Here is a 43,396-nt window from a genome sequence, read left to right on the forward strand (position 1 = left end):
GAACAGGGTTTAAGATTCGCTATCCGCGAAGGCGGCCGCACTGTCGGCGCCGGCGTGGTTACCGAAATACTGGAATAACGATAAAAAGGAATACCAATGGCCGAAAGACCCCGTCATATTATAACCCTCGCCTGCACCGTCTGCAAAGACAGGAACTACCACAATGCCGTAGGTAAGAAACGCGAGAAGAAGATAGAGTTAAAAAAATACTGCCGCAAGTGCCGGAAACACACCCTGCACAAAGAATCTAAATAAACTCAAAAAGGGAGTGTCGGTTAACTGGTAAACCACCGGTCTCCAAAACCGGGACTGAGGGTTCGAGTCCTTCCACTCCCGCATCCATTGACTATGAACAGTTTTGTCCATTCGCTTAAATCGTTCTTCATAGAGGCATACGAGGAACTCAAGAAAGTTTCCTGGCTTTCGAAAAAAGAAGTTATCGCTTCGACGATAGGCATCATAATAATTGTCGTGGTGGCTTCACTCTACATAGGCGTGGTTGATTTTCTGCTTTCGAAAACACTCGGAGTATTCATAATAAGGTAAATCCCCCTCTAACTAAACCCGGAGATAACATGACGCAACATTGGTACGTAGTGCAGACGCAGACGAATTTCGAGGATAAGGCAAAAACGGAACTTGAACGCCTTATGAAAAGCCCCGAGTACGCCGAAAAGATCGTCGAAGTCATTGTTCCGACCGAAGAAGTAATCAAAATAAGCAAAAACAAAAAGACCGTCAACAAGCGCAAGTTCTTTCCCGGCTATGTGATGGTAAAAATGGATCTCGACGAGGACACGTACTGGGCGGTAAGAAAAATATCCGGCGTCAAGAGCTTTCTGAGCGACCGGAAAAAACCCATTCCCTTAAAAGAAGAAGAAGTGGCGGCGATAAAAGAAATTCTCGATGCCCCCAACCTTAGGCCCAGACCCGTGGTGATGTTTGAAAGGGACGAGACGCTCCGCATCGTCGATGGTCCGTTCAAACTTCTTATGGGCATTGTTCAGGACATATATCCCGACAAAGCCCGCCTCAAACTTATGGTAACGATTTTCGGCCGGCCGACGCCCGTCGAACTGGACTTTACCCAAGTCGAAAAAATGTAACTCAACGCCGGAACACGGGCGTATATATCTTTTAAAATCGATACAAACCGGAGAATATTATGGCACCCAAAGTAAAGAAAGTAAAAACACAAATAAAACTGCAGATTCCCGCGGGCGCGGCAAATCCCGCGCCGCCCGTAGGTCCGGCGCTCGGACAGCACGGCGTCAACATAATGGATTTCTGCAAGCAGTTCAACGAAAAAACCAAGGCGATGGAAGCCGGAATGACGATACCCGTGGTTATAACGGTATTTGAAGACCGCTCCTTTACCTTTATATTAAAGATGCCGCCGGTCGCAGCGCTCATTAAAAAAGCGGTGGGACTGGCCAAGGCGTCGGGCGTGCCCAATAAGGACAAAGTCGGCAAACTTACGGCCAAACAGGTCGAAGAAATCGCCAAAAAGAAAATGCCCGACTTAAACGCCAGAGATCTTGAAGCCGCCAAACAGATGGTGGCCGGAACAGCCCGTTCGATGGGCGTGGATGTTGAAGGATAAAAAATAATTTGACGGTGGGAGGCCGACGCCGCGAAGCGGGGCCGTTAACACCACAAGGAGACAATATGTCCAAGAGAATGAAAGAAGCGTCCAAAGTCGCAAGCGAAAATCTTTACAAAGTCGAAGACGGCATCGCGGTTTTAAAAAAGTTCCCCAAAGCCAAGTTCGACGAAACCGTCGAGGTGCACGTGCGGCTGGGGATTGATCCCAAGCAGGGCGACCAGATTATAAGAGGCGCGGTGGCCATGCCCCACGGACTCGGCAAGTCGCGCAAGGTAGCCGTGGTCGCCAAAGGCGAAAAGGTCAAGGAAGCCGAGGCGGCGGGCGCCGATACCGCGGGCTCCGACGACTTGATAGAAAAAATCGCCAAGGGCTGGATGGACTTCGACGTGCTGGTGGCCACGCCCGACGCTATGAAAGATCTGGCCAAGGTCGGAAAGACGCTGGGGCCCAAAGGTCTGATGCCGAATCCCAAAACCGGCACGGTCACTTTCGATATAGCCAAGACCGTAAAAGAACTCAAGGCCGGCCGCGTCGAGTATAAAAACGACGCCTACGGCATAATACACGCGGCCGTCGGCAAGTTATCTTTCGACGAAGCCAAACTTGCGGACAATATTAAGGCGCTGATGGACGCGATCGTGCGCGCAAAGCCGTCGACGGCAAAGGGCGTGTACTTAAAAAGCGTTACCATCGCCTCGACGATGAGCCCCGGCGTAAAACTCGATCCCGCCCAGAAGTTCTAAAACGCAATTCGCAATCGAAATCGTTACAAAATAAAAAAACGGCCTGATGGCCGTTTTTTTATTTCCCTCAAACCCGCCGGGTACGTAATCGCCTCGGCGGCTGTCGATTAACTAAACAGCGGCATGCCTTTCATAGCCGCCCCGCTTTGCGGAGCCGCAATATCAAAAGGTTGCCGTAAGACGTCGCGGCTACGATATCCTGCGGCGTCCGTTTCTATTTTATTTCCTTGATGAGTTTTTCGAGTATGTGGAGGTGGGTTTTTTCGTCTTCGATTACTTTATGGAGTTTTTTTGCGAAATCCTCGTTGTCGAGGGTTTCGGCGAACGTCTCGTAGAAGGTTATCGTATTTTCTTCGGAGGCCTTATGATAAAGCAGAATCTCTCTTAGCGTCCCGGCTCCCGACGGCGGAGCAAGTTCGATTGTGGGTTCGTCGGCAAGTTTTTTAAGCTCAACCGAAAACAAATCAAGGTGTGTTATCTCCTGATTGCCGAGCGCTTCGAAAATACCCCTGACTTTGCCGCTTAATCCCGGATTTTGTTTTTCTTTATGGTATAAAAATACGTCGTTGTACTCTAACTTGATGGCTTTTTTAAGAAACGCGACGGCTGATTTAACACCCATAATATCCGCTCCACAGGCCTGCCCGCTTGTCCGCGGACGCTCGCTATATTTGTTTTGACACGGCGACTTCGCCGCAGTCGGGGAACATCGGGCATTTTACGCACTCGCCCCAAACCTTGTGCGGCAGCGAATCGCGCTCGATTTTTTTATACCCGACTTTTTCAAAAAATTCCGGTTTGAACGTCAGCGCGAATATTTTGTTTATGCCGGATTCTTTCGCCTTCGCCTCGCAGGCGGCGACCAATTCCTTGCCCACACCCTTTCCCTGACAGTCCGGCGCCACGGCGAGGCCTTTGACTTCGGCAAGATCTTCCCACGAAACGTGAATGGCGGCGCAGCCCGCGAATTTTCCGTCGGGCGTCTCCGCCACAAAAAATTCGAATATGTTTTCGTAGAGGTCGTTAAGCGAGCGCGGGAGCATTTCTCTCTTGTCTGCGAAATATTTAATGGCCGACTGCATCGCTTTTACATCGCTGACTTTTGCGGGGCGGATTTTCATAATATTGTTCTCCGGAAAACTTTATGGTTCTGTCGAAAATCTTTTTGACAATTCTTGTGTAACTTCCCCCTTAACAAAGGGGGTCGGGGGGTTGTCAAATTGCCGAGTAAAAACACAACCCCCTGTATCCCCCTTTTATAAGGGGGAATTATTATAATTATACCCTATTTCAAGGGCTTTTTTGTTGAGCGCGGCGGCAGCGGAACCCTTTGAAACCGCATCGGCGGCTATGATAAGATCGTCGAGCCGAAGAAGTTTTGAGAGTTTAATATAATGGCCTATCATTACGGCGTTGGCCGTTCTGACGTCTCCGATTTTTTCTATGGCCAGAGTGGAAGCCGGTATGCCGGCGAAGGTATCCGGAAATGCCGATTTTACCACGGATGTGTTGAGCACGGCAATGGAGCCGGGCCTCGATAGTGAACCGTATTTCATAAAGGACACTTCGTTTAAAATTATAAGAGCGTCCGGCTTCTCGACCACGGGAGCGCCTATGTCATCGTCGGAAATAATAACGCTCGACATCGCCGCGCCTCCTCTGATTTCCGCGCCGTACGACGGGAAAAAAGTGGTGTGTTTACCGGCTTCAAGAGCGCCCTGCGCCAGAAGAACTCCGGCAAAAAGCACGCCCTGGCCTCCGGCTCCGGATATTATTATTTTGGTTTCCATTATTTTTTGATTATCCCCAAGGGGTAATATTTCATCATTTCGGATTCGACCCAGCCGACGGAATCACACGGTGTCATTCTCCAATCCACGGGACACTGTGAAAGCACTTCCACCAGAGAAAAACCTTTGCCCGCAAGCTGTGTTTCAAATGCCGTCTTTATCGCCTTTTTCGCGCGGATAATGTTTTTGGGAGAGTTGACCGCCACGCGCTCGACGTATTTGGATCCTTCCAGGACGGATATAAGCTCCGCAACTCTGATGGAATTGCCGTGAATATCGGGCGACCTTCCGGCCGGAGTCGTGGTTGTGCGCTGGCCGGGCATCGTCGTTGGAGCCATCTGCCCGCCGGTCATTCCGTAGGTGGCGTTGTTGACGAAAATCACCGTTATTTTCTCGCCGCGGGCGGCGGCGTGAATTATTTCCGACGTGCCTATGGCGGCCAGATCGCCGTCGCCCTGATACGTAAATACCACGCGATCGGGCAGCACTCTTTTTATGCCGGTCGCCACGGCGGGCGGGCGACCGTGCGGCGCTTCGGTGACGTCGAAGTTGAAATAGTCGTACGCGAACACGGCGCAGCCAACCGGCGCAATGCCGATGGTTTTTTCTCTTGCGCCGAGTTCGTCGATGACCTCGGCGACCAGGCGGTGAATTATCCCGTGGCCGCAGCCCGGACAGTACAGGTGCGGCGTTTCGCTCAGAGATTGCGGACGCGAAAATACCGTTTTCATAAAATTTTGCGGACAGCCGCAAGGATTTCTTCGGTTGTGGGAAGTCCTCCGCCGGGACGTCCCAGGAATTCCACGGGCGCCTTGCCGTCGACGGCGAGGCGGACGTCTTCGACCATCTGGCCCATATTCAGTTCGACCGTAAGGAACCCTTTGAGTTTCCCGCCCTTGTTCGCGGCGGACGCGCGTATGACTTCCTGCGGAAACGGCCACAGTGTGACGGGGCGGATGAGGCCGACTTTTGAGCCGCCGGAGCGCGCCGAATTCACCACGGCGCGGGCGATACGGGCGGCGATTCCGGCCGCGACGATTATTACTTCGGCGTCGTCGGTCAGATATGTCTCGCAGCGGGTCTCGTTTTTTTTGACGGTTTCGTATTTGTCGCGCAGCTTAAGATTATGTTTTTCGAGAGCCCCGTCGGCCATAAGAAGCGAGCGGGTCAGACGCGGCGCTCGTCCGCGGCATCCGTCAAGCGCCCACGAAGCGGTCGCGCGGGGGGGCGGGGATGTATCGGGCGGCAGCAAAACGGGTTCCATCATCTGGCCGGAAAAGCCGTCGGTCAGTATCATTACGGGATTGCGGTATTTTTCGGCGACGACAAAGGCCGAACGGGCAATCTCGTACATTTCCTGAACACCCGACGGAGAATAAACTATAAGACGGTAATCGCCGTGGCCGCCGCCTTTGACGGCTTGAAAATAGTCCGACTGCGAACCCGCGATATTCCCCAGACCGGGACCGCCGCGCTGAACGTTTACGATGAGACAGGGCAATTCGCAACCCGCAAGATAGGATATTCCCTCCTGCATAAGCGAGATACCCGGAGAAGACGATGAAGTCATAGCGCGAAAGCCCGCTACGGCCGAACCCAGCACCATATTGATTGAGGCAAGTTCCGATTCGGCCTGTATGAAAACCTTGCCGCGCTCCGGGAGTTTGCGGGACATATATTCCGGGATTTCGTTCTGCGGCGTAATCGGGTATCCGTAATAGGCGTCCAAACCTCCGGCCAGAGCGCCCCGGCAAATTGCGATGTTGCCCTTCATAAGTATGCGTTTGTCGCCGCGCATCGAAGGCGCGCAAGACAATGACGTCTTACTTGCGGATTTCAATGGCCACCTCCGGACAAACCAGATAACAGAACCCGCACGAGTTGCACGCCGCCTCGCCTGTTTCGTCGGTAAATACGGCGTAGCGAACCCCGTAGGCATTAAGCCCGGCGGACATACTTATGCGCTTGCGAGGGCAAAAAATAACGCAAAGTTCGCACCCCTTGCAACGCTTTTTTTCTATGGTAACTTTATCGGCGGGCGAATTCATAGACGGATGTTTTATTGTATCTCTTTTTTCCCTGGGAAATCAATAAAGACCGGTCGGCGGATCGGGAGCTATTTCGGCGGCGCAACCGATTTTGCCTGACGGATAAGTTCATCGGCGTGGCGAAGGGCGGTATCGGTCACTTTCCGTCCGGAAAGCATTCGGGCTATCTCCGGACGTATTTCTTCGACGGAAAGCCGTCGGACGCGCGTAACGGTGCGTCCGGCGGATTCGTATTTTTCTACGAAAAAGTGCCTTGCCGCAAAAGCGGCTATCTGGGCAAGATGTGTAATGGCTATCGTCTGGCCGGACAGCGACAGCGACCGCAGTTTGGCGCCCACTATCTGTCCTGAGGGGCCGCTGAGTCCGGCGTCTATCTCGTCAAAAATCATTATGGGCGAAAATCCCGACGAGCCGGCGCCCACGGTCTTGAGCGCCAGCATAAAACGCGACATCTCTCCGCCGGAGATTATGTCTTTGAGCGGACGCAATCTTTCGCCGGAATTGGCGGAAAACATAAACTCGATTCTATCGGCTCCGTAAGACGTCCATTGAGCGGGAGAAATTTCGTCGCGCTCCACAAGAATCGAGAATTCGGCCTTCACGAGTCCGAGGTCATTTAGCTCCGAGGATACTTTCCCGACCAGTTGTCCGGCGGCGGACTTTCGTCTTTTGGAGAGCGCGGAGGCGGCGGTTTTGATTTTGTTTGTTTCCGCTGCAAGTTCGTTTTCGAGGTCCGTCTTTGTCTCTTCGCCGGTTTTGAGAGCGTCAAGACGTTCCGACGCGACACGCCGGAATGCGAGTATTTCTTCTATGGTCGCTCCGTATTTTTTTTTGAGGCGGTCTATTTTATCAAGCTTGGATATCAGTTCGTCGACTTTACTCTCGTCGAAAGAGGCCGCTCTGTCGAGAAAATCGGTTACACTTTCGTTTATTCCGGCCAGCGCCGCTGACATAGTATCAAGAGCTGTAAGGTCGGATGCGAAAGGCGCGCCAAGTTCGGCGGATTTGGTCAATTCGCGCGATAAACGCGCCAGTGACGACGATATGGAACCTTCGTCGGAATCTATGATTCCTTTTATTGTCGCGGCGGCCTCTTTGAGACGTCCCGCGTTTTTCATTTGCGGCAGTATTTCGGCTATGCGTTCTTCGTCGCCGGCGGCAAGATTCGCCGAATCGATATCTTTTATCTGATACTCGTATAAATCGATGAGGCGGGCTTTTTCCTTGATGTCCAGATCCAGCGACGCCAGACGCGATGTAATGTCGGCCACGCGCGAATGCGCCGCGCGGTAGGATTTGAGTTCGCGACCGGCGGAGGCGTAACCGTCGAGAAATTCTCTCTGGAAGGCGGGGTCAAGCAGCATCTGGTGCTCGTGCTGGCCGTGAATGTCTATGAGACGTCCGCCCAGTTCTTTAAGAAAAGCCACGGTCGAGGGTTTATCGTTGATATAGCATCTGGTGCGTCCCGACGAATCCAACTCCCGTCGGACAACGACCTCTTCGTCGGAAGAATTCGTTTCGTGCGTATACCCTCGCTCCAAAAGCAACCGCACCGCGTCGGAAGCCGACGGCAGGGTGAAAATTCCGGTTATCGTGCAGGATTGCGCGCCGTCGCGGACGATCGAAGACGGCATTTTTTCGCCGACGAGAAATCCCGCGGCGTCGACAATTATGGATTTCCCCGCGCCGGTTTCGCCGGTGAATACGTTGAGGCCGTCGGAGAACTCTATGGTGAGTTCGTCGATCAGAACATAGTTTTTTACGGCAAGGGTCGTTATCATTGGAGATTATTTCGTGATTTCCGCGAGGTATTCTTCGACGGAAGCTATGCCTTTTTTGATTCCCGCGACGTTTTTGCCGCCTCCGCGCGCGAAGGTCGGCTTGCCTCCGCCGCCGGCCGCCGAGGCCGCCGAGGCGAATCTTTTGGCGACGGCTGTCGCCGCCATGCGCGGGTCGTCGGCCGCCGAAGGAGACACCGCCACGGCGTAGGCGAAGGATTCGCCTCGCGCGGCCGCGGCGAGGGCCACGCCCTCGCCGCCGAGCGCTTTCAAAAGCTCGGCGGCGGCCGGCCCGGCCGCTGCGGCGTCGCGGTCTTCAAGAACGCAGAAAGCCAACCTAACTCCGCCGAAGGCCTTCGCGCGCGAAGCGGCCGCGGCTATTTCCGCGGCGACGGCTCCCGCCGCCTCGCCCGACAGACGTTTTTCGAGTTCCCTGGCGTGCTCGAAGAGCTTAGCCGCGCGCAAAGCGACATCGGCGCGGGAGGCCTTCAATATACCGGCTATTTCATCCAGCAATTTCTGAGAGTCGCGCACGTAATCCTCGGCGTACTTTCCGCAGACAGCGGTTATCCTTCGCAGACCGCTGCCGACGGACGACTCCGAAATTATCTTAAAAAATCCGATTTCCCCCGTCGAACCTACGTGAGTTCCGCCGCAAAGTTCAAGCGAATGTTCGGCGCCGACCTCCACCATCCTGACTTTATTGCCATACTTCTCGCCGAAAAGCGCCATAGCCCCTTTTTTTCTTGCCGCATCCAGATCGTCGACGGTGGTACGCACGACGAAATCGGCGCGGACGGCTTCGTTGACTTTTCGCTCTATCTCGTCAAGTTGTTCTTTGGCGGGCGCCGCGGAATGCGCGAAGTCGAACCGCAGATAATCCGGAGCGACCAGCGAACCCGACTGCACAGCTCCCCTGCCAAGCGTCTCGCGCAACGCCTTGTGGAGCAAATGCGTCGCGGTGTGATGTCGCGCTATATCTTTTCTGCGGACAGGATCCACCTCGGCCCGCACCTTTTGCCCGACGGAAAGTTCTCCCTTTGTAACTTTTATGCCGTGAGCCGAAAGACCGTCTACGGCCTTGCGGACATCCGCCACCACGGCTTCGCCGCCGGACCAAATCAAACGTCCGGAATCGCCCGACTGACCGCCCGACTCGGCGTAAAAAGGCGTTTCTTTTAGGAATACCTCGCCGGCGTCTCCCGCCGAAATCTTATCGGACGGCCCCGCGGTCGACAAAAGCGCGGCAACCGCCGTCTCGCGCGATAGTCCGTCGTAACCCGTAAAAACCGTAGCGCCGATGCGCGTCTTAATCTCCTCATAAACCGTTGTCTTTACCGCGTCTACGCCTTTCCACGACGCTCTGGCTATTTTCTTTGCCGCGTCCTCGGCCTCGGCGAATTCGCCGTCATCCACGGCTATGCCGCGCTCGGCGCAGATGTCTCTGGTCATATCGTACGGGAACCCGTAAGTTTCGTACAAATTGAAAGCGTCCTTGCCCGATAATTTTTTGTGCTTCGCGTTTTTAAGCATCTCTTCAAGAATTGCCAAGCCCGAATCGAGCGTCTCCAGAAATTTTTCTTCCTCTTTTTTCAGAAGCGCCGACACGTTTTCAAGCTGCGCGGCCGTCTCGGGATAGGCGGACGACATAATTTCGCAAACCGCCGGAATGATTTCATAGAGAAACGGCTTGTCGCATCCGAGCGACTTGCCCGCTCTTTGCGCCCGGCGTATTATCCTTCTTAAAACATAACCGCGGCCGTCGTTCGACGGAGAAATGCCGTCGGCCATAAGAAAAAGCGATGAGCGCGCATGGTCGGCGATTGTTCTGAGCGCGACGGAATTCTTGTCGAGCGGAACGCCCGTCAGCGAAGCCGCCTTAGCCATCAGCGGCAAAAACAAATCCGTGCCGAACACGTCGTCGGAGCCGGAAACCACCATCGCCAGGCGCTCCAAACCCATTCCCGTATCTATATTTTTTTGAGGCAAAGGAGAGAGTTTTCCGTCGGACGAACGGTTGAATTGAGTAAATACAAGATTCCAGACCTCAAGCCACCGCGCGCAATCGCACCCGGGGTCGCAGCCCTTTTTTCCGCAGCCGTGCGACTCGCCCAAATCGTAGATTATCTCGGAGCACGGCCCGCAAGGCCCTGTCGGACCCATATTCCAGAAATTCGTTTCATCTCCGAGCTTGTATATTCTGGACGGATCAATTATCTTTTTCCAGATTTCAAGCGCTTCGGTGTCGTCCTTGTAAACAGTGACGTATAGCCGCGATTCGCTCAGACGCATTTCTCCGACGAGAAACTCCCAGCTCCACGCTATCGCCTCTTTTTTGAAATAATCCCCGAAACCGAAATTCCCGAGCATTTCAAAAAAACTCAGATGCCTCGGCGTTTTTCCGATGCGGTCGATATCGGTAGTCCTGAAACATTTCTGGCTCGACACCGCCCGCTTTAAATCCTTGCGCTTCCCTGCGAAATAATCCTTAAACGGCACCATCCCCGCTGATGTGAACAGCATAGTCGGGTCGCTCGACGGTATAAGGGCGTCGGAAGGTTTTACGATATGGCCGCGCGATGCGAAAAAATCAATAAACTTTTTTCTTACGTCGGACGATTTCATTTTTTTCTTTCCTTTTTATTTCGTTCCAGTTGGCGATAATTTCTCTCACCGAGCCGACCTTGCGGCGGGCGAATACGTGAGGATGTCTCCGCTTCAATTTTGCGATGAGGCCTTTTATCACATCGTCGATGGTGAACTCGGAACTCTTTTCGGCTATCTGCGCGTGGAACATTACCTGCAGCAATACGTCGCCGAGTTCATCGGCCATTTTCGACGGATTTCCGGACCCGACCGCCGAAGCGAATTCCGCCGTCTCCTCTCTGAGATATTTCAGGAGCGAACGGTGCGTCTGCTTCCTGTCCCAGGCGCAGCCCGTCGGAGAATTCAACTTTTGGAAGACCGCGCGGAGACGGTCGAAGTTTTTGGACATTGGTTAAAATGTCATTGCGAGGAGTTGTAGGGGCGTATAATTATACGCCCCTACTTGATGACCGTGTCAATCTCACAATAAGCGAGATTGCTTCGCTACGCTCGCAATGACAGGCAAAGAATCCCGCTCCTCACAATAACGGCTAATGTTTGAAATGCCTTACGCCCGTAAAGACCATGGATATGCCGGCCTCGTCGCAGGCGCGGACGGAATCGGCGTCGCGGATGGATCCGCCGGGCTGAATTATCGAGCTCACGCCGACGGCGGCGGCTTCGCGCGCGATGTCGTCAAACGGCAAAAACGCGTCGGAGGCCAGAACGATTTTTCCGTCGGGCATAGACGGTCGCGCGCGCATCTTGGCCAGAGCGGCCCTGAAAGCGTCTATGCGCGAAACGCATCCGGACCCCACGCCCAGCGTCACGGAACCCGACGCCAAAACCACGGCGTTCGACTTGGAATATTTGGCGACTGCCTCCGCGAACAAAAGCGATTTTTTCTCGTCGACGGACGGACGTTTTTTGGTAACGACTCTGAAAGCGCCGCCGCGGACGATGTCGGGTTTCTGCACAAGCGCCCCGCCGAAAATACTTCTGAATTCAAACTTCGCGCCGGCGGCCGCGGGTTTCGACTTTAATATCAAAAGATTTTTTTTCTTTTTCAGCATCGTCAAAGCGGACGCCGTAAACGACGGCGCTACGACGGAATCTGTAAATACTTTTACAATTTCAGAGGCGGCGGCCTCGTCTACCCCGCAATTAAAAACCACCGAACCGCCGAAAGAAGAAACAGGGTCGGTGGCGAAAGCATTTATGTAAGCGTCGACGGCTCGCCGCGCGACGGCGGCGCCGCAGGGATTTGTATGTTTAATGACGACGCACGCCGAGTGCCCGGCCAAATCCCCCGCGACGGCGAGCCCCGCGGCGGCGTCCAGAAGATTATTAAAGGAAATCTCCTTGCCGCCGAGACGCTCAGGCAGCGGCATCCCGCCCATAGCGGGGCACAGATAGAAAACCGCGGGCTGATGCGGATTTTCCCCGTAGCGCAGCGCGCCGACGAATTTAAGGGGCAGCGCGATTTTGGAGCGGACAAGGACTCCCGCCCCGTCGCTATCGACGGACAGACGGGATGATATTACGGAATCGTAATAGGCCGAGGCGGCGAATGCTCTTGAAGCCAGACGCTTTCTGAAATTTTCGTTATTGCCGCCGGAGGACAAAGCGGTCAGAACATCGTGATAATCCTCGCTCGACGAAACGGCGATTACCCTCGCATAATTTTTTGCGGCGGCTCGCAGCATCGCAACACCGCCTACGTCTATATGCCCGGCAACGTCTCCGTCTTTTTTGGCGACGCGGGCGGCCTTTTCCTCGAACGGATAAAAATTGACCGCGACCAGGTCGACGGGCGCTATACCGGCCTTTTTAATTTCCGCAAAGTGCTTCTTGCCGGAAGCAAGCACTCCGCCGAAAACAGACGGATGAAGCGTCTTTACTCTGCCGTCGAGCATCTCCGGAATGCCCGTTAAGTCCGATACGTCGCGGACTTTAACGCCCATCTTCGACAAAAAACCGGCCGTGCCCGAAGTCGCTATAATTTCGTAACCCGCCTTGATAAGTCCGCGCGCAAAATCCGCCAGACCCGTTTTATCGCTGACACTCAAGATGGCTGTTTTTTTTGTTTTCATCATTCGATTGTTTCCTCCGGAGAAACGCGCAACACGGCTTTAAGAACCGCCGACACCGCGTCCCACGAAAATCCGCGCCGCGAAAGCAGCCCCGCGATACGCGCCGCGGCTTTGTCGCGGGAAATATTTTTCGGCAATTTGCGTCCGACAAGCGCCAGAGCCGCTTTTACTTCATCCGAAGGCGATTGCTTAATTTCGCCGGCCACTTCGGCGGCAAGATCCCGCTCCACGCCTTTTCTGATAAGTTCCAGACGTATCAGGCGGGCAGCGCGCCCCGACGCCAGACGGCTTGCCGCATAAGAACGCGCAAACTTTCCGTCGTTCACGTATCCGTATTCCGCGAGTTTGTCCAGCGCGGCGGCGATCTCGTCGGAAGAATATTTTTTCTTTTGAAGCCGCGCCGCGATGTCCTTTCGCGTGCGGTCGCGCATGGCCAGCAAATTCAGCGCGTAGTCGAATGCCGCCATACGAGGTTTTGTCTGCGTCGGGCGGCGATTCATACGTTGATAAGTTCGTACCTTCTCGTCCCAAGACCTATGCGCTCGGCATAGTCGAGCTGCACCGTGTAATCTATGGACGGAAAAATATGTCTGAAAAAATCTCCGCCGAACTCTTTGTTGACGGCTTCGGCGCAGGCAACATCCACGGCCACTGGATCGGTGGAGACGGCAAGGCCTATCTCGTCGAAAAACGGCTTATCCTTGGTGGCATAGCAATCGCAGAATTTGGTGACGTAGTTGACAAAATTGATGTAAATACATTTTTTGCCGCGAACGGCCCCGAAGGCGTACTCCATCATTTTTTCCTGCACGTCCGAAGCCGCGTCGCTCCACGGAATACTGAAAACTTCCGACGGACACGAGAGAATACATTCGCCGCAACCGACGCATTTTGCCGGATCCAGAGTTATAAAGCCGTCGCTCCCGTCGATTTTAAGCGCGGACGAAGGACACCACGACAGACACGCTCCGCAGGAAGTGCACGCTTCGCGCGCGACCTTGGGCACCACGGAATTGTGCTGCTTGTATTTCCCCTCGCGGGTGGCGCATCCCATTCCGGCATTTTTAAGGGCTCCGCCGAAACCGGAAATTTCGTGCCCCTTGAAATGGGAAATAAAAACCAGCGAATCCGCGTAATATACCGCATTGGCCACAGATACGGTCTTGAAATGTTTAAGATCGACTTTAACGTCGACGCCGGCGTTGCCGCGAAGTCCGTCGGCGATTAGTACCGGCGCGCCCGCTTCTTCAACGGTAAAACCGTGTTTCAGAGCCACAAGCGCGTGATCGACGGCGTTCGCCCGGGCGCCGACGTAAATGGTATTGGCGTCGGTCAGAAAAGGTTTTGCGCCCAGCGCCTTAATTCTCTGCGACACCGTACGCGCGTACTTAGGCCGCACGTAGCCGAGATTTCCTTCTTCGCCGAAATGTATTTTAACAGCGGTCAGATGATTTTCGGACACGACGGAAGAAAGACCCGCCGCGTCGAGCAGCCGCCCGAGAGAGTGTTGGGATATTTCCCCGCTCCAGAACACTTTGCTCATAATTTTACGGTATCATCCCCGCGACGGTCACGCTCATATTTTATCTTTTTCTAAACTCTTCCGATAGCATCTCGGCGAATTCACTTCCGTCAACGACTTTTACGCCGAGCTTCAGGGCTTTGGCGTATTTTGAACCCGGATTTGCGCCGGTCACCACCATGCCGGTTTTTTTGCTTACGGCCGACGACGGTTCGCCGCCCCTCTTTCTTACTTCCGCTTCCGCCTCGGCGCGGGTAAAACCATCCAATTCGCCCGTGAACACCACGGTCTTGCCGGCGAAAATGTCCGAAACGCGCTCATTTTGCGGCTCGACGGTGTTTACACCCGCCTTTTTGAGTTTTGCAAGCAGCGACCGCGTCTGCGACTGCGAAAAGAAATTGACGACGGATTCCGCTATGGCCGGCCCTATCTCGCGTATCGACGAGAGTTCGTCTTTCGAGGCCGACGACAGGCGGTTCAAATCCCTGAAGTTGTCCGCCAGAACTCTTGCCGTTTTTTCCCCGACGTTTCTTATGCCGAGAGCGTACGTCAGTTTTGAAAGCGGACGCGATTTTGACTGCTCCACGGCCGCCAGAAGATTTTGCGCCCTTTTTTCTTTGAAAAGCTCCAGTCCCAGAAGATCATCTTCTTTAAGCCCGAAAATATCGGAATAGTCGGACACCAGCTTTTTTGCGACGAGCTGCGCGACAACCGCCTCGCCCATCCCCTCGATATTCATCGCGTCGCGCGACGCGAAATGAGCCAGCGAACGTTCAAGCTGCTGCGGACACGAAGGATTTACGCAGCGGTAGGCGACCTCGTTTTCTTCGCGCACCACGTCCGAACCGCAGGCGGGGCATTTTACCGGCGGAACGACCTCCACCGCCGACGGCGCTTTTTGCTCCACCTTGATAATCTTGGGTATCACATCGCCCGCTCGCTCGACGGAGACCGTGTCGCCCTCGGACACGCCGAGGCGTTTGACTTCGTCGAAATTATGCAGAGTGGCGCGCGAAATCACCACGCCGCCGACGGCGACGGGTTCTATTTCGGCTACGGGCGTGACTACCCCCGTACGTCCGACCTGAAAAACGATTTTGTTGATTTTTGAAACCGCCCTGCGGGCGGCAAACTTGTACGCTATGGCCCACCGCGGCTGACGGGCCGTCGAGCCGAGGCGCGACCGCTGCTGCACTGAATCAAGCTTCACAACCATACCGTCAATTTCAAAGGGATAAGCGTCCCGGTTGGATTCGGCATCGCGGATGTAGCGCATTACGCCGTCGGCCGTAGAAATAATCCGCGCCTTCACCGAAGGTATTCCGGCGGCCGCCACCGACGCAAGAAACCTGGAATGCGACGCAAATGCTTCGGAACCTTCTCCCGCGGAATGCGCCAGAAACTTCAATCTCCGCCGGGCGGTTACCGACGGGTCTTTCTGACGCAGAGAGCCGGATGCCGCGTTGCGGGGATTCGCAAAAGGCATCTCCTTGCCCTCGGCGGCAAGGGCGTCATTGAGCCGCGCGAAATCCTCTTTGTCTATATAAATCTCGCCGCGCACTTCCAGACGAGCGGGCAGCAAAGCGGAATTTTCCACGGCAAGCGGAACGGAACGCACGGTTTTGACATTCGGCGTAACGTCCTCTCCGGTTTCGCCGTCGCCGCGGGTCGCGGCGCGCGCCAAAGAACCTCGCTCGTAAATCAGCGCGCAGCTTACTCCGTCTATTTTGGGCTCGACGACAAAATCTTTTTTTTCACCGCCTGTCAGACGCTCCACGCGGGCAATCCATTCTTCGACTTCGTCGGCGCTGTACGTATTTGCCAGAGAAAGCATCGGTACGGAGTGACTGACTTTCCCTAAACCTTCCGAAAGGCCGCCGGCAACCCGGCGGGTGGGCGAATCGCCGGAAGCAAAACCCTGATTCTCCCTCTCCAGGGTTTCGAGTTCCCTGAAAAGCCGGTCATATTCCGAGTCGGATATTTCCGGACGGCTGTCCACGTAATAAAGACGGTCGTGACGCCTTATTTCATCGCGCAGATAATTTATTCTTTTTTCAATCGGGGAGGCGGGTTTCATCTCTTTTTGCCGTCGGGCGACGGAAAAGCGGGAGAATCTTTTATCTTGTCCAGAACGCCGTTTATGAATATTTTGGCCTTGTCTCCGGAATACGTTTTTGCCAATTCCACGGCCTCGTTTATGACGACCTTGGGCGGCGTGCCGTCCATTCCCAGCAACTCGTAGACGGCGACCCTCAGAATAGTTTTATCGACGATATTCATCCTGTCGAGCGCCCAATTGGCGGAATACTTTTCTATGCGCTCGTCGATCTCGGTCTGATGAACCGCCACGCCGTTGAAAAGCGCGCGCGAAAACTCCATCACACCCGTCGACGGCGAAGTCAATGAACCGTATATAACGGCCTCCGCCGCCGCGGCGTCGGCGCCGCAGAGGTCTCGCAGATAGAGTAGTTTGAGCGCATCCTCGCGCGCTTGGCGTCTCGACATATTTTAGTGTCCGAAAAAAAAGCGTTGCCCCCGGGCCCCGTCCGTCGTGAAACGGGTCGGGAAGCATACACATCTATTTTACCAAATTGGCATAAAGGTTCGCCATCTCAATGGCGGTTTCCGCCGCGTCTTTGCCTTTGTTGCCCGCTTTGGCTCCGGCGCGCTCCACGGCCTGTTCAAGATTGTCGGCCGTTATGACTCCGAAGATAACGGGAACGTCGGCGGACATAGAAACCTGGGCTATGCCCTTGGCGGCTTCGGCGGCAACGTAGTCAAAATGCGGCGTATCGCCTCTGATAACACATCCCAGACAGATGACCGCGTCGAACTTTTTGGAGGCCGCTATTCTTTTTGCCAGCGCGGGTATTTCAAAAGATCCGGGGACTTTCCATACCTCGATGTTTTTCTCGTCGGCTTCGTGTCTTATGAGAGTGTCGAGAGCGCCCTCGACGAGACGCGCCGTTATGAAATCGTTGAACCTTGACGCCACCACGGCGAATTTTTTATTTCTCGCCGTCAAATTTCCCTGATGAACCGTTGTCATAACTCCTCCTGTTTTATGCGGCGCGCGCTTTAAGCGGCGGCCGTTTCACTTGTAAACTTCGTAAAATCTCGCCTTCAAAATAAAAATCCTGTATAACAGAAAATATCCCAGCGGTTTATTCGGATACTTGCGTATTTTATAAATCGCGTCCATAAACAAATGCGCCGCGAAACCCGCGAACGCGCCGCCCAGCACGGCGCTCCGCGTAAAATATGCCGCCGCAAGAAGCGCCGCCGCCAACTCGTAGGAATGAAGCAGAAGATACGCGGTGCTTAAAAGATGATTCTCGCATTTGTAAAACAAATCTTTGACGTCAAAACTGATTCTGCGGGACGTGAAAAAATAATCCAGGAGATGGTCGATGTCGACGAAAACGCCGGCCGCGAAAGCCGCGGCGGCGGCGCGCAGGGGAAACCCCGATGCCACAATCGCCGTCGAGATTGCCGCCGACACAACCACGTGTCTTGAAACTTTCACCGGAGACCTCCGGAGCGAACGCCTAACTTATGTCCCATTCGTCTCGCTTTGGTATCGAGATATTTTTTTGCCATCGGCGATTTAGCCGGTGTGACGAGAGGAACTCTGGCCGAGACCTTGAGCCCATACCCTTCGAGTCCCACAATTTTTCTGGGGTTATTGGTCAGAAGACGCACACTGCTCAACCCCAGATCCGAGAGTATCTGGGCTCCGATGCCGTAGTCCCTGAGGTCGGGCTCGAACCCCAAGGCAATGTTGGCGTCGACGGTATCGAGACCTTTTTTCTCCTGCAGATGGTACGCCATTATTTTATTTTTCAGGCCGATGCCCCTGCCCTCCTGATGCATATACAACACGACACCGGAACCCTCTTTGTCTATGGCCTCGAGAGCGTGCTCAAGCTGGTCGCCGCAATCGCAGCGGAGCGAGTGAAAAATGTCTCCGGTCACGCACGAAGAATGGACACGCACCAGAATATTTTTGCCTCCGGATATATCGCCTTTTACCAGCGCTATGTGATGTTCTTTAAGCACTGTATCCTCGTAAAGATGCAGTTTGAAGTCGCCGTATCTGGTGGGCAGCTTGACCGCTATGAGTTTACTGACGAGCTTTTCGGTGCGGCGGCGGTATTCTATGAGGTCGGCGATGGTTATTATTTTAAGACCGTGGCGGCGGGCAAAACCGAATAACTGCTTCATACGCGCCATTGTTCCGTCGTCGTTCATTATTTCGCAAATGACACCGGCGGGATACAGCCCCGCCATACGCGCCAGATCGACAGCCGCCTCAGTGTGGCCGGCCCGCACAAGCACGCCACCTTCGCGATATTTAAGAGGGAATATATGCCCGGGTTTCACTAAATCCGACGGACGGGTTTTTTCCGATATGAGAACGCGGACGCTTTCCGCCCTGTCGTGAGCCGATATTCCCGTGGACACGCCTTTGCGCGCGTCGACGGAAACCGTAAACGCGGCGTCTCTTAATTCACCGGGATTTTCGACCATCGGGTCGAGTTTTAATTGCGACAGACGCGGCGAGAGCATGGGCACGCAGATGAGACCGCGGCCGTATTTGGCCATAAAATTTATGGCCGACGGCGTCGCGCGCGATGCCGCGCAAACGAGATCGCCCTCGTTCTCCCTCGACGGGTCGTCGACTACGATGATAAGGCGCCCTTTTCTGATTTCGCCGAGCGCCTCGGGTATGGACGCGAATTTATTTTTGTTTTTAGAAGCCGGCATTTTTCAATTTCTCCCTTGTAAGTTTTTGAGACGAAGGCGCGGCGTATTTGGCGGCGTATTTATCCAAATATTTTGCGGTGATGTCGTATTCTATATTGACGCTCATCCCCGCGCGCAGATTTTTGAAAGTAGTCATTTCCAGCGTATGCGGCACGATGGCCGCAGTGAACCGGCGGCGTTTGCCGTCGAGCGAAGCGACGGTCAAACTGACTCCGTTGACGGCCACCGACCCCTTCTCGACTATGTATTCCACGGGCGCCCCGAAAGTCGCCAAAAGCGAATTGCCTTCGCGCCGCAAGAATGCGACCCTGCCGATATTGTCGACGTGGCCCTGCACAATGTGGCCGCCCAGACGTCCGTCGGGACGCGCCGCGCGCTCGATGTTCACCCGCGCTCCGGCGCGCAATTCGCCCAGCGTAGTGCGGCTGAGCGTTTCCGGCGACACGTCGAAAGCGACCGCTCCTCCGGCGACGGACGTCGCCGTAAGGCACACGCCGTCGACGGCGACGCTGTCTCCGTCGGCGATGCCGTCGAGCCGCGTGACGACGGCAAGACGTCGGAGCGAAGCGGATTTTATAGTTCCGATATCCTCGATTATTCCCGTAAACATTTTATTTTATTCGCTTGTCATTGCGAGGAGTCCCCCCTCAGGGGGAGGACGAAGCAATCTCGCGAAAGACAGATTGCTTCGTCCCCGAGAAATCGGGGACTCGCAATGACAGCGTTTGAAAACTATCTGTCGAATAAATCCCTGGCCTTGCGTAATTCGTGAATCACATCCGCGGCATGGTAAAGAATTTCGTCCGTCGTGAACCGCAATACCGGAATGCCCGATAGAAGCAGTCTGCGGTCGCGTTTTTTGTCGTCCTTAATCGTCCTGGGATCCTTCTGATGACGCTCCCCGTCGCATTCCACTATCACCGATTTTTTGGTGTGCGGCAGCACCAGCAGAAAATCCACTATGCACGGAAAACCCATCCCCGTGATGTCTTTCTGAGGGATTATCGCCACCTCTTCGGGAAGCCCTATGAGCATTTCGGCCAGCAGTATTCTTTCCACGGGCGACGACTGGTCGCACGCCTGCGACAGCGCCAGAAATCTGCTCCGCACGGCGTTATTGATCCATTCGGCGGTTTCTTTCAGACGTTTGTCGAGATAGGTCTGTATTTCCTGTTCTTTCATTGCGCGACCTCGCTTTTGTTTTTTACCGGCGCGGCTATCACGACAACGTCGGGACCGGACCGGAAAGTTTTTTTTATTCGCAGTTTCACCGCCGACGATATTTTCCGGAAACCCTCTCCTTCCACGGGAGTTTTCGCGTTTCTCCCTCCCGCGATTTTCGGCGCCACAAAAAACACATATTCGTCGACGACACCGCTTTTTATGGCGTTCCAGTTCGTCTCGCCACCGCCCTCGACCAGAACGCTTTTGATTCCGGCCTCGAACAGTTTTTTCATTATCTTTTTGAAATCGAAGCCACCGCCGCGCCGTTCAAGAATAAGCGTCCGCGGAGCGACAAACGGCCGGCGCACTTTCGCAAAATGTTTTGCGGATGCCGCCGTGGTCACTACAATCGTTTTGGCCGAGGCGTCGAAAATATTTGAATCGACCGGAATCCTTCCCGACGGGTCTATGGCCACTCTTAGCGGATTTTCAGACGATGTTTTTTGCCGGCGCCCCAGCCGCACATTGAGCAGCGGGTTATCTTTTACCACCGTCCCCGCGCCAACCAGCACAGCGTCGTGCGACAAGCGAAGACGGTGCGCCATGCGGCGCGACTCAACCGACGAAATCCATTTTGAATCTCCGCCGGAAGCCGCTATTTTTCCGTCGAGAGTCATTGCCGATTTTATCGTAACGTACGGCAGTCGACGGGATATATTTTTGACGTAAACTTTATTGAGATCGCAACATTCGTCTTGCAAAATTCCCGAAACCGTCGCAACTCCGGCGCGCCTTAAATCCGCCAGGCCTTTGCCCGATACCGACGGATTGGGGTCTTTCATTCCGGCGACGACTTTCTTTATTCCGCTCTTGATTATCAGAGGAACGCACGGCGGTGTTTTTTTGTTCGTATGGCGGCACGGTTCAAGATTCACGTAAAGAGCCGACCCGCGCAATTTTACCGCGCCCGACGGAGTTCCGGCGAGTTTGCCTATGGCGTCGGGCTCGGCGTGAGGTCCGCCGAAATACTTATGATAGCCGCTTGCGATGACGCGGCCGTTTTTGACTATAACGCAGCCGACCATCGGGTTCGGGGCGGCGCGGCCAGCGCCTTTGCGAGCCAGAGACAGCGCCATTTTCATATATTTTTCGTCGGTGTTACGCATATTGTTTTTATCGGCTTTGCCCGATATTTGTTTTAAGCGTCTTGTATAAAAAATATTTCAAAAAACAAACTGTAAAATAAAAAACCCGAAGATGTCTCTTCGGGGAAAAACCGCAAACGCGCCTAAAAACAACCGGCGATTCGTCGCTCTTCTTTCATCCGGACTTTTACCGTCGGCATCCGAATTGCCGCGCCATAAAACTTGCGCGGCTCACGGATTCAGTCCCGCCGAAAATCGGAGGGACGAGTGGGCTTTACCACCGGTGGGGATTTTCACCCCGCCCCGAAGAGCTACTATATTAAACAAAAATCTCGAACAAAAATCAAGCGCGCGGGCGATTTCATTTTATTTCATCAATGATTATCGCGCCCTTATCATCGCGGCCTTTGACGCGCGCCACTACTTTCAAAAGACACCGTTCGCCCGAATTGATGTTATCCCTCGATGATGCGGCATCTTTCACGACTACGGGCTTTTTCCAATCGCCCTCGTAATAGACGGCGTTTCCGTACACCAAGAGCCGCCATGACACTGCCGCGTTTTCGTAGGCGGACGGATTTTTCGCGACACGCTCGTAAGTGAGACCGAGTTTCGCGGCTTCATGCGAAGCGATGATGAAATCTTCCCTCCGTTCGCGCCAGTCGTCGGCAATCACCCAAAATAAGAATGTGGCGGCAGCGAGCGCGGCGGCGATTAAAAAATACCGCGCGGCGAGCGTTTTCCGTCGGGGGAATGCGGACGGCGCGATGCCGGCTCCGGAAGCGTCGCAGCTGGCGGGCGGCGACAACTCCGCGCCACAAGCGTCGCAGAAGAGCGAATCCGGCGGTAATACGGCGGAACACGCGGGGCAGATGACCGGCGCAATCGGCGGGGACGAAGCGGTATGCCAAGCGTCGGACTGATTTTGTGTCGAGAAATCATCTACGGTCATTGGCCCTCCTTAAACGCCGGGCGCAAGGCGGAAGGTGGTCTGTTTCTATCCCAATTCGTCGGGCACAATTCATCGGAATATCGCGCCGATATATTCATTCTACAATTTTATTAATCGCGCGCCTTCTTCGGGCGAAATGGAAATCAGCACGGTTTTCGAATAAAATCTATCTTTTATTTTTTTAATTACTTTTGCATATTCTTCGACGCGTCCGGATTTTTTTGCCGCCGAATCGTCACGCGAGGCGGTTCGCGCGTAAATATTTATAGCTGAATCTTCGGTAATCGGTGAGGTATCCGACAATGTCGCGGATAATTTATTTAATTCGAGGAATCGCGGTTTTCCGTCGCGCGGTATCATAAAGTCCAAAGTACACGCGCAGCCGCAAGCGGCAAAACCGTCAAAGCATTTGAATATGTCTTTAATTCCCGGCACGTTTGCGATATTGGCGTCCAGCCAAAAACAATCGGTTACGAGTTCTCCGAAACGAGTCGGGCGATGCGCGCTTAGTCGCCCGAAATCCATTCGACAGGCGATTTTTTTGCAACATCCGTTCAGAGGTGAAAAAACGGATTTGCCTCCGGTATTGAAAAGTCCGCAGCAATTGATTTTATGAACGACATTTTCCGCGCGGGACGCATAAGTATCATCGGTAACTATAAGTTCCGAAATAATTACGTCCTGCTTGAATTCACTTTCCACCGCCGCGGCAAGTTTCAATATCCACGAACCGAAAAGGCGTGTCGGAACAACGGCATATTCAAGGTTTGATGTTAGCCGCCCTGCGGCGCCGTAAGCGGATTTGATGATTATGTATTCCGAATCGAAGAAACCGCGCAAACTTTCAAAACCCGCCGCTCCGGGTCTGACGCCTGAAGGTATTATAAGCGAACGGGGCAGATAAACCGCGCCGCCTGCCGACGAGGCGAGGGCAAGCATTTGAAATGATTTCGAGGCGAATTCCGGCGGCGTCCAGCCCAATATATTACTGCCACGGTTTAACGCAGATATCACGGATTCAACGGAAGCGCTTGAAAAAAGTAAATCGAACGCAACACTGTCGCGGGAACCGTCGCCAAGTATCTCCGAAGCATCTGTCGCCGAACGGATTTCGACGTCGTAACCGTAATCTAAATACAACTCAATCAACCCCCTCGATTTCCCGGATGCTTGCTGCCGGCCGAAAAGATATTTTGCCGGATACGGTTCCCCGCCGGTGAGGCGCGAAGATGATTCTTCAAAAAGCTTTTTCGTTTCGTCGGCGGAGTAGCAAACTTTGAGCGAAGTGTGAAACATTCCAAGCGCGGCGGCAAGAAAATCCTTTGCGGCGATAATACAGATTTTCTTCGCCATTTTAGACGGCCGTCACATGGAGCCCACGACTCTTTTTTTGGCTTTTTCGTCTATGATGAGCACGGAGTTTTGTCCGCCGAAACCGTCGGGAACAAGTCCGTCGGCGTTTTCGTCAGTTATCCAGCGACTGTCGTCAACGACGAATTTATACTGATATTTGCCCGTCGCAAGATTTACCGTCGTGTGCCACAGGCCTTTTTCGCGATCCACAAGTTTTAGATGATTGAACGGCGCCGTATGGTTCCATTTATTGAAATCGCCGCTCAAAGACACGGTTTTAGCGTCTTTCCATGTGAAGTAGAAATCCACTCTGCAAAAACGCTCTTTTGCAGCGACTGCGGCAAACCTTTTTTCCGAGAGTTTTTTCGCCGCCGCGTGGACATCCTCTGAATATTCGTAAATGGTAAGCAACGCCTGAAGAGCCGCCGCGGCGTCGAGGAAATGACGTCTCAGGAATTCGCTTTGCAGGCGGCCGCCGGCAAGATAAAGCGACGACACTTCGTTGTATCTTTCTCTGCGCAGGTCGAAGTCAGGCGTGTCGTAGACGGACACTTTTTCCCGCAGCCAACGACCCCATTCGTCTTCGATATCGTCGGTGGTTTTGCCGTAATATTTTTTCACGAGCGCGTTTACATTTTCACTGTTGGCGGTTTCGAGAAGTTTTTCGAATCGCTTCAAGCCGTATTTTTCGATTATGTAACCTCCGAAAGATACGAATTTGGGCGAAACGATATCCCACATATGTGCATCCCATTTATTACCACTTTTCAACAGAGTGCTCATCGGATAATCCCTATTGCTCCGATGGTCGAGAATCCATCTTGCCGGCGAGTGTATATCGCGATCGCATAAGGCGGCGGACATCCCATAAATCGGTTTATTAAATTTTCGCGGCTCTTGTTGCGGTCTTAAATATTTCTGCACGAACAACGCTATCACAATTTCTTCTTCGACGGCCCGTTCGACGCACTTTTCTATATCGGGCAGAAACGGCTTGATAAAACTAAAACTCTTATCCTTTTTCCAAGTGTTCATCGGAAAATATATATGGTATATGGCCACTTTCCCTGAGTCGGTCATTGCCGCCCTGCCATAACCGTGGAGATGTTCTTCAAATAAAGGATTTACCGAATAGACCGGGATTTTTTCATCAAAGCGCATTTTGAGCCGTGACGCAATTTTTTCGTAAATCCGTTCGGTTAGTTCGGCGATTTGTTCGCGGTCTTTGTACGCATCGCTTTGAGAATCTTCGAAGTAAAAGACGAAGTGCGGCGTTTCATGTTTCGGCGGCACCGCTTCGGCAAACGTGATATGCGATGAAACGATTAACGAAACAACCGCAAAAAGAGAAAACGGATTTTTATTGAAAATAAACATTTCCCCCTCCCCTTGTTTTATGGCTGGCATCCGACACGATGGCTCGCGCCGAAGTTTTTGACTTTTCCGATGAGCGAAAAACGGTTTTTATTTCTTGGGCGCAACCTTGCCGCGCGGCGTTGGCGCGCTTGTATCAAAATCATAATTGCTCGGCGCAGGCGGCGGATAATACGGCTCGGGCACAGGCAAGGCAGGCGGCTGGTAATGCGAATATTTATCGCCGGCGTTGGCCGTAGTGCCGCTGCCGCCGACACCGGTTCCAACCTTGAAATTCTCAAGCGACGACGGCGGGTTTTGAGGCAACTTCGTTGTGCCCATAAATTTACCTCCTTGAATTTTTTATACACATCGGATTAAGAGTATTATACAACATATTAAAGCAAGCCCCCCCCCCAACGACAAAATCAGCGATTGGAAAGATATGTTTTGATCGCGACGGCCGCCGCGGCGGCGCGGGCTTCGGTGCGGAAAATCGAGGAAAGTTTTTCCTGAAGCGTCTGCTCCTCGGCGATAATCTTCATTGTCTCGTCGAGGATTTGCTTCTGTTCGGCTATAAAATGCGTAGAGAGTTCGCCGGAGAGGAATGTCTTATTGGCCAGCACGGCCTTGTGAAAAGGTATATTGGTCTTGGGCCCCACGATAATATACTCGTAAAGAGCGCGTTTCATTCTTTCCACGGCCTCGTCTCTGGTGCGGCCCCAGACGATGAGTTTTGAAATCATAGGGTCGTAAAAAGTCGGTATCACGTACGACGAAAACACGCCCGAATCCACCCTCACGCCTATTCCCCCGGGCGAACGATACCCCTTGAGTTTCGCCGGCGACGGCGCGAAATTGTTAAGCGGGTCCTCGGCGTTTATCCGGCACTCTATGGCGTGCCCGTTAATTTTGACGTCTTCCTGCGAAAAAGGCAGTTTTTCTCCGGCGGCAATGAGAATCTGCTGCTTGACGACGTCGACGCCGGTTATCATTTCGGTTATGGGATGCTCCACTTGAACGCGCGTATTCATCTCCATAAAATAAAAACGTCCCTGCGTATAAATAAACTCGATAGTGCCCGCGTTGACGTAATTGATGGCCCGCGCGATGTTCACCGCGACCTGTCCCATTTCTCTTCGGAGCTCCGGCGTCATTACCGGAGAGGGCGCCTCTTCTATGAGTTTCTGGTGACGTCGCTGGATGGAGCATTCCCTCTCGCCCAGATGCACCACGTTTCCGTGCTTGTCGGCCAGAATCTGTATTTCTATGTGCCTCGGATCGGCCACGTATTTTTCTATGAACACCGACGGGTCGCCGAAAGCCGAACCGGCCGTCGCCTTGGCCTGTTCCACCGCTTCCTGGAGTTCCCCCGCGTCGCGGGCAATGCGCATTCCTATGCCGCCGCCGCCCGCCGCGGCTTTTACTATTACGGGGTATCCTATTTCCGACGATATTTTAAGCGCCGGCTTTATGCCGCGCACTTCTCCGGTGGTGCCCGGAACAACGGGTCCGCCGGAGGCCGCCACCGTCTTGCGGGCAATTATTTTGTTGCCCATAAGCTCCATTACTTTCGACGACGGGCCTATGAAAGTTATTTTTTCTTTCTCACAGGCGTAGGCGAAGGAGGGATTTTCCGCTAAAAATCCGTAACCGGGATGTATTGCCTCGGCGCCGGAATCCTTGGCTATCTTTATTATTTTTTTGATGTTAAGGTATGACTCTTTAGGATGGCTTCCGCCCAAAGGCCACGCTTCGTCGGCGTAGCGCGGATGGAGGGCTTTTTCGTCGGCATCCGAATAAATAGCGGCTGTTTTTACCCCGAGTTCGCGGGCGGCGCGCATTACACGGATGGCAATTTCCGAACGATTTGCAATTAAAATTTTTTTGAACATAAAAAATCAGCGGCGAGTAATGAGTAACGAGAATTAAACACCCCGTCCCGATAAATCGGGACACCCCTCTACAAGAGGGGAATAATTCCCCTTTGTTAAAGGGGTGTCAACGAAGTTGACGGGGCATTCCCCTTTTATAAAAGGGGTGGCTCGCCATAGGCGAGACGGGATATCCCCCATCATTACGCATTACTAACCCTAACCGATTACCATCAATACGTCGCCGGCATCCACTATTTCCGTCTCAAAAGTGTATATCTGACGCACCACGCCGTCGTGGTCGGAATGTATCTGGGTCTGCATTTTCATGGCCTCAAGGACAATGACAGTATCGCCTTTTTTTACCGGCGAGCCGACCTTGACCTTTATGCTGACGACCATCCCCTGCATAGGCGATATAACGGCCCCCTCGGGGATTTCCTCTTTCCTGCCGACGGAATCAGTCGAGCCCGCCGAGGAAGCTCCGGCGGCGATGGGTTTTATCTTTATTCTGAATTCCTCGTCATCGACCATAATCATAAACTCGTCTGACGACGCGGTCTCGGCGGGCGCAAGCGCGCGAGGGACTTCGCAGACACCGAGCGGCTCCGGTTTGGTTTCGCCCTTTAAAAACTTGACGGCTACCTGCGGATAGAGGGCGCAGCTCATTACGTCCTCGTCGGATTTTGCGGGCACGCCCTGCGCTTTTATCTCGCGGCGGACGTTTTCAAGCTCCGGCTCAAGCATATCGGCCGGACGCCTGTCGGAGGGTTTTTGTTTTCCTATGATCTTTGAAAGAATCTCTTTTTTAACCGGCGCGGGGGTGCGGCCGTAGAGGCCCAGACAATAATTTTTCACTTCTTCGGTGACTTTCTTGTAACGTTCGCCCAGAAGCACGTTGAGAACGGCCTGCGTTCCCACTATCTGGCTCGTCGGCGTGACCAGTGGCGGCCATCCCAAATCCTCGCGGACTCCGGGGACTTCCTTTAACACTTCGGAATATTTATCGAGCGCCTTTTGTTCTTTAAGCTGGGAATAGAGATTTGAAATCATCCCGCCCGGAATCTGGTGTATAAGAACGCTCACGTCGGATTTTTCTACGACGGGAGAGCACAGCGACTCGTATTTGGTTTTGACTCCCAGAAAATAAAAACCTATGTCGAGAAGTTTTTCCAGATCGAGGTTGGTGTCGTACGGCGTTCCGCGAAGAGCCGCAACAAACGGCTCAAGCGGCGGCTGCGACGTACCGCCGGCAAACGGCGAAAAAGCGCAGTCAACTATATCGACCCCCGCCTGAGCGGCCGCGTAATAGCTCAAAGAGCCCATTCCGCTCGTCATATGAGTGTGAAGATTTACGGGGAGTTTTACGGCTTTTTTCAGAGACGACACGAGGTCGGCCGCGGCGGCCGGCGTGATCAGACCCGCCATATCTTTGATGCAAATCGAATCGCAGCCCATATCCGACAATTCTTTGGCGAGCGTGACAAACGCCGCCGTGGTATGCACGGGACTCGTGGTGTAGGAAATAGTGCCCTGAACTTCGGCGCGGTATTTTTTGGCGGCCTTTATCGAAGCGGACATATTCCGCACGTCGTTAAGCGCGTCGAAAACTCTTATTATGTCTATCCCGTTTTTCACGCTCAGTCGCACGAACTCATCGACTACGTCGTCGGCATAATGACGGTATCCGACCAGATTCTGCCCCCGCAAAAGCATCTGAAGTTTGGTTTTCTTTATTTTGGAGCGGATTCCCCTCAAGCGCTCCCACGGGTCCTCGGCCAGAAATCTCAAACACGCGTCGAAGGTCGCGCCGCCCCACACTTCCAGCGCGTGGAACCCTACGGCGTCGAGTTTTTCGAGTATCGGCTCCATATCCTCGGCGCGCATGCGCGTGGCGATAAGCGACTGGTGCGCGTCCCGCAGAGTGGTATCGACTATTTTAACCATATTTCAAATCCTATTATTTATTTTCCGCCTGATTTTTCCCCGTCTGATTGAACACAAGAATCGCGTGGCGGCACTTGGGGCAATTTACCTGAAATAAATCCTGACGGCGAACCGCTCCGGTGTCGATGGAAACGCCGGCTACGCCCTTGGTATTTAAAATATTCCGCCCCAAAAGTTCGTTGAGTCCGAAATTCGCCGACGATAGCGGGCCGAGACGCCCGGCTATCCATTCGAGATGACGGCGCGACGAGAGGATTTCGCCGCAGTTGTCGCAGACGACAAGTTCCTTCTCGACGGAGGCGCGCATCTTGGAGCGGTCCACGCCCGATAGGTCGAACTCCAGGTTAAGTTTGACGCCGCAAACAGGGTCGTTGCGGGTTGTGCAGTAACGCTCGCACTGACCGCAAAAAATACATTCGTCATAGCGCCATTCCATCACACGCGAAGGTGTCTGTGCGCCGGACACTTTCTCTATGACTTTTATGGCTCCGGACGGACAGACCTCGGCGCACGCGCCGCAGGCGATGCAGCCCTCGTCGCTCGGCGCGGGACGGCCCCTGAAACCTTCGGGCGGGGTATGCGGCTCCGCCGGAAATTTTGTGGTGACCGGACCCTTTATCAGGGCGGTTATCGCTTCTTTAAGTTCTCTGAGTTTTGGATATTTCATAGTTTATAAGTAACGAGAATTAAACACCCCGTCCCGATAAATCGGGACACCCCTCTACAAGAGGGGAATATTCCCCTTTGTTAAAGGGGTGTCAACGAAGTTGACGGGGTATTTCCCTTTTGTAAAAGGGGTGGCTCGCCATAGGCGAGACGGGGTATCCCCCTCATTACGCATTACTAATTCTGTTTTTCATATTCATCGCAGACGGTTTTTTCCCAGAGTTTCACGCCGGACTTATGGGCGGCGCGGGCCATCGCGTGCGCCGTGACGGGCGCCGTCAAAAGAAGAAACACCAGACACAGAAGCGCCTTGACCCCGGCGGCCGTAAAACCGCTCAGGATAAATACTCCCAGAAGAATGCCGCAAGTGCCCAGCGTGACAGATTTCGTCGACGCTTGCAGACGCGTGTAATAGTCGGGGAAACGCATCAGCCCGAGGCAACCCAGCAGATTGAACATAACTCCGACGACTATAAAAAATTTGCCCAGAAACTCAAACATTGTTTTTCCCTCTGACGGACTTCGTTATTTGAAAACGTTGAAAAGCTGTCCAAATGTCACCCTGAGCGAAGCGAAGGGTCTCGTTTGTCGTCGGAATCAGAATGACAAATGCCGCGACGCTTTCTAAAATATCCGGAGCGCCGTTACTCGTCGAACTTCTTGCCTTCCAGATATTTGGCCAGAGCCAGCATTCCTATGAAACTCTGCAGCGCCCACGCTATGGCTATGTCAAGATAAAAAGATTTGCGCGTGGTCACATACAGCATCGCGCAGAAACCGATTATGACAAGACCTATTATGTCGGTGGCCAGAGCTCTGTCGGGCGCGGTCGGACCCGCGATAACGCGCACAAGCGCAAGAAAACAGCAGAGCAAAAGCACTCCGGAGAATTTTGCGGCCAGGGTATAGGAAGGCATTACCCAGAAAACCGCGACAGCTATCACGGACGCATACATCAGAATAAGTTTAAGTCCCGCCAGACGGTCTTTCATTCGAAGACCTCGATTATTATTTTCTCGAATTTTTCCACTACCCGACGGTACGCCTCTTGGCCGTCGCAGGACGGCGCGTTTATCCAGTGGATAAAAAGATGTCCCGCGTCCAAATCGGCGTCGACGGTAATAGTCCCCGGAGTCAGCGTTATAAAATTGGACAGGAACGTTATGCCCGTTTCCGTTTTGCATTTCGTGCGGACTTTCAGTATCGCGGGTTTAAGCGGCATTCCGGGATGAAGCACGCGCATGGCCATATCCAGATTGGCTTTTACGCACTCGAAAACGAAGACCGCCAGAAACTTGAAAAACATAGCGAAGCGCCGCCACTGCATGAACTTGGACGGATTTTTCGTCCAATCGGTCTTAAAGGTCAAAGAGACCGCGCCCGCCACCGCCGCTCCGACGGCCAAAGAAACCGGCGAGAGCGTAAACGTAAGCAGTATCCACGCGACGAAAAGTGTCAAGAATATTATTATTCTGTTTCCCATTATTTTATCACGTCGGAAGCGTATCCGATTCCTCTTAAAAGAACGGCGGCGGCCGGTTGTATGAGCGCGTCGCGCACCACCGGATAGAAAACTCCCAAAAGCACGCAGGCCGAAGCCAGCGCCATCATCGGGAGCGTCATCGACAACGGCGCCTCTTTCACCGACGAAAGATTCTCTTTCGTCTTGCCCCAGAATATGTGCTTCTGGACTTTAAGAAAAATCGCCAGGGTAAACACGCTCACGACGGCCGCAATCGCTCCTGCAAAATATTTACCGGCCTGAAACGCCGCTATAATAATTATGAACTTTGACCAGAAACCGTTAAGCGGCGGCACGCCGGAAATTGCCAGCGAGGCCGTAAGGGACGTAGCGCCGGTTACGGGCATTTTGGCGGCCAGCCCTCCGGCGGATTTCAGGTCTCTCGTCGAAGCCGAGTATTCGACCGCGCCTGCGTTCAGAAAAAGAAGCGACTTGAACATCGCGTGGTTTACCAGATGATACAAACCGCCGACTATGCCAAGAGGCGTTCCCAGTCCCAGGCCAAGGGCGATATAGCCGACCTGGCTGATGGTCGAGTAAGCCAGCAGACGCTTAAAGTCCCACTGTCCCAGGGACATAAGGACGCCGACTACCATCGAAAGCGGCCCGACAAAAAGCAGTATGTTCGACATAAATCCGGCGAAGGGCGCCACGACGGTGAATATCCTGGCCAGGGCATAGAGTCCGGTAACTTTTATTATTACACCCGAAAGAAGCGCCGACACCGGAGCCGGCGCGGACGAGTGTACGTCCGGAAGCCACGCGTGGAACGGAACCATTCCGGCTTTAAGCAAAAGTCCCACGGCAAAAAGCGCGGCGGCGAAAGGCACGGCGGGCGAATATCCGCGCGCGGCCATAACCGCGGCGACGTCGGCCAGATTGAGCGTGCCGGAGTACGAATATATCACGGCAATGCCCATCAGTATAAAGGCGGAGGCGGTGGAGCCGAGCACGACGTACTTAAACGACGCTTCCAGTTGGTCGCGCTCCAACCCGAAGGCCGTCAGCGCGTAGGTCGTTATCGACGCCAATTCGATGAACACGAACATATTAAACAAATCGCCGGAAAGAGCCAGCGCGTTTATGGCCCCGAGCATTACATTGAACAAAGCGTAATATTTGGCCGGCGCGGTGTAGGACTTCATGTAGCCGATGGAATAAACCGCCGCGGCAGCGGCCACGAAGTTGGCCGCAAGTATAATGAGCATGGAAAGTCCGTCGAGAACCCACACAACGCCCAGGGGCGCCGGCCATCCGCCGAAGGTATATACCACGGCTTCCGGACCACGGACAAAAAAAACATAGACGGACAGCGCCAGCAGCGCCAGCGGAGACGACACGCCGATTATCTCGGCGAACTTTCTTCGCGCGCCGTGCGCGGCGGCAAGAAGAAACGCCGCGGCAAGAGGCGCCGCCAAAAACAGAGTGAGCAATCCGGGTTTCATCGTAACGCGCTATCCTTTGAGGTTTTTTATTTCGGTAATGTCGAAAGTTCCGTGCTTTTCGTAAATTCTTAATGCAATCGCGGCGGCCATCGCCAAAACTCCCAGATCAATGACAATGGCCGTAAGCACAATGGCCTGCGGAAGCGGGTCCACAAAGTTCGCCGCTTCTCCGGCGGAAAAAATCGGAGCCGTGGCGCCGGTTTTATATCCTATCAATACAAAAAACAGATTGACCGCGTACGTAAATATCGCCAGGCCTATGATTTTTTTTACGATATTCTTTTTTATCAGGACTCCGTAAAGCCCTATGCCGAAAAGAATGAAAACGAGTATGTAGTTTATCATTTTTTATTCGCGCCTTCGCCGGCAAAAAAAGTCATGGCGGTAAATATCGCAAAAAGCCCGCCCATCACTTTAAGCCCGATGGCCATATTGTTTATTATCACCGTGCCGCCGCTCATAAACTCAAAAGGCGTTCCCGCGGCCAGATAATTTTTGAAAAAATAACCCGCGGCAAGTCCCGAAATACCAACCGCAAGAAATGCCAAAGCGCCCGCGCCTTCCAGAACTTGCGCGCCGGCAAACGTCAACTCTTTTACGGCGGTTTCGCGGCCGTAGGCCAGCATCAAATGAACCACGGCAAGGGCCAGCATTACACCTCCGGCGAAACCTCCGCCGGGCGTAAGATGTCCGTGCAGAATGATGTAGACGCCGAACAGAAAAATAAGGCGCACCGTCAGGCGGGTGATGGTTTTTACGATAACCGACATTCCGGCCGATTTGGGCTCCATCAGTCCTTCTCCTGGCGCGGTTTCATTCCGGTTTTGCGCATTATGGCCGCGACGGCCACGGCGGCGGTAAAAAGCACGGTCGCTTCGCCGAGTGTGTCTATCGCCCTGAAATCAAGAATTATGGCCGAAACAGCGTTGGCCGCGCCGACTTTATCCAGCGTGGATGCGATATATTCCGAAGATACTTTCATAAGCGGCGAGCCGAAAGCGGGAAGATGAGCCAAAGCTATGGCCGCAAAATATATAAGCGTGCCTATGGAAAATACGGCCACAAGAACCAGAGCGGCGGCGCGGGTTCCCGTCATCCTGGTTGTGTCTCTTTGCACGGTGGCTCTTATAAGAATGATGAGGGCCAGAATCTCGACGACTATCTGTGTGATGGCCAAATCGGGAGCGCCCAGCAGCAGGAATATCACACTGAGTCCGTAACCGGCCACGCCGACGGCAATCACGCACGAGAGGAGGTCTTTGAGCTCAAGCGCTACGATGCTTCCTATGGCTATAAGAGCGATAATCAGCGTTATTTCCATATTCATAATTTTTATGCTCCGGCAACGGCGGTTATCTTACCAGAATCCACAATATGGCCGCGGCTCCGACGAGGTACCACGACAGATAAACGTAAAGGTCTCCGGTATGCGCCAGACGAAAAACGAATATTATTCCTTCTACGGCCTTGACGAAGAAAAGCTGCAAAAGATATATGACTCGCTCCACGCCGTAGTAAACGGCCGACGAAACCGCCGCGATGGTTTTCATTATCAAAGAGTAAAAACCGCCGTCGCGGCCCGACGGAGAATAGACGGCGGAAAGCCCGCTAAGTTTCTCGACGGTCTTATAGAAATCCCCGCCGCCGAACACGTACTCGGGGCGATATTCTTCGCCGCCGAAAAATATGTCGGTGCGACGGATGCGTCCGGAAATCTTAAACTGGTAAAGCGCGACGCCCGCAAGAACCGCGGCTATTGCCATAAGCAGCGCGGCGAATGACGTCTCCACGAGCATGGGCAACCCTATGTAAAACGTGGCTCCCACACCAAGAAACACCGAGGCCGCCGCAAGGGTTATCTGAGGAATCCGCAGGGCCAATTCCGAGTCGACACGGCGTTCGACGCTTTTTGGGGCGGGTTCGCCGTCGTCTTTTACGGCGGGGCGGGCCAAAAATACGGAGTGAATCACTTTAAGAAAACTCGCAAGGGTAAGAGACGAACCGGCCATCGCGACAAACAGCGCTATGAGCACGTAACGGTTTCCCGCGAGCGTGGATGCCGTAAGTAGCCCTTGAAATATCAGCCACTTCGACACGAACCCGTTGAGCGGCGGAACGCCCGATATGGCCAGAGACGATACAAGCATAGAGCCGAAAGTCGCGGGCATCTTCGACGACAAAGAGCCCAGACGCGACATTTCCGTGGTGCCCTTGGCTTTTTCAACAACGCCTGCGCCCATAAAAAGTCCCGACTTATACACCACGTTGTTGAACATATGGAACACGCCGCCCAATATGCCTATGGGGTTGAAAGTCGCCACGCCCAGAATCATATAGCCGACCTGCGAAACGCTGTGATAGGCAAAAAGTTTTTTCAGGTCGTGCTGGGCAAGCGCTTTAAGAACCGAGATAATAAGTGTAAGAGCTCCGGCGATCATAAGCGCCGGCTGAAAAAATTCCGCGCGGTCGCGCAGGGCGGGAAGCACCCGCATTAACAGATAAATTCCCAGCGCCTTGTCTATTATCGCCGGAAATAATATGAGCGTTTCCACCGACGACGTCGAGGACGCGCGTATAATCCAGTTGTGAAACGGCATTGCGCCGGTCTTGGCCACCGCGCCGAAAACTATAAGCGCCAGAGAAATCATTGCCAGTTTGCCTTCGGGCAGACGGGCTACGGCCAAAGTGACGTCGTAAGTCCCCGACAAGCGCGCGATGAGAGCCACGCCCAGAAGCATCGCAAAATCCGACAGTCCCAGCACAATCAAAGCCCGCTGCGCCGTGGGCTCGTCGGTATCCTGAAGAACCAGATAGAGCACCGCCAGCACCGCGCCCCAGAAAACCAGCATCGTGAAAAAATCACCGGCGGCTAGCGCGCCCGAAGCGGCCGACGCGGCGAGAAGATACAGCGCCATACTTTTCTTGCCGGCGACGGCGGAGGCGTAAATGAAGAACACGAAGAATGCCGCCGACATAAGAACGCCGAATATGGCCGCAAGAGAATCTATCCGCATACTGAAACCGCCCGCTACCGGCAGCGGATGCGCCGACGGCGGAAGCCATCCGGACGCAAACTCAAAGACCGTCGGTGTGGCGGCGAATATCACGGCGGCGGCAAGAGCCAGAAATGAGGCGTAGACGGCCGTTATGCCTCGGGCTTTGCGCCACGAAGATGGCATAAGAGCCGCAGCCAGAGCCGCCACGGCGGTGACCGTCGGTATTATAAGAACGTATCCGCTCATAATATCCTTGAGAGTATTCCGGTCGGAAACTTAATCAGCAATCCGAGCGCCAGCGATATTACGCCGAAAACCGCCACGACAAAAACCATCGAGGCGGAACCTTCGCGGGCGCTCGTTGCGGCTTCGCCGGCCTCGCCGGTGAATACCTGTCTGTAGAACCTGAATATGTAATACATCGTCATTACGGCGGCGGCAAGAAGAAATACCGCCGAATAAAATCTGTGGGAATCAAGCGCGGCGGATATCACGGCATACTTGGCAAAGAATCCGACCGTAGGAGGAATGCCCGCCACCGATAGAGCGCAAATTATGAAAGACGCGTCCGTGTAAGGCATTGTTTTCTTCAATCCCCCCAGACGTCTTATGTCCTTGACGCCGAGAGTGTGCTCGACGACGCCGGCGGCAAGAAACAGTCCCGCCTTGGCAAAGGAATGAGCCATTATATATATGAAACCCGCGGCGACGGCGGTTACCGTGTTAAGCGAAAAAGCAAAGATAATGTAGGCAAGCTGCGACATAGTGGAATATGCCAGTATTCTTTTTATGTCATTCTCTTTGGCGGCGGCGGCGGCCGCTACGATGGCCGTGACCACCGATGCAATCGAGACGAAAGACGCCACGGCGGGATCAAGAGTCATAGAGGCGTTGAAAAATCTCCAGAATGCGTAGGCGCCTATCTTAACCAGCACGGCCGCGTGGAGCAGCGCGGTAACCGGAGTCGGCGCGACGCCCGCGTCGGGAAGCCACAAGTGCAGAGGCAGCTGCGCCGATTTGGAAAAAATACCCGCTATTATCAAAAGGGAAGCCGCCGTGCCTACGCGGTAATCCCTCAGAGCCGCCAGAGAAAACGTTCCGGTTGCCGCGTATATCAGCGCTATACCCGCAAGCATAGCCACGGCTCCGACGGAGGTTATCATAAACGCCTGATTGGCCGCGACAAGGTGCTTTTCCTGTCTGCGTATGCCTATGAGCCGCCAGGAACACACGGCGGTCAACTCCCAGAAAACGTAGAGCGCAACCAGATGGTCGGAAAATACGAGCCCCATCATAGAACCCACAAAAACCAGAAATAAGAAGTAGAACTCGCCGAGGTCGTCGGCGCCGGCCATATATCCGTGCGAATACAAGGCGATGAGCAAACTCACCGTTAATACCGTCAGCGCCATAAAAAACGCGAAGCCGTCGACGGCAAAAACCGCAGAGGCGCCGAGACGGGAAGCAATCGAGGAAGATACGACAAAACTTTCCGTGGAAAACAGCCGCACACCCATCGCCAAAGCGGCGGCGAGCGAAACGAAGGCGGCGGCGCTCTTCAGCGAGCGCGGAAGCGCGGCCGCAAGTATCGCGCCGGCAAAAGGAATCGCCAGCCAGAGTAGGAAAATATTACCGTTTATCATAATTTACAAATATGTCATTGCGAACTCGCCCCACTCTTGTCATTGCGAGAATCTCACAGAAATCGTCATTCCCGTGTAAACGGGAATCCAGAAATTTTTGCAACATGTTGAAATACTGGATTCCCGATAAAAGCATTCGGGAATGACAAACCAAAAAACGAGATTGCCACGGTCAAAGGCAAGCCCTTGACCTCGCAATGACAAAATAAAAATCATCGTGAGCCGTTTTCTTCAAGAATCCTGAATGTCTTTTCCTGCGACAACTTTACGAGGTCGTCGCCGTTGAAAATTTTCGTGCCGCCGCGGACGACCGACACGCGCTCGGTGCAGCAATAGCAAGGGTCTACGGCCGCAAGACACAGCGCGGCGTCTGAAATCGTCTGCTGGAGCGCGGATTTTTCGTTCGTGGGCACGTTCATAAAACTCGGAGCGCGTATCTTGTGCCTCACGGGACGGTTCGTGCCGTCGGAGCGGATGTAATGGAATACCTCGCCGCGCGGCGCCTCGTGACGGCCTATGCCTTCGCCCGGAGGAACGTTTTTAACTTCCGTCTCGACAGGTCCGGCTTCGGTTTTGAGGCGTTCGAGACATTGATTTATTATTTTGACCGACTCGTACATCTCAAGAACTCTGACGACGAGTTTGTCGAATATATCGCCGTTTTGGCATACGATAACCTTAAAGTCCACCATCCCGTAAGCCGCGTAGGGGTCGTCGCGGCGCACGTCGATGTCGACGCCGGAAGCGCGGGCAGTCGGTCCGACGGCGGAATAATTTATGATGTCCTCTTTCGTAAGAATTCCCACGCCTTTGGTGCGAAGGTGAATCGTGGGGTCGTCCATAACCGCGCCCTTGAACATATCCAGCACGGGCACAAGGCCTTTGAGCGCGCTAATAAACTCGTCTATTTTGGCCGGCGGGATGTCGCGCCTTACGCCGCCTACTTTAAACATAGCGTAATGCTGACGGTTTCCCGATATCATCTCAAGAATATCGCAGACGGTCTCGCGGTGTTTCCACGACCACATCCACACGGTGTTGTATCCCAGAAAATGTCCGGCCAGGCCCAGCCACAGAAGGTGCGAGTGAATTCTTTCGAGTTCCCCTATGACGGTGCGGATAAGTTTGGCTCTCGTCGGGACGTCGAGACCCATCGCGTCTTCGACGGTATTTACAAAAGCGAACGGATGGCTCGTGGAACATATCCCGCAGATTCTCTCGACCAGAAACACCGCCTGGTCGAAGGTTTTGGACTCGGAGAGTTTTTCTATCCCGCGATGGTTGTAACCTATCTCGATGTCGAGCTGCTTGACTATTTCGCCCTCGACGTGCAGACGGAAAAACTCCGGCTCCTCTTGCAGAGGATGATAGGGGCCTATGGGAACTACGGTTCTGAGGCAATCTTTATTTTGAGTCATTTTGGTTCTGCCTTAATGGATATTCGCCCTGCGGCCAGTCGTCGGCAAGAAGCAACCGCTTCAAATCCGGATGGCCTTTGAAATCCACGCCGAACATCTCGCAAATCTCGCGCTCTATCCATTCAAACGCTTTGGCCACCGGAGCCAGCGACGGCATTTCGGGTTTTTCCCTAGAACCGGCGAATACCCTGAGCGTTATGACGTCGCCGGTTTTATCGTCGGAAAAATGGTACAGAATCTCTATGTCGTGTCTCGTGTCTATGGCGGTTGCTATGGAAAATCTCAAGCCCAGAGAGGAGAACATATAACGCGCCATATCCTCAAGCGACGCTTTGTCTATGTCGATGTACCAGCGCCGGGCGTTCTTTTTAAACGTCTTCTTTATCAAAGACGCCTTTTGGGCCAGTATCGTATCAAGCGCTCGTTCGCTCATTTTTTTCCTTCCAAAGCGGCTATCAGTTTGGCGACGCCCGCGATCATCGCTTCCGGCTTGGGCGGACAGCCGGGGATGTAAGCGTCCACGGGGATTATTCCGTCGAGCGGGCCCACTACATTATAAGAATCGTGGAACATCCCCAGTCCGCAGGCGCAAGTTCCCACCGCCACCACGAAACACGGCTTGGCCGCGGCGTCGTAAAGTTTTTTTATCCGCGGCGCGGTCTTTCTGTTGGGAACGCCCGTAACCAGAAGAACGTCGGCGTGGCGCGGACTGCCCACGAGCTGAATGCCGAACCGCTCCAGGTCAAAACGCGGCGTGAGGCAGTCGAGTATCTCGATGTCGCAGTTATTGCACGGGCTTGTAGCCGCGTGAAAAACAAAAAGTGATTTGGTAAGGTGCTGCGGTTTCATAGTTAAAGTGGTTAGTGATTAGTGGATAGTGATTAGTGGTCTTTACTATCCACTATCCACTCGCCACTATCCACTGTCCTTGCTCAATATCCCGCCAGCGCAAGCATTACCGCGACGGCGCCGGTTCCTATTCCTATCGTCCACATAAGCTTTATCGCGTGGTCTATGCGGAAGCGCGGATTGGTATTCCTGACCAGAGTAAGCAGGAGAACAACCAGCGGATATTTTACCAAAAGCCAAAGATTTCTCGACGGGAAAAATAACGCCACGGCAAAAATCGGAAGCGCGGACAAAAGAATCGTCTTTGAGAGTTTATGAAAAGCAAGAAGCGGCCCTGAGTACTCCATATAAATGCCGCCGGCCAGTTCGGTTTCGGCCTCGGCCATATCGAAAGGAACCATACCGAGTTTGGCCATAATTACAACCAGAAAAGCCGCGAAAGCCAGTATTCCCGACGGAGAGGATATGATGGCGCCCGATTCGACCTGGCGCGCGACCATACCGGCCAGTGAAACCGACCCCGTCTTTATAATGGCCGTTATCAGCGCTAAAATAAACAGCGCTTCGTAGGCGAGCATTAATTTGATTTCGCGCGACGCACCGACCGACGACAGCGGATTTTCCGACGCCAGCGAACCGGCCACTGTCGCTATCGACGGTATCATAAGAATATAGAGCAAAAGTATTACGTCGCCGGTAAAGCCGCGCTGCAACAAAAGAGCCGAACCGATAAGGGTTGCGGCCGTTACGGAAGCGGCCAGAGCCGCCACAGGGGCGGCGACAAAAAGCCACGCCGCCTGAACGCGCGGGATGGTTATTTCCTTGGCGAAAAGTTTTCTTAAGTCGTAGTAGGGCTGAAGAAAAGGCGGCCCGACGCGATACTGCACGCGGGCGGTCACTTTTCTGTCGAACCACGACGCGAGCATTCCCAGGGCTGACGAGAAAATAAAACCCGGAAATACGATAAGAGCAAACAGCATTTCGGCCATGTTTATATACCTTGCGGTCTATTTCCTGCTTATTCCTCTACTATTCGCCAGCGGCATTAAGAAGTGGTTAGTGGCGAGTGGATAGTGGTTAGTTTTTTTCTGCTATTCACTCGCCACTATCCACTAACCACTGCTTTTCTCCCACACGACCGTTCTGACGGCCAGATAATCATTTATCACATAGAGATTTTTCATGGGGTCGTCGGCGGGCACTTCGGCCCACGACAATGCGTGTGACGGGCAAGCGCCCACGCAAAAAGGCGGTTTCTCGTCGGAAGTCCTTCCGGCGCACCAGTCGCAGCCGGATGTCTTAAACGGCAGAATCTCTTCGTAAATCACGCCGAACGGGCAGGCCATGGCGCAGGATTTGCAGGACGTGCAGAGCATCGAATGGCGTTCGAGTATGCCCGACGCGTTTCTTTCGAGCGCTTTGTTCGGGCAGGATTTTATACAGGACGCTTCCTGGCACCGGCGGCACACCAAAAACTGGCAGGCCTTGGCCATAGCGCGTTCAATGCCGTTGTTGACGGGGCTCGAGTGATAAAAATAAGAGCATCCCGCCTCGCACTTGGCGCAGGCATAGCATTTTTCGAGGTCGACAACCAGTTTTTTCATATCAACCCTTTTTCACTTCCCACTTTCTGCTTTCCACTCACGACTTGTCCAATATTATCCTTATTATATCGTGGCGGCTGACTATGCCCACAACCTTATTGTCGGTGTCCGTTATGATGACACGGCGATATTTTTTCTCGGAAATCGTAAGAGAAATCTTGTCCACTTCGGAATCCGGCGAAAAAGTGACCACATTTTTTGTCATCACGTCGGAAACCTTGGTCGAACGCGCGCTGCCGGAAAAAACAAGGTTCAAAATATCATTTTCGCTGATTATCCCCACGAGTTTGCCGCTATCATCCACGACCGGCAGACCGCTGACTCTTTTGTTGTAAAGAAGATTTACGGCGTCGTATATCGTGGCGTCGGGTTGTATCGTGGTAATGTTGGTCGACATTATGTCTTTGGCTTTAAGCATATCCATATCGCCTCCTTGTGGCCGGTCACACAAACGGGTCGCCGATGTGTTTAAGTTTGTCGTAAGTAAAAACCGGGCCGTCTTTACAGATGAAATATTCGCCTATCTGGCAATGTCCGCACTTGCCCAGACCGCAGGACATATTGGCTTCCATCGACAGATATATATCTTTAGGGTCAAAGCCCAGCGAAATCAGTTTCATCGTCGAAAACTTCATCATTACCGGCGGGCCGCAAACCACGGCCGCGGTTTTTTGCGGATCGAATTTGGCCTTGTCAAGAAGACAGGTAACCAGTCCGACCTCGCCTTCCCAATCCATATCGACGGGGCAAACGTCCACGCTTTTTAGAATCTCTAATCCCCTGGTCTTGTTCCATTCAGGGAAAAGATATTTATAGACGACGTCGCCGGGGGTCTTGGAGCCGTACGCCAGAATTATTTTTGTGAATTTGGAAACATCGGAAAGCAGGGTATAAAGCAAACTTCTCAACGGAGCCAGACCCACGCCGCCGCCGAGTATGAGAACCTCTTTGCCGTGAAAAGATTCCACGGGATACGATGTTCCGTACGGCCCTCTGATGCCGAGTTTTTCGCCGCCCTTCATAGCGTGCAGACGGTCCGTGACGAAACCGGCTTTCATTATTGTGATTTCAATTTTATCGGTTTTCAGGGGAGATGAAGAAGGCGTGAACGGCGCTTCGCCGACACCCGGCACAACCAATTCCACGAACTGTCCCGTCTTGAACGAAAACGGCTCAAGCGGTTTGATAACGAACGTTTTTATGTTGGGCGTCTCGTCGATAACACGCTCAAGCAACGCTTCGATGGGCCGGTATATATGTTTTTTCATTTTCATTTCCGCGGAATGGCGCCGGAGAGTTTCTGAAGCGATTCTCTTATGTCTATTTTGCCCGGGCAAACCTCAATGCATCTGCCGCAGCCGGAACAGGCCAAAAGCCCGAAATTCTTGGGGCGATAAACAAGTTTGCACATATAATAATTTCTTAACCGCTGATATTTCTCGCGTCGCGGGTTCGAGCCGCCGGCTACGCGTGCGTATCCGGCAGATTGGCAGGAATCCCACGTGCGCGTTTTATCCCAGAAGCCCTGCGTCTCTCCCAGAAGAAAACAATAACAACTGCCGCAGACCCAGCGACAGCCGTCGCACTCCACGCAGGTTTTGGAAATCGAGCCGTCTTTCCACAGGGTCGAGTTCTCCGAGGCGGCGACGATTTCAGAAGGTTCGCGCCAGTCAAAGCGCGAATTTTGGGCGGCGACTTTCTCGGCCACGGCGCGGCGGTTTTTTTCTTTTTCGCGCGTCTGCTGGTCGATAGCTTTCTGAAACAGGTTGGGCGACTGTCTTACGAGGTCCTCGCCGATGTTTGAGCCGCATTCCACGACGAATCCTTCGGCTATGGGCGAGAGATTGATGTCGAAGTTTTTTTCCGGCCAGGGATTAAGTCCCATTTTTACGCAAAAGCAGGTATCCTTGCAGTCGGTGCAGTCGGCGGATATCAAAAGAGTGTCGGCGCGCTTGCGCTTGTAAAAATCGTCCTCGGCGGAGCCGCCCAGAAATATGCCGTCGGAGGTGTGCAGAAGACGGATGTCGCAGGATTTGACGCCCAAAACAGCCGAGGGAAACGGCTCGGGACTGTCGAGGACTTCCGACGGAGGAAAGAAAAACATCTTGGGCGGAATAGCGGCTCGATAACGGCCTGTCACGACATGTTCCACGGTGTCGGTGGAAAATTTGGCCCATTCGTAATCCGCGGATTTTTCCTTAAGCGCGAATAAAGACCTCGCGCTCAGCACTTTAAGGAGGAATCTCGATAGGTTTTGTCTGTTTATGAAATATTGCATTCGGATGCGCGCCGTTCTTAAAGAGCTCGGCACAAAAAGGCGGCGCGGCTCGACGGGCGGGTAAAAAAAATCAAAAATTATCGCTAAACTTCGCGGAGAGTATACAAAATTTGGCGGGTCAAGCAAAATCGGGACGGGGGATTAAAAGAGAGTGAATATTAAAAACAAAAACTGTGGCGACGAATGGAAGGCGCGGCGTCGGACAATGGTAAATTCCCCCTTAACAAAGGGGGTACGGGGGTTGTAAAATCGCC

Annotated in this window: 50 protein-coding genes, 1 tRNA gene and 1 riboswitch; of the genes, 7 read left to right on the forward strand and 44 right to left on the reverse strand. The window is 53.5% G+C overall.

Annotated elements, in window-relative coordinates:
- The 7 genes from CVU77_07245 to CVU77_07275 all read left to right on the forward strand — a co-directional run.
- On the forward strand, positions 1 to 78 hold a 78-nt coding region (locus CVU77_07245; GenBank protein ID PKN00979.1), incomplete at its 5' end, for a hypothetical protein.
- Between the two features lie 18 nt (positions 79 to 96).
- The gene (gene rpmG, locus CVU77_07250; protein PKN00980.1) at positions 97 to 255 is read left to right on the forward strand and encodes a 50S ribosomal protein L33; all 159 of its coding nucleotides are present in this window, start codon (positions 97 to 99) and stop codon (positions 253 to 255) included.
- A 9-nt stretch (positions 256 to 264) separates the two neighbouring features.
- A tRNA-Trp gene (locus CVU77_07255) sits at positions 265 to 336 on the forward strand.
- A gap of 12 nt (positions 337 to 348) precedes the next feature.
- Complete coding sequence (secE, locus tag CVU77_07260) at positions 349 to 546, forward strand: preprotein translocase subunit SecE (protein PKN00981.1); 198 nt, start codon at positions 349 to 351, stop codon at positions 544 to 546.
- Positions 547 to 575: 29 nt separating this feature from the next.
- A complete protein-coding gene (gene nusG, locus CVU77_07265; protein ID PKN00982.1) occupies positions 576 to 1,106 on the forward strand; it encodes a transcription termination/antitermination factor NusG in 531 nt (176 codons plus the stop codon).
- Positions 1,107 to 1,165: 59 nt separating this feature from the next.
- On the forward strand, positions 1,166 to 1,603 hold the full coding sequence (rplK, locus tag CVU77_07270) for a 50S ribosomal protein L11 (GenBank protein PKN00983.1): 438 nt from the start codon (positions 1,166 to 1,168) through the stop codon (positions 1,601 to 1,603).
- A 65-nt stretch (positions 1,604 to 1,668) separates the two neighbouring features.
- The gene (locus tag CVU77_07275) at positions 1,669 to 2,349 is read left to right on the forward strand and encodes a 50S ribosomal protein L1 (protein PKN00984.1); all 681 of its coding nucleotides are present in this window, start codon (positions 1,669 to 1,671) and stop codon (positions 2,347 to 2,349) included.
- Between the two features lie 214 nt (positions 2,350 to 2,563).
- Here the strand turns inward: CVU77_07275 and CVU77_07280 are convergent, their stop codons facing one another.
- The 44 genes from CVU77_07280 to CVU77_07495 all read right to left on the reverse strand — a co-directional run bounded on the left by CVU77_07280 (position 2,564) and on the right by CVU77_07495 (position 43,268).
- Positions 2,564 to 2,971: a hypothetical protein gene (locus CVU77_07280; protein PKN00985.1), complete on the reverse strand. Its 408-nt coding sequence runs from the start codon at positions 2,969 to 2,971 to the stop codon at positions 2,564 to 2,566.
- A 43-nt stretch (positions 2,972 to 3,014) separates the two neighbouring features.
- Complete coding sequence (locus CVU77_07285; GenBank protein ID PKN00986.1) at positions 3,015 to 3,470, reverse strand: GNAT family N-acetyltransferase; 456 nt, start codon at positions 3,468 to 3,470, stop codon at positions 3,015 to 3,017.
- A 135-nt stretch (positions 3,471 to 3,605) separates the two neighbouring features.
- The gene (locus CVU77_07290; GenBank protein ID PKN00987.1) at positions 3,606 to 4,139 is read right to left on the reverse strand and encodes a 2-oxoacid:ferredoxin oxidoreductase subunit gamma; all 534 of its coding nucleotides are present in this window, start codon (positions 4,137 to 4,139) and stop codon (positions 3,606 to 3,608) included.
- Positions 4,139 to 4,870, reverse strand: a complete 732-nt coding sequence (locus CVU77_07295) for a 2-oxoglutarate oxidoreductase (GenBank protein PKN00988.1) — start codon at positions 4,868 to 4,870, stop codon at positions 4,139 to 4,141. The genes CVU77_07290 and CVU77_07295 overlap by 1 nt, the downstream gene beginning before the upstream one ends.
- Positions 4,867 to 5,937: a 3-methyl-2-oxobutanoate dehydrogenase subunit VorB gene (locus tag CVU77_07300; protein ID PKN00989.1), complete on the reverse strand. Its 1,071-nt coding sequence runs from the start codon at positions 5,935 to 5,937 to the stop codon at positions 4,867 to 4,869. Before CVU77_07300 ends, CVU77_07295 begins: the two co-directional genes overlap by 4 nt.
- 25 nt (positions 5,938 to 5,962) lie before the next feature.
- Positions 5,963 to 6,187: a hypothetical protein gene (locus CVU77_07305; protein ID PKN00990.1), complete on the reverse strand. Its 225-nt coding sequence runs from the start codon at positions 6,185 to 6,187 to the stop codon at positions 5,963 to 5,965.
- A gap of 68 nt (positions 6,188 to 6,255) precedes the next feature.
- Entirely contained in the window at positions 6,256 to 7,968 is a 1,713-nt protein-coding gene (gene recN / locus CVU77_07310) for a DNA repair protein RecN (protein PKN00991.1), read from the reverse strand.
- Positions 7,969 to 7,974: 6 nt separating this feature from the next.
- On the reverse strand, positions 7,975 to 10,590 hold the full coding sequence (locus tag CVU77_07315) for an alanine--tRNA ligase (GenBank protein PKN00992.1): 2,616 nt from the start codon (positions 10,588 to 10,590) through the stop codon (positions 7,975 to 7,977).
- Positions 10,556 to 10,960, reverse strand: coding sequence for a hypothetical protein (locus tag CVU77_07320; protein PKN00993.1), 405 nt, complete (start codon positions 10,958 to 10,960; stop codon positions 10,556 to 10,558). Before CVU77_07320 ends, CVU77_07315 begins: the two co-directional genes overlap by 35 nt.
- A 142-nt stretch (positions 10,961 to 11,102) precedes the next feature.
- On the reverse strand, positions 11,103 to 12,647 hold the full coding sequence (locus CVU77_07325; protein ID PKN00994.1) for a bifunctional phosphoribosylaminoimidazolecarboxamide formyltransferase/IMP cyclohydrolase PurH: 1,545 nt from the start codon (positions 12,645 to 12,647) through the stop codon (positions 11,103 to 11,105).
- Positions 12,644 to 13,144, reverse strand: a complete 501-nt coding sequence (locus tag CVU77_07330; GenBank protein ID PKN00995.1) for a recombination regulator RecX — start codon at positions 13,142 to 13,144, stop codon at positions 12,644 to 12,646. The genes CVU77_07325 and CVU77_07330 overlap by 4 nt, the downstream gene beginning before the upstream one ends.
- A complete protein-coding gene (locus tag CVU77_07335) occupies positions 13,141 to 14,187 on the reverse strand; it encodes a 4Fe-4S ferredoxin (protein ID PKN00996.1) in 1,047 nt (348 codons plus the stop codon). The genes CVU77_07330 and CVU77_07335 overlap by 4 nt, the downstream gene beginning before the upstream one ends.
- Positions 14,188 to 14,227: 40 nt before the next feature.
- Positions 14,228 to 16,243 carry a DNA ligase (NAD(+)) LigA gene (locus tag CVU77_07340; protein PKN00997.1) on the reverse strand — a complete coding sequence of 672 codons (2,016 nt, stop codon included), beginning with the start codon at positions 16,241 to 16,243 and terminating at the stop codon, positions 14,228 to 14,230.
- Entirely contained in the window at positions 16,240 to 16,671 is a 432-nt protein-coding gene (gene nusB, locus CVU77_07345) for a transcription antitermination factor NusB (protein ID PKN00998.1), read from the reverse strand. The genes CVU77_07340 and nusB overlap by 4 nt, the downstream gene beginning before the upstream one ends.
- Before the next feature lie 73 nt (positions 16,672 to 16,744).
- Positions 16,745 to 17,215, reverse strand: a complete 471-nt coding sequence (locus CVU77_07350) for a 6,7-dimethyl-8-ribityllumazine synthase (protein ID PKN00999.1) — start codon at positions 17,213 to 17,215, stop codon at positions 16,745 to 16,747.
- Between the two features lie 45 nt (positions 17,216 to 17,260).
- Positions 17,261 to 17,692, reverse strand: coding sequence for a hypothetical protein (locus tag CVU77_07355; GenBank protein PKN01000.1), 432 nt, complete (start codon positions 17,690 to 17,692; stop codon positions 17,261 to 17,263).
- The gene (locus CVU77_07360) at positions 17,689 to 18,933 is read right to left on the reverse strand and encodes a bifunctional 3,4-dihydroxy-2-butanone-4-phosphate synthase/GTP cyclohydrolase II (protein ID PKN01001.1); all 1,245 of its coding nucleotides are present in this window, start codon (positions 18,931 to 18,933) and stop codon (positions 17,689 to 17,691) included. Before CVU77_07360 ends, CVU77_07355 begins: the two co-directional genes overlap by 4 nt.
- Positions 18,920 to 19,543: a riboflavin synthase gene (locus tag CVU77_07365; protein PKN01002.1), complete on the reverse strand. Its 624-nt coding sequence runs from the start codon at positions 19,541 to 19,543 to the stop codon at positions 18,920 to 18,922. Before CVU77_07365 ends, CVU77_07360 begins: the two co-directional genes overlap by 14 nt.
- Before the next feature lie 122 nt (positions 19,544 to 19,665).
- Positions 19,666 to 20,115, reverse strand: coding sequence for a hypothetical protein (locus CVU77_07370; protein PKN01003.1), 450 nt, complete (start codon positions 20,113 to 20,115; stop codon positions 19,666 to 19,668).
- Positions 20,112 to 21,263 (reverse strand): riboflavin biosynthesis protein RibD, encoded by a 1,152-nt coding sequence (gene ribD / locus CVU77_07375; GenBank protein PKN01004.1) that lies wholly within the window; start codon positions 21,261 to 21,263, stop codon positions 20,112 to 20,114. Before ribD ends, CVU77_07370 begins: the two co-directional genes overlap by 4 nt.
- A 142-nt stretch (positions 21,264 to 21,405) precedes the next feature.
- A riboswitch (FMN riboswitch) is annotated at positions 21,406 to 21,557 on the reverse strand.
- Between the two features lie 46 nt (positions 21,558 to 21,603).
- Positions 21,604 to 22,194: a hypothetical protein gene (locus tag CVU77_07380; protein PKN01005.1), complete on the reverse strand. Its 591-nt coding sequence runs from the start codon at positions 22,192 to 22,194 to the stop codon at positions 21,604 to 21,606.
- A 99-nt stretch (positions 22,195 to 22,293) separates the two neighbouring features.
- Complete coding sequence (locus CVU77_07385) at positions 22,294 to 23,547, reverse strand: hypothetical protein (GenBank protein ID PKN01006.1); 1,254 nt, start codon at positions 23,545 to 23,547, stop codon at positions 22,294 to 22,296.
- Between the two features lie 12 nt (positions 23,548 to 23,559).
- Positions 23,560 to 24,288 (reverse strand): hypothetical protein, encoded by a 729-nt coding sequence (locus CVU77_07390; protein PKN01027.1) that lies wholly within the window; start codon positions 24,286 to 24,288, stop codon positions 23,560 to 23,562.
- 723 nt (positions 24,289 to 25,011) lie between these two features.
- Positions 25,012 to 25,242, reverse strand: coding sequence for a hypothetical protein (locus CVU77_07395; protein ID PKN01007.1), 231 nt, complete (start codon positions 25,240 to 25,242; stop codon positions 25,012 to 25,014).
- Between the two features lie 86 nt (positions 25,243 to 25,328).
- A complete protein-coding gene (accC, locus tag CVU77_07400; protein ID PKN01008.1) occupies positions 25,329 to 26,795 on the reverse strand; it encodes an acetyl-CoA carboxylase biotin carboxylase subunit in 1,467 nt (488 codons plus the stop codon).
- Between the two features lie 198 nt (positions 26,796 to 26,993).
- Positions 26,994 to 28,721, reverse strand: a complete 1,728-nt coding sequence (gene oadA, locus CVU77_07405; GenBank protein ID PKN01009.1) for an oxaloacetate decarboxylase subunit alpha — start codon at positions 28,719 to 28,721, stop codon at positions 26,994 to 26,996.
- A gap of 13 nt (positions 28,722 to 28,734) precedes the next feature.
- On the reverse strand, positions 28,735 to 29,388 hold the full coding sequence (locus CVU77_07410; GenBank protein PKN01010.1) for a hypothetical protein: 654 nt from the start codon (positions 29,386 to 29,388) through the stop codon (positions 28,735 to 28,737).
- A 176-nt stretch (positions 29,389 to 29,564) separates the two neighbouring features.
- The gene (locus tag CVU77_07415; protein PKN01011.1) at positions 29,565 to 29,888 is read right to left on the reverse strand and encodes a Na+/H+ antiporter subunit G; all 324 of its coding nucleotides are present in this window, start codon (positions 29,886 to 29,888) and stop codon (positions 29,565 to 29,567) included.
- A 143-nt stretch (positions 29,889 to 30,031) separates the two neighbouring features.
- Entirely contained in the window at positions 30,032 to 30,379 is a 348-nt protein-coding gene (locus CVU77_07420) for a multiple resistance and pH regulation protein F (GenBank protein ID PKN01012.1), read from the reverse strand.
- Complete coding sequence (locus CVU77_07425) at positions 30,376 to 30,870, reverse strand: Na+/H+ antiporter subunit E (GenBank protein PKN01013.1); 495 nt, start codon at positions 30,868 to 30,870, stop codon at positions 30,376 to 30,378. The genes CVU77_07420 and CVU77_07425 overlap by 4 nt, the downstream gene beginning before the upstream one ends.
- Positions 30,870 to 32,354 (reverse strand): NADH/ubiquinone/plastoquinone (complex I), encoded by a 1,485-nt coding sequence (locus CVU77_07430; GenBank protein ID PKN01014.1) that lies wholly within the window; start codon positions 32,352 to 32,354, stop codon positions 30,870 to 30,872. The genes CVU77_07425 and CVU77_07430 overlap by 1 nt, the downstream gene beginning before the upstream one ends.
- 9 nt (positions 32,355 to 32,363) lie before the next feature.
- Complete coding sequence (locus tag CVU77_07435) at positions 32,364 to 32,699, reverse strand: cation:proton antiporter (GenBank protein ID PKN01015.1); 336 nt, start codon at positions 32,697 to 32,699, stop codon at positions 32,364 to 32,366.
- On the reverse strand, positions 32,696 to 33,145 hold the full coding sequence (locus CVU77_07440) for a hypothetical protein (protein ID PKN01016.1): 450 nt from the start codon (positions 33,143 to 33,145) through the stop codon (positions 32,696 to 32,698). The genes CVU77_07435 and CVU77_07440 overlap by 4 nt, the downstream gene beginning before the upstream one ends.
- Entirely contained in the window at positions 33,145 to 33,681 is a 537-nt protein-coding gene (locus tag CVU77_07445; protein PKN01017.1) for a hypothetical protein, read from the reverse strand. The genes CVU77_07440 and CVU77_07445 overlap by 1 nt, the downstream gene beginning before the upstream one ends.
- A 25-nt stretch (positions 33,682 to 33,706) precedes the next feature.
- On the reverse strand, positions 33,707 to 35,596 hold the full coding sequence (locus CVU77_07450) for a hypothetical protein (protein ID PKN01018.1): 1,890 nt from the start codon (positions 35,594 to 35,596) through the stop codon (positions 33,707 to 33,709).
- Complete coding sequence (locus CVU77_07455) at positions 35,593 to 36,993, reverse strand: peroxiredoxin family protein (GenBank protein ID PKN01019.1); 1,401 nt, start codon at positions 36,991 to 36,993, stop codon at positions 35,593 to 35,595. Before CVU77_07455 ends, CVU77_07450 begins: the two co-directional genes overlap by 4 nt.
- 212 nt (positions 36,994 to 37,205) lie before the next feature.
- A complete protein-coding gene (locus CVU77_07460; protein ID PKN01020.1) occupies positions 37,206 to 38,411 on the reverse strand; it encodes an NADH:ubiquinone oxidoreductase in 1,206 nt (401 codons plus the stop codon).
- Positions 38,398 to 38,844, reverse strand: a complete 447-nt coding sequence (locus CVU77_07465; GenBank protein ID PKN01021.1) for a hypothetical protein — start codon at positions 38,842 to 38,844, stop codon at positions 38,398 to 38,400. The genes CVU77_07460 and CVU77_07465 overlap by 14 nt, the downstream gene beginning before the upstream one ends.
- Entirely contained in the window at positions 38,841 to 39,260 is a 420-nt protein-coding gene (locus CVU77_07470) for an NADH:ubiquinone oxidoreductase (protein ID PKN01022.1), read from the reverse strand. Before CVU77_07470 ends, CVU77_07465 begins: the two co-directional genes overlap by 4 nt.
- Before the next feature lie 83 nt (positions 39,261 to 39,343).
- Entirely contained in the window at positions 39,344 to 40,249 is a 906-nt protein-coding gene (locus CVU77_07475) for a hypothetical protein (protein ID PKN01023.1), read from the reverse strand.
- 123 nt (positions 40,250 to 40,372) lie between these two features.
- Positions 40,373 to 40,864, reverse strand: coding sequence for a hypothetical protein (locus CVU77_07480; GenBank protein ID PKN01024.1), 492 nt, complete (start codon positions 40,862 to 40,864; stop codon positions 40,373 to 40,375).
- A 37-nt stretch (positions 40,865 to 40,901) separates the two neighbouring features.
- Positions 40,902 to 41,288, reverse strand: a complete 387-nt coding sequence (locus CVU77_07485) for a hypothetical protein (protein PKN01025.1) — start codon at positions 41,286 to 41,288, stop codon at positions 40,902 to 40,904.
- Between the two features lie 19 nt (positions 41,289 to 41,307).
- Entirely contained in the window at positions 41,308 to 42,132 is an 825-nt protein-coding gene (locus tag CVU77_07490; protein ID PKN01028.1) for an oxidoreductase, read from the reverse strand.
- Positions 42,133 to 42,134: 2 nt separating this feature from the next.
- Positions 42,135 to 43,268 (reverse strand): hypothetical protein, encoded by a 1,134-nt coding sequence (locus CVU77_07495; protein PKN01026.1) that lies wholly within the window; start codon positions 43,266 to 43,268, stop codon positions 42,135 to 42,137.
- Positions 43,269 to 43,396: the final 128 nt, after the last annotated feature.

The organism is Elusimicrobia bacterium HGW-Elusimicrobia-1 (genome assembly GCA_002841695.1).
Taxonomy (GTDB): domain Bacteria; phylum Elusimicrobiota; class Endomicrobiia; order PHAN01; family PHAN01; genus PHAN01.

Excerpts from the sequence above, each read along its gene's own strand:
- oadA (PKN01009.1), bottom strand. The coding sequence starts at position 28,721 with ATGGTTAAAATAGTCGATACCACTCTGCGGGACGCGCACCAGTCGCTT.
- CVU77_07280 (PKN00985.1), bottom strand. The coding sequence starts at position 2,971 with ATGGGTGTTAAATCAGCCGTCGCGTTTCTTAAAAAAGCCATCAAGTTA.
- CVU77_07450 (PKN01018.1), bottom strand. The coding sequence starts at position 35,596 with ATGAGCGGATACGTTCTTATAATACCGACGGTCACCGCCGTGGCGGCT.
- CVU77_07380 (PKN01005.1), bottom strand. The coding sequence starts at position 22,194 with ATGACCGTAGATGATTTCTCGACACAAAATCAGTCCGACGCTTGGCAT.
- CVU77_07455 (PKN01019.1), bottom strand. The coding sequence starts at position 36,993 with ATGATAAACGGTAATATTTTCCTACTCTGGCTGGCGATTCCTTTTGCC.
- CVU77_07305 (PKN00990.1), bottom strand. The coding sequence starts at position 6,187 with ATGAATTCGCCCGCCGATAAAGTTACCATAGAAAAAAAGCGTTGCAAG.
- CVU77_07390 (PKN01027.1), bottom strand. The coding sequence starts at position 24,288 with ATGTGGGATATCGTTTCGCCCAAATTCGTATCTTTCGGAGGTTACATA.
- CVU77_07315 (PKN00992.1), bottom strand. The coding sequence starts at position 10,590 with ATGAAATCGTCCGACGTAAGAAAAAAGTTTATTGATTTTTTCGCATCG.
- CVU77_07445 (PKN01017.1), bottom strand. The coding sequence starts at position 33,681 with ATGAATATGGAAATAACGCTGATTATCGCTCTTATAGCCATAGGAAGC.
- CVU77_07440 (PKN01016.1), bottom strand. The coding sequence starts at position 33,145 with ATGGAGCCCAAATCGGCCGGAATGTCGGTTATCGTAAAAACCATCACC.
- CVU77_07290 (PKN00987.1), bottom strand. The coding sequence starts at position 4,139 with ATGGAAACCAAAATAATAATATCCGGAGCCGGAGGCCAGGGCGTGCTT.
- secE (PKN00981.1), top strand. The coding sequence starts at position 349 with ATGAACAGTTTTGTCCATTCGCTTAAATCGTTCTTCATAGAGGCATAC.
- rplK (PKN00983.1), top strand. The coding sequence starts at position 1,166 with ATGGCACCCAAAGTAAAGAAAGTAAAAACACAAATAAAACTGCAGATT.
- CVU77_07490 (PKN01028.1), bottom strand. The coding sequence starts at position 42,132 with ATGAAAAAACATATATACCGGCCCATCGAAGCGTTGCTTGAGCGTGTT.
- CVU77_07465 (PKN01021.1), bottom strand. The coding sequence starts at position 38,844 with ATGAGCGAACGAGCGCTTGATACGATACTGGCCCAAAAGGCGTCTTTG.
- CVU77_07385 (PKN01006.1), bottom strand. The coding sequence starts at position 23,547 with ATGGCGAAGAAAATCTGTATTATCGCCGCAAAGGATTTTCTTGCCGCC.
- CVU77_07435 (PKN01015.1), bottom strand. The coding sequence starts at position 32,699 with ATGATAAACTACATACTCGTTTTCATTCTTTTCGGCATAGGGCTTTAC.
- CVU77_07480 (PKN01024.1), bottom strand. The coding sequence starts at position 40,864 with ATGAAAAAACTGGTTGTCGACCTCGAAAAATGCTATGCCTGCGCCAAG.
- CVU77_07285 (PKN00986.1), bottom strand. The coding sequence starts at position 3,470 with ATGAAAATCCGCCCCGCAAAAGTCAGCGATGTAAAAGCGATGCAGTCG.
- CVU77_07425 (PKN01013.1), bottom strand. The coding sequence starts at position 30,870 with ATGGGAAACAGAATAATAATATTCTTGACACTTTTCGTCGCGTGGATA.
- CVU77_07330 (PKN00995.1), bottom strand. The coding sequence starts at position 13,144 with ATGAATCGCCGCCCGACGCAGACAAAACCTCGTATGGCGGCATTCGAC.
- CVU77_07365 (PKN01002.1), bottom strand. The coding sequence starts at position 19,543 with ATGTTTACGGGAATAATCGAGGATATCGGAACTATAAAATCCGCTTCG.
- nusB (PKN00998.1), bottom strand. The coding sequence starts at position 16,671 with ATGTCGAGACGCCAAGCGCGCGAGGATGCGCTCAAACTACTCTATCTG.
- CVU77_07340 (PKN00997.1), bottom strand. The coding sequence starts at position 16,243 with ATGAAACCCGCCTCCCCGATTGAAAAAAGAATAAATTATCTGCGCGAT.
- CVU77_07460 (PKN01020.1), bottom strand. The coding sequence starts at position 38,411 with ATGACTCAAAATAAAGATTGCCTCAGAACCGTAGTTCCCATAGGCCCC.
- CVU77_07370 (PKN01003.1), bottom strand. The coding sequence starts at position 20,115 with ATGAAAGAACAGGAAATACAGACCTATCTCGACAAACGTCTGAAAGAA.
- CVU77_07360 (PKN01001.1), bottom strand. The coding sequence starts at position 18,933 with ATGCCGGCTTCTAAAAACAAAAATAAATTCGCGTCCATACCCGAGGCG.
- CVU77_07300 (PKN00989.1), bottom strand. The coding sequence starts at position 5,937 with ATGCGCGGCGACAAACGCATACTTATGAAGGGCAACATCGCAATTTGC.
- CVU77_07430 (PKN01014.1), bottom strand. The coding sequence starts at position 32,354 with ATGAAACCCGGATTGCTCACTCTGTTTTTGGCGGCGCCTCTTGCCGCG.
- recN (PKN00991.1), bottom strand. The coding sequence starts at position 7,968 with ATGATAACGACCCTTGCCGTAAAAAACTATGTTCTGATCGACGAACTC.
- CVU77_07320 (PKN00993.1), bottom strand. The coding sequence starts at position 10,960 with ATGTCCAAAAACTTCGACCGTCTCCGCGCGGTCTTCCAAAAGTTGAAT.
- CVU77_07410 (PKN01010.1), bottom strand. The coding sequence starts at position 29,388 with ATGAAATATCCAAAACTCAGAGAACTTAAAGAAGCGATAACCGCCCTG.
- CVU77_07470 (PKN01022.1), bottom strand. The coding sequence starts at position 39,260 with ATGAAACCGCAGCACCTTACCAAATCACTTTTTGTTTTTCACGCGGCT.
- CVU77_07295 (PKN00988.1), bottom strand. The coding sequence starts at position 4,870 with ATGAAAACGGTATTTTCGCGTCCGCAATCTCTGAGCGAAACGCCGCAC.
- accC (PKN01008.1), bottom strand. The coding sequence starts at position 26,795 with ATGTTCAAAAAAATTTTAATTGCAAATCGTTCGGAAATTGCCATCCGT.
- CVU77_07415 (PKN01011.1), bottom strand. The coding sequence starts at position 29,888 with ATGTTTGAGTTTCTGGGCAAATTTTTTATAGTCGTCGGAGTTATGTTC.
- CVU77_07350 (PKN00999.1), bottom strand. The coding sequence starts at position 17,215 with ATGACAACGGTTCATCAGGGAAATTTGACGGCGAGAAATAAAAAATTC.
- CVU77_07475 (PKN01023.1), bottom strand. The coding sequence starts at position 40,249 with ATGGCCGAAATGCTGTTTGCTCTTATCGTATTTCCGGGTTTTATTTTC.
- CVU77_07395 (PKN01007.1), bottom strand. The coding sequence starts at position 25,242 with ATGGGCACAACGAAGTTGCCTCAAAACCCGCCGTCGTCGCTTGAGAAT.
- ribD (PKN01004.1), bottom strand. The coding sequence starts at position 21,263 with ATGCGTAACACCGACGAAAAATATATGAAAATGGCGCTGTCTCTGGCT.
- CVU77_07485 (PKN01025.1), bottom strand. The coding sequence starts at position 41,288 with ATGGATATGCTTAAAGCCAAAGACATAATGTCGACCAACATTACCACG.
- CVU77_07335 (PKN00996.1), bottom strand. The coding sequence starts at position 14,187 with ATGAGCAAAGTGTTCTGGAGCGGGGAAATATCCCAACACTCTCTCGGG.
- CVU77_07420 (PKN01012.1), bottom strand. The coding sequence starts at position 30,379 with ATGAAAGACCGTCTGGCGGGACTTAAACTTATTCTGATGTATGCGTCC.
- CVU77_07325 (PKN00994.1), bottom strand. The coding sequence starts at position 12,647 with ATGATGAAAACAAAAAAAACAGCCATCTTGAGTGTCAGCGATAAAACG.
- CVU77_07275 (PKN00984.1), top strand. The coding sequence starts at position 1,669 with ATGTCCAAGAGAATGAAAGAAGCGTCCAAAGTCGCAAGCGAAAATCTT.
- nusG (PKN00982.1), top strand. The coding sequence starts at position 576 with ATGACGCAACATTGGTACGTAGTGCAGACGCAGACGAATTTCGAGGAT.
- rpmG (PKN00980.1), top strand. The coding sequence starts at position 97 with ATGGCCGAAAGACCCCGTCATATTATAACCCTCGCCTGCACCGTCTGC.